Here is a 57,671-nt window from a genome sequence, read left to right as displayed (position 1 = left end):
AAATGGCCAAAGCAGTATTTTAGCAACGACTACGACTGCTACAGGAAGTGGTCTTACAGCCAAAGAGGGTAACTGCGATGATGTTCCGGGATGGGCATCGCAAAACGGTGGAACAACCGGAGGAGGAACTGCAGAAGAAACTGTAGTAACTGATTATGCTCAATTGAAAGCAGCACTTCAAAATGCCGCAGTAAAAGTGATTAAAGTATCAGGTACTATTACAATTCCTGCTGTTACCGGAGGAAGACTCTCGTTTAAAGACCAAACAGGAAAAACTTTGTATGGTGAAAGTGGAGCGAAATTGGTATCAACTGATCAAACAAAAGCCAATTCAGGGATTATGAACATTTCTCGTTGCAAAAACATCATCATTAGAAATCTTATTTTTGAAGGACCAGGCGCTTATGATACAGATGGTTGGGACAATGCCGTACTTGACGATTGTCAAAACGTATGGATTGATCATTGTGAGTTCAGAGACGGTGTAGATGGTAATTTAGATTTTAAAAACAAATCAGATTTTATTACCGTGTCTTATACTAAATTTCAGTACTTAAAAGCACCAAAAGCTGGTGGACCAGGCGGATCGAACGATCACCGTTTTTCTAACCTGATTGGTTCCAGCGACACACAAACTACTGATAGAGGTAAATTGAGTATTACATTTGCAAGATGTTGGTGGGGTAATGGCTGCAAGCAAAGACTGCCAAGAGTTCGTTTTGGTAAAGTAGACATCGTTAATAGCTATTTTAATTGTGAAGGAAACGATGTATGTGTTGCCGCTGGTTTTGAAGCTAATATTCGTATAGAAGAAAGCGTTTTTGAAAATGTAAACACACCTATCGACTTATCTACAACTTTTACCGCTGTTAGTTCTATCCATAATGCTTTTCTTAATACTAAGGGAAATATAGAAGGGAAAAATACAGCTTTTACACCTCCATATACAATGTTAACATTAAATAATGCCGAAGTTAAAGCAGATATTACTAGTAGAGCTGGTGCTACCTTTAGCGGCAATATTTGCGGTTCTTTTTAATAAAAAATGTCTTTCTATAAATTTTAAATCAATTATTTGAAACTATGTAAGGCAATACAGAATGTGAACTAGTTTTTTTAGTTAACCACGGATTACAACAATTTAAAGATTGGGTAATTCGTGGTTTTTTATTTTATGGAGTGGATACTTTTTTTGGCACAAAAGTTAAGGCGTTCAAGTTGCTTATTAGTTCAATTGTCCATGTTCTGATTCTATGGCAAAATCGTGGCACATAGTATTTGGAGTGGATACCTTTTCTGCCACAAAAAGTTAAGGCACTTTTTAAAGATATTTAACTCGTCTAAGTTTTGTGGCAGAATCGTGGCGCATGTAGTTTTTTAAAAATAGAAATACAGCAAAATAAAGCTCTAGAGAGTTTAGGTTCGAAACTTTTAGATACCATCAATTTTCTGAGTGCACCTATAGGTGCACCCTTTTTTGGGACGTTTGTAGAGTCCCGAAAACCAAACACTTACAAGATGGGTTCTGGATGATACTGCTCCTTAATAATTCTCTTAAAGAATTTTTTTTTTTTAGCAAATGTAAATAACAAAGCTATTTATTTAGATAAAAAAACAGCTATTAAAATTTCTAACAAATCTATAATTTAGCCTCGGCTAAAACTTAGATACATTTAATATTACCTCTAGAAATAATTGGAGTTTCTATCATAAAGGTAAAAATAGTTATAATTATAAACCGTTTTTTGCACAATAAACAAGATACTTTTAGCATCTTATTTATGAATATCAATTTTTTTTAAATCGAAATCAAAATCAAGTAATTCTTTAGGATGTATACCAAGGCCCGTTGCGATACTTACGATTGTTTCAAGAGTTGGGTTCCCAGTACCAATTTCATATTTATGATAATTACTAGAATCAAACTTTGTTGTACTATCTACTTTACTAAGAGTTTTTAATTTCTCCGCTCTAATCTTTTTTAAGTTTTCGCCAAAGGCTTTCTTATAAGCTTTCAAACGTTCTTCTTTAGCCATATTACATTAATTTGAAAGACGAATATTTGATTTTTATTAAAAATATTTATGGTGATATATCACCATAAATATTTTTTTTCATATATTTGTAACAATTCAATTAAAAATGAATTAATATATTTGCGATTCTTCATATAAAAATATTTGAAGCATTCGCTTTGAATCTCGGATAGAAAACTGGTAATTTTCATTGGAACGAGATGATAAGTGGTTTGCTCACGACCATGGCGTGGGCTCACTTGTTGTTCCAGGGTTATACCAGTACCTCTATTCGACATGTTGAGATTCTGCGCCATTTTTTTATATTTTCTAGCAAATCTACAGCTCCATTCTTAGCACCAAATCTTCACTGTTTTTTTTTAGGCTTGCAATAACTTTAATTGATTTAATCAACAAAAATCTATGCCTATGATTTGACAAAAGTGGTAGTCGATACCATAAAAACATTCACTTTTACGCATAAAAAATGGCCCTCTACTCGTCTCGCAAACTAGCATAGAGGACCTTAGCTAATAAAACTAACGTTTCACTTAACCAATCCAATATTATGAATAATTATTCATTTTACAAGGGTGGTAAGGCTTTTTATTGCCTGTTTTTTTTCGGGTGTTTCTTGTCTTTTACCCCTGTACTGGCAACCAGTATGTTGCGGCAACTCCAGTCCAACACTCCGCAAAATATCCTGCACGGTATCATTACCGATGGCACGAGTCCCTTACCGGGTGTTACCATTTCTCTAAAGGGAAAAACCCGCTCTGGAACGATTTCCGATTATAATGGGCAGTACTCTATCACTGCCAGCAGCTTAGATACCCTTATGGTGTCGTTTATCGGTTTTAAAACCGCTATAATCCCTGTCAAGGGGCAACAAACTTTAGATATCGTCTTGCAATCCAACACAACAGAGCTGCAGGAAGTACGGGTCAATGCCGGATATTATTCGGTAAAGGAAAGCGAGCGCACCGGAAATATTTCCCGTATTACCTCAAAAGATATCCAGACCCAACCCGTGACAAATGTGCTGGCCACCATGCAGGGCCGCATGGCAGGGGTCGAGGTGACCCAGACCACAGGGGTTCCTGGTGGCGGCTTTGAAATTAAAATACGCGGGCAAAACAGCATAAGGCCCGAGGCCAATAATCCTTTGTATATCATCGATGGGGTCCCTTACGCCTCTGATCCTATTGGCTCGATACAAACCTCCACCATTTATCCCACTTTTAATAGCAGTCCGCTAAACAGTATCAACCCCGATGCTATTGAAAGCATCGAGGTGCTCAAAGATGCCGATGCCACGGCCATTTACGGCTCCAGGGGCGCCAATGGCGTGGTGCTGATTACCACCAAAAAAGGAAAAGAAGGAAAAACCAGCTTTACCCTTAACGCTTCCTCGGGGGCGGGAAGCGTGACCCGCTTTATGAAACTCATGAATACCTCCCAGTACCTTGAGATGCGGCGCCAGGCATTTATAAATGATGGCAGAACCAAATATCCCAAGCGCGATTATGACATTAACGGCACCTGGGACCAAAATCGGTATACCGACTGGCAAGAGGAGCTTATCGGTGGAACAGCCGCCATTACCGATTTGCAGGGCACCCTTAGCGGAGGCTCACAAAATACCCAGTTTCTTTTAAGTGGCAATTACCACACCGAGTCTACGGTATTTCCTGGTGATTTTCTATATAAAAAAGGAGGCTCACAGTTCAATTTGAACCACCAGTCCACTGACAATAAATTTCAGCTGGTATTCTCAGCGGGTTATACCGTTCAGAATAATAACCAGCCTGCCAATGATTTCACCTACGATTCGCGCACCCTGGTTCCAAATGCCCCGGCGCTTTATGATAGTAAGGGCAATTTGAATTGGGAGAAAGGGACCTGGAACAATCCCCTGGCCATGCTCTCGGCCCAGTATGTATCCAAAACCAAGGACCTGCTGGCCAACGGGGTCCTGTCTTACCAGATTCTGCCAAATTTAAAACTTAAGGGCAGTTTTGGCTATACCGATCTGCAAAATTCAGAGAGTCGAATCAATCCATCAACCATATACAATCCATCCATTGGGCGTACCAGCGCCATTTCCACTATAGCGCTCAATACCACCAAACGCAGCTCCTGGATCATAGAGCCGCAAATAAACTGGGAAAAAGAATTTGGCGGGGGGAGGCTAGGGATTCTTTTTGGGGGAAGTTTTCAAGAGCAGAATACCTCCCGCCTTTTCCAGTCCGGAACCGGATTTAGTTCCAACAGCCTGATTTATGATCTTGCCTCTGCCACCTACCAGCAGGTACTTGTAAGTGATGAGACCCTTTACCGCTATCAGGCATTTTTTGGAAGAGTGAATTATAACTACATGGATCGCTATATCCTGAACCTTACCGCGCGGCGTGACGGGTCTAGTCGTTTTGGCCCAGGGAATCAATTTGCTAATTTTGGCGCCGCCGGCCTGGCCTGGGTATTCTCCAATGAGCATTTTTTAAGCGATAGCTCATGGCTTAGTTTTGGAAAGCTAAGGGGTAGCTACGGCAGCACAGGCAGCGATCAAATCGGCGATTACCAGTTTTTAGACACCTACAATTCCTCAGGGGTCAGTTATGATAATATCATAGGATTGCAGCCCAGCCGGCTCTTTAACCCTAATTTTGGATGGGAAGTCAATAAAAAACTCGAGGCCGCTTTAGAACTTGGTTTTCTGGCAGACCGCATTTTTATAACAGCAGCCTGGTATCAAAACAGGTCCTCGAATCAGCTCGTTGGAATCCCGCTGCCAGGAACTACAGGCTTTCCCTTGATCCAAGCCAATCTGGCAGCCACCGTGCAGAATACAGGATGGGAGTTTACCCTTAGGACGGTAAATTTCTCCTCTAAGGATTTTAACTGGACCAGTAGCATTAACCTGAGCCTTTCGCGCAATGAACTACTTTCTTTTCCCAATCTGGGCAGCTCTACCTACGCAAATAAATACCGAATAGGAGAGCCTTTAAACATCCAGCTCCGATACCATTACACGGGATTAGACCCGGTCTTGGGAATTTACCAGTTTGAGGATCAGAACAAAGACGGTAAGATCTCTTCCCCTGATGACAGGCTAACGGTGATTAACCTGAATCCCGATTATTTTGGAGGATTCCAGAACCAGCTGCGATACAAAAACTGGAAGCTTGATTTTCTGTTTCAATTTGTCAAACAGCGCAACCAGAGTTTTGACAACGGCCTGGCGGGTTATATGACCAACCAGCCCGAAAGGCTAATGGGCAGCTGGCAGCAGCCAGGAGATCCGGGCCCTTATCAAATTTATTCCGCCGGATACAATCTTGGGGCTGTGATGGCCTATTCCCGTTATGGGCTCAGTGATGCCACGATAGTGGATGCCTCATATATAAGGCTCAAAAATATGGCAGTGAGCTATGATGTGCCCCTACACTTAAAAGAAGTGAAATGCGCTGTTTCGATCCAGGGGCAAAACCTGCTCACTTTTTCCCCATACAAGGATGGCGATCCCGAATTTACCAATCCGGGCTATTTGCCGCCCCTTAAAATTATCACTGGTGGAATTCAACTAACCTTTTAAAGCATATCCCATGAAAACAATATATAAACAATCGTATGTGTGCCACACTTCCCTTAAAGCAATGCTTTTTAGTTTGCTGGTATGCCTATCGGGTTGTGACTCCTTCACTGAGGTGGATCTTCCAAAATCGCAACTTACCAGCCAGGCCGTTTTTCAGGATTATGCCACCGCCAATGCAGCCATGGCCGATATTTATGCAAAGCTACGGGACACGGGGCTACTATCAGGAACTATATTTGGGCTATCGGCACAGGCAGGAATTTATACCGATGAACTGGATTTCTATGAGGGTTCCAGCAGTGCTTCTTTTGCCTTTTACACCAATGCCGTCTTGCCCTCCAATGGCAATGTATCGCAATTTTGGAACAATGCATACAACCAGGTTTATGCCTGCAATGTAGTGTTAAGTGGCGTGGAGGCCTCTGATTTTGATACGCCGAAAAAGGCACAATTAAAAGGCGAAGCGCTTTTTATACGCGGACTGCTTCACTTCTATCTTCTGCAGCTCTTTGGCGATATTCCCTATGTGAAGTCTACCGATTACAAAGCCAACAGCACAGTGAGCAGGATACCTTTGGATCAGGTCTATTTGCAAATCATAGAGGATTTGACAACGGCCCAGGCCCTGCTCCCTGCCTCCTATCCCACTTCAGAGCGGGTACGTCCCAATTCATTTGCTGTAAAAGCAATATTGGCCCGGGTTTATCTGTACAAGGGAGCCTGGGAGGATGCCCGCCAAATGGCCACAGTGGTCATTGACAATACTTCCCTGTATGGGTTTGAAAATGAACTGGACAAGGTGTTTTTAAAAAACTCACCGGAAGCTATCTGGCAATTCATGCCTTCTCTGGCTGGCAAAAATACAGATGAGGGCAGTGTTTTTATTTTTGATTCCGGTACCCCGCCCCAGGTGGCCCTTACAGAATCGCTGGTAGGTTCTTTTACGCAGGGCGATCTGCGCAAATCACATTGGATAGGCGTGGTAAGCGATGAGAGCGGAACATGGTATTATCCTTTCAAGTACAAGGAATCCCAATACAGCGGCACTTCAAAAGAATATTCCATCGTGCTTCGCCTTAGCGAGCAATACCTTATTCGCGCAGAAGCCCGCGCAAAACTCGGAGACCTTACCGGGGCGAAGCAGGACCTGGATAAAATAAGAAATCGCGCAGGGCTTCCAGGCACAGCCGCCGGATCCAAAGAAGAGCTTCTAGAGGCCATTTTAGAGGAAAGAAAAAAAGAGCTCTTTACCGAATACGGGCACCGCTTTTTTGATCTGAAGCGAACAGACCAATTAAATACTGCCCTCTCTGTAAAACCCGGCTGGGATACCACAGAGAATTTGCTGCCCATCCCTGAGAGCGAACTTGCCCTTAACCCTAACCTGAAGCCACAAAATCCGGGCTATTAATTTTAATGCTAATATACACGACAATGAAAATACAATCCAGAATAACAATGCCAATACCTTGTCGAAAGACAACCTTTTTTTTAGTTTTTATTTTGCAATTGGTTGCCTGCTCCCTTTGGGGGCAGGTATTGCAAAAAAAGGAATTAACAGCTAGTGACTACCCAAAATGGGGCGATCTTGATCCTGAAAAAATAAGCCCGGACGGAAAGTGGGTCAGTTATTCGCTTTACTACCAAAATGGCCAGGATACACTATTTGTAAAGAACATTACCTCATCAAAGAAATATACTTTCCCCTTAGGGACCAGGGGAAATTTCATTACTACGGAATGGTTTGCCTACAAAACGCAAAAAGAATTGCATCTGGTCAATTTAAAAACCGGAGAGCAAAAGCGCATCGATAATGTCATAAAGAATCTTTACGCTGCACCAAGTGGGCAGCTATTGATTTTAACGAGTGAAAAAGCAAAAGAAAATACGCTGGTTATTCAGTCCGCTGACGGCAGTGCAGTGCAGCGTATTGCAGGGGTCGGAGAATTTGTCATGAATCCGGCTAAAACTATGCTGCTCTACACCCAAAAAACTGCAGATCAGTACAGTATCAACCTTTTGGATCTTTCCAAAAATAACAAAAAAACAATGCTTCATAGTGGGGTGGATCCTTTTGCGAACCTGGTATGGCACAAAGAGGGAACCGCGCTCGCCTTTACGCAAAAATCAGCTGTGGATCTTCACGGCAATATCCTCTTTTTTTACAACCTGCCCGATAAAAAACTCTATCATTCCAAGGCTCTGAGCCAGCAAAACTTTCTGTGCGATTCCCTCTCGATTCCAGTTGCAAGCTACAAACTGCAAATTTCAGGGGATGGGCAGAAACTATTTTTTGGTTTGCAACGCATAAACCAAACAAAAGACAGCGCCAAAAGTACTGATGTGCAGGTGTGGAACGCAAATGCCAAATGGATTTATCCTACCGAGGAAAATCAAAAAAAATTCAAGGGAGTCTACCTTGGTTTTTGGTCTCCCCAGCAGGATCGCTACAGTCTTATCACTAATGATTTACTGCCCCAGCCCATGCTGACCGGCGACCAGAAATATGCCCTTATATCTAATACCAAACAATACGAGCCACAATACAGAAGAGAAGGCCCCAGGGATTTTTATCTCCTTGACCTTTCCACGGGCAAAAAAGAATTATTGCTTAGGGAACATCCTGATTCTTACCTCTATACCATACCTTCTCCCCAGGGAAAATACATTGCCTACTTTCACCAGAAAAACTGGTGGATCTACAATATCCAAAAGAAAACCCACACCAATATCACCAAAAACATCGATGCTGCTTTCTATCATAACAAAAGTGAACAATATGAAGGCGAAGAACCTTATCCCAATTTAGGCTTTACTCCCGGTGATAAAGAAATCCTGCTATGTGATGCCTATGATATCTGGGCGGTTACCCCTGATGGTAGCGCCGCTAGAAGGCTCACCCATGGCCGCGAGAGCCAGACCAAATTCCGACTCGCAGGTTATTCCCAAATTGTGCTGGGAAGACTCAACTATGACGGGTGGATACTGGACCCCATTGATCCTGAAAAGGGAATGCTGCTCGAGGCTACAGGCAAAGACGGGGGCACCGGCTATTATAAATGGTCCACTAAGTCCAATGATAAGATCGTTTTTTCGGATGATACCGGCCTGAGTCTCATGGTAAATACTGCCGGCACTTATATGTATCTGGAACAAAGCTATGAACTACCCCCAAGGCTTATGGTTCTAACGCCAAAAGAGAAAACACCTCAGCTAGTGGTACAAAGCAATCCACAGCAAGAACAATTCTATTGGGGAAAAGCAAAACTCATACATTATAAAAATGCCAAAGGAATACCCTTAAGAGGGATCCTGTACTACCCTGCTGCCTATGACAAGCAAAAGAAATATCCAATGATCGTACACATTTATCAAAAATTCTCTGATAGGATTCATAACTATATTGCTCCATTGGACTTCGACTCTGCGGGGTTTAATATATCAACCTATACCACCCAGGGCTATTTTGTGCTTCTTCCCGATATTACCTACGAAATCGACAATCCCGGAGTATCGGCCCTGGATTGCGTGGTGGCCGCAACCAAGGAAGTGATTGACCAAGGTCTTGTACAGGCAAATAAGATTGGGCTCATAGGCCATTCCTTTGGCGGCTATGAGGTCGATTTCATCATCACCCAGACCAATCTTTTCGCCACTGCTGTGGCAGGCGCTGCCATAACTAATTTCACAAGCCATTATCTCTCGGTGGGTCTTTTTGGAAAACCCCTGATGTGGCGATTTGAAAATCATCAGATGCGCATGAAAAAATCCTTATTTGAAGACCGGGAAGCCTATGCTCGAAATTCTCCCATTGAACACGTGCAAAATTGTACGACGCCCTTGCTTTCCTGGACAGGAACAGAGGACAACAATATACCCTGGACCCAAAGCAGGGAATTTTATTTAGCCCTCAGGCGTCTGGGAAAACCCAATATTATGCTGGTCTATCCCAAAGAAGGACATGATCTTGAAAACCGTGATAATCAGAAAGACCTATCTACAAGAATCCACCAGTGGTTTGATTATCATCTGAAAAATACCAGCCCGGCGGAATGGCTTATAGAAGGCCTGAGATAATTGCAAAAAAACAATGCAGTTCTTTTGGAACTGCATTGCATTTTAATGGGCATTCAAACTTTATTGAGGACGAAACACTACCCTTTCACATGTAGTCGGGCTGTCCATTGCTTTGGCCTGAGGTCCCGATGCGCCAAAAAGACGGCAAATCTGGGTACCTTGTGTATCACAGCTAACAGGAATATCACAAGGATCATCCTCAGTTTCAACAAAACCCAATATTGGAACTAAGTCCTCTGCATTATTAGCACTTTGCATGGAAGTGGTAAAAAATGCTCCGGAGATGCCCAACACAAAAACTCCGATAGGCATCATCTTTTTTAAAACTATTGTTTTCATAATAATTAAAATTTATGATTAAACGCGATCTACTTTTTTCTACAGGTGTTCGATCTGATTCCTGACACTTAGCGCTAGTATATCATGGCGTATGGGGATTTTTTCCCAATACGTGTTTCATTTCACTTTTTAGCTTTTCACCTAGTTTATAGACTACCAATTTAGTATCGATAAGAGCATATACATGGGTTGGGGTAACCTGGAAACTTCGAAATTTCTTATTTCCAATCCCATAGATATGAAAACTAAAGAGGTAGCTTTTTTCATTAAGATCATAAACGTCAATCACGGAGGCTTGCTTCCAAACCTGCTTTTGTTCGAATCGGCCTGGAACATTCGAATTAACAAATAGCAAATGTCCGCAAACACTGCTGCTTTTATTGACATTCAGAGTAGGGATTGCCATGGTCCGTTCTGTTTTTTCTTTGAGATAGGCTACTTTTATCTGCGCACGCGAGATGGTATCAATGGTATTGCCCCGATAGTTCAATGATCCTTTTGAATCGGCCACAATAAACTGGTTCCGATAGGCATAGAGATAGACTATTTTTTTTATTTCAGCGCTGTAATGCAGCATTCCATCAGTATCAAAAACCCCGTCAATTTGCTTTTGCAATAATTGTGGTGCCATTAGTGTCTTAGATGGTTCCTTTGCTTTAAAAACACCAAGGGTGTTATAGCCTGTAGTCTTGCTTATTCCTCTAAACACAATGGAACTGCTGTCTATAGGTGCTGCCAAATTAAAATAGGGAGCTTTGGACTCGTGTAATCTGGCAATCCAATTATGGGTATTGCCACTAAAAATCGCAGGAACGCTCCCATCCAATATATAAAAATAGGGAGGAGCAACTGCTATCCTGGGTACCCTGAAAGAAAAAAGTTTGCGATCCAGTGAGATTCTTATTTTTTGCTGCTTTTGTTTGGTATCAACAGACAACAAGGACAAGGGAGCAGTAGAGTTTCCAAGATAGATTTTTCCTTCGCCTTCTCCTGCAAAATAATACGAATTGTATTTCAGGTCTATCGTATCTATAAGAGTCACGGGATGATGGGGATAACGGCGGATAAAAGGATTTTTATGCTGCATAATTTCCTCCGAACTAACAAACAAAAACACAACGATACCACTACTGAGCAAAGCGCTCAGAAGTAACCCTATGGAATATGGAAGTTTTGTATGATTCTTTGCGCTGGAAAAATTTGCTGTGTGATTAAGCCAAAGTGCCCATGCGCCCAGTACTACAAAAAAAATATTGAACACGAGGTGTTGCTGCCAGCTCATTTTCTCTAGTATGCCACCACAGGAACAGGGAAGAAAAGAACTAAAATTTAGCATGATAAAAATATAGGCCGTAAACATTGACATTAAACAAAATCCGGCGTATAGCGCCCTAAAGCGCGTTTTAGGGAACAAAAGAAAAATAGTAATGGCAAATTCTATAAGAAGCACCACCCAGGAGATCCAGCTGGCAAAAGCACTTAAGAGTGGAGACTGCCCGAGTTCTACCTTGAATTTCTCAAAATCAAGCCCTTTATTCATTGCCGCATAGACCAGTAAAAAAATATACAGTAAACAGGTAGCATCTAAGATATTTGCCTTTGTTTTTAAGCTTAATTTCATATTATTTAATTTTTAAATTAATACTCTATATAAGCACCTAATTCTATAAAATCAGACAAGGGAAAAGTACCTTAAGACTGTTTTAATTATTATAGAACAGGTATAAAAACAAAAATACAGCTACCTAAACAACAACCAGTTACCAAAAACAAGCCAGGATTTTTTAAAAACCTGCATTTTTAGTTAAAGTTTGAAATCGTACCGCGACACATAAAATGAGAAATAAAAAAAGGCATCAAATATCTAGGTTTTGTATTTCTAAGTAAAGTTTTACTTTGTAATTGGGTAATTGAAATAGCGAAGCGATTTATGAATTTTTCACTTCATAATTATTGATAACAGCTCTAAATACTTATTATTGAAATTGTTCCAAACAGCAAATAAATATCACTTTTCTGGAGGATTGTTATTTATGAAGTTTTTGGCTAGGTTTGCCTTGCCAGATTAAAATCCCCCTCTCTTGTATTGCTTCTTAAAAAGTATCACCCGCTTTGCGTAGCGCTAACTGTCAAAAAAGAATAAAATCATTCTTTGATCAGGTAATGAAACAATACCATGCAAACCCCATTTTCCAAATCTTCAAGCAAATTCTTCTCTATAAGGTGGATTTATATTATGTATCCTGGCCACTGTAGCTTTGATCTCTTTGTAAACTCAATGGTGTACTATTTTTTTATTTTCTAATTTATTGATCCCTATTTTATTAATCATTTATTGAAATCAATTTTTTAAAATAGTCATTGGTCTCTTTATCTTCACAGTAAATATAACATCCTCTCATTCCCCTTGTCATAAGTGTCCTATAGGTATTCTTTATTATAATCTCCATTAATTCCTGGGTCTGTGTGCGATTGGCCTTCAACATTTTTTTATACCCCCTTATAGTGCTGTCATTAAAGTGCCTCTTTGATGCATCAGTTAAAACAATACCATCTCTAACTATTAGATCAGGTCCAAAAATCACCCCTACATAATCCACCTCTAGTCCTTGACAGGTATGTATACATCCTATTTCATTGACTGAATCGGGCTGAATAAGCCATTTCATTCCATCTTGGGCTAAATTCCATTTCATTGCAAAATCAAACCCCTGAAAAGAGATATCCATCGCATTAAAATCTTTTTTGCTTTTCCATGGCCAACAATAACCAGCTACCAATCTGGCTTTATTGTTTATTTTGTTCCTTTCAAGGATTTTATCTCGTAGCTCTGATGGATTGTCATAAACCCTAAAATCATACTCATCCCGCTCTAAAGTCATATTGGCCGTCTCTCTAATTTGCAATACATAGTCAAGCCACGCCAGATAGCCATCTGATCCATTACATCTGAATTGCGAATTAAGTTCGAGTTCGGTAACCTCTGCGCCTTGTTCACTAGCAAGTTTTTTAATTTCATCTATTTGACCAATATCATGAATGGCCACTTTCTGATTTTCATCTATAAAGAATACTGAGAACTTCGATGCAAATAGGATTTCTTTTATCTGATTCTCGCCAAGGTTTTTATATATCCCTGATTTTGCATTTAAACGGTGCGCCTCATCTACTATCAAGGCATCAAATACATTTGATAATGTACTTGTAAAGGATCCAGACCCTGTAAAGAAATTTGATATTTCAGACTTTTTAAATGATCCTTTCAACTTTGATTCGTATACGGCCCTGGGAGCCGCGTTCTTGGTAACATACTGAGCAAGATATTTTTGGCTTGTCAGTTTTACAAGTAAATTAATCGCTACAACAGATTTTCCTGTACCTGGTCCACCTTGAACAATTAATACCTGCTTCTTTTTAGAAGTAGCTTTTTTTGCTAAATGAAGCGCATTTTCATAAACAATCTTCTGATCATCTATCATAACAAACTCATTGTTTCCCTTTAACATTGAAGAGAGATTATCGGCTAGATTTTTCGAAGGTCGGATTCTTGCCCCATCGATTTCAAAGATTACCTTATCTTTATCTGCAAACTTTACAAATTGTTTTATAAAATCACTTAATTTAAATGCGTCTGCTTTCAAAAATAAAGGCGCACGATCGATATGCTCTTTGTAAAAAACATTATCAATTATATTATCTGAGTTATAATTATGAAGATATGCACAAGGCTTCAATTGAATATTGGAAGTATAAACGGCCTCATTAAAGCCCTCTAGAAGAGATGCATAAGACCATGCCTGATAAGACGGGTGACTGACTTCTCTTTTTCTTTTACCCACAAAAGTCTCAATAATAGCATCTTTGTTTGTAATTTCAGATTCTGTCCACTGTTTTAGTTCAATTAAAATGGCATAATTAGTTTTTTTATGGTCCTGACCAGTGACAATAAAATCAATCCTTTTTGAGGTTTGAGGAATCTGATATTCAATAATTATACCCGCCTGATCTGGAATCTCCGTATCACACAGTACATTATGCATGTACATCATTGACATTTTCCATGAATTTATCTCAGCAATTGTAGTGGAATAGCCGAGTTTGGATCTAAAAAAATCATGAATTACATTTTCAATATTATTGGAGCGCACATCATGACAAAACGAGGATTTACTGCTATGATATATAATCATAACTCATTATATTTTTTTGCATTCCCTTTTGCTTTATCAACAGGGTATTTTTGTGCATTCTTGACTATTTTTTCCAAAATGATTTCCTTGACATCTAATTTATATTTATCGGCTAACAAAAAGGCAAATGAGAAAACATCCGCTAGTTCGTCCTTTATTTTTTCAAGATTTGCTTCTTCTGCTTTTTTCCACAAAAAAAGCTCTAGGAGCTCTGAGGCCTCAATGGAGATTGCTAGTGATAAATCCTTAGGATTATGAAACTGCTCCCAATCTCTTTCATTTCTAAATTTAAGCAGAGCCTCATAAATTTGTTCAAAATCATTCATTTATCGTCGTTTATTTTTTAAATTAGATTAAATGTCGCTATAGACAAATATAACCAATTTAAAGCTCTGCTCGCTAAACAAAAAACTCCAAAGTATAAAAAAAGCACCTTTAAAAATTTTACCTTCAAGGACTATCTTCTATTTTATTATTTTAAATGATCGCAATATTTTTAAAAGAGCCAAATAATTGGAACAAAAAAATAGATTTTGCTTAAGCCCTTTTTTATATACTATGTTTTCCTACTTTTAACATCAAAGAAATAAGAAGTCTCTAATGGCAATTAATATGCACAATTAGTCAAGCACAGTTCTGGTATATATGCCAAGAAGCAAAATTGAATTTGCAGTTATAAAAATCCAACTATTGCTTACTTTGAATTTCAAACTTTAATAATAATACCAAACATTTAAAAAACTAATTAATGGTAGAACAACTCTATGCAGCAATTGCTTTAAATTACGGGATACAATCAATACTTGCTAACGCTAATGTAAACTTTTATAACATCATTAATGGAGAGGCAATTCTTGAGCAGGAAGATATTTTAAATCTACAATTGCATGCTATTGTTATTGCAAATACTGACAGTGCTGTTTTTGCTTTTTATGTAGATTCTTTACATTTTAAAAACCCGGAAGAAAATTTAACTTTTGCTTTAGCAATAAGAGAAAACCTCTTACCCGGGGCCTTAGGATATAATGCTTTATTTACTGAAATGATAGCCCTTCATGAATTAGCTCATTTAATTGAACAACAAAATTTAGTTGATCAGTTAGGGATCATATTAAATGATTGTGATAGAACTATAGGTAGATTAATAGAACAGCGAGCCGCAAGTATAGAGCAAGATTTAACTCATAATAATGAGTTTGGTGCTATCCTTCATCATTTAATTCAAAGACAAAATCCAACTAATTCCCAACGTTCATTAAGATTAGCCATGTCACAAACACTCCTGGATATTGAACAGGCAATACTTGATGGCGAGATAGATGAGAATTTTTATCAGTGCTAAGTTCATACTAAATTAGAACATAAATAATCAATATGGGTAAACAAAGCGAAGCTGAAAAACCCTAAAAGTAAAAAAAGTTGTTGTAATGAATGGAATTAAGGCAGAAATAAAAAAAGTTAATGATATAATTAATCAAAATCTAAATATACCCGAATACCAAAGACCCTATCGCTGGGGATATCAACAAGTAACACAGCTCTTAGATGACATTTATGGTAGCTGGAAACAGAAAAAAAAGACTTACAGAATAGGAAGTATTATTCTGCATGAGAATAACAAACAATTGGATATTGTAGATGGTCAACAAAGAATTACAACCATAATTTTAACTTTATTACAATTATCACACAGTACCCCCCCGGCTCTTAGTTCATCCTTGAAGTACAATCATGTTGATTCTAAAAATGCAATAATTTATAACAGTGGATATATTAATTACTGGATTCAGGAACATATTGCCACTGAGTTTGCAGCGTTCATAGAATACCTTATAGATTCTTGTGAGTTTGTAGAGGTTATAGTATCCAACCATGCTGAAGCATTTCAAATGTTTGACTCGCAAAACAGTAAAGGAAAAGAACTCCAAGCATATAACCTTCTTAAAGCTTATCATATTAGAGCTATGGAAGAAGATAGCCAAATACTTAAAGTTCAATGTGATCAGAGATGGGAAAATGCTACTCGTCATCCTTTAGAACAAAATCAAATAAAAGATATTTTAAAGCAATTGTTTAATGAGCAATTATATCGTCCACGCTTATGGTCAAGAAAAGAGAAGGCGTATCAATTAAACAAAAATAATTTGCACGAATTTAAAGGAATAACATTTAAGTCTAATCCAAAAGCAGATCATCCCTTTGAGAATAAAGATTTATTGCAAAATCATTTTTTAAATCATAAAGAGACCAATGATTTAAAACTTACATCAATAAAGGAAAGATTTGAGACTCTTCGACTTGATAATGTAAATCCTTTTGTCTTAATCAATCAAAATATAATAAATGGGAAAGTCTTTTTTGAATATGTAGAGACCTATACAGAAATCTATAAACAGTTGTTTATTTATCTGGACAACTCTGTTGCCGCTGCCGGGTTTAAAGAATTTTACAAGACCTTTGTTGATTATCCTACTACACGAGATGGAGATCGATACCTGAAAGAACTCTACAAATCATTAGTTTTATTTGTTTTTGATAAATTCGGAGAAGAGGGACTACACAAATATTATAAAATATTATACACTATTGTCTATCGCTTAAGATTAGAGAAGCAAAAAGTTAAATATGAGTCTGTAATGCAGTACGCTATTGATCATCAATTATTTGCCATTATAGCAAAAAGTAAAAACTATTCCGATTTAAAAAATTTAAATCAATTGGTCCGGCCAATTGATTGCAGAAAAGAAATAGCTATTGTTATAGAAGCATTGCTCTTATTAAATATAAAAATTACCACAACTGACAAAAAAATAAATTTGTCAAAATATCAAAAATCCGGCTATGGAGTATAAAAATTTAGATAAAAATATCAACCAAATTTTAAATGATCAGTACATAGTTCCTTTATATCAAAGAAATTTTGCTTGGGGTGAGAATGAAATCTATCAATTATTGCAAGATATCTATGAAAATTTCAAAAAAATACCTCAGGTTAATTATTATATAGGGAGCTTAGTTGTTTTAAAAAGAGTAAATGGTGATTTTGAAGTTATAGATGGTCAACAGCGCTTAACAACAATTTCATTAATTGCAAAATTTTTAGACAATCAGCTGACAACTCCAAAACTTAAATATGATTCCAGACCCGAAGTAGAAGAATTTCTAAATAACTATTACCAGGATACAAAGATCGTAAATGCACTAAGCGATGATAAAATTGCTCATTTTGTAGATGCCGTAAATTATATTCAAAACGCTAATGTAACTCCAAAAAAATTAGCGCAAACCCCTTTAAATACTTTAGATGAAAAGTCTTTAAGGGAGTTCAAAGAATACTTTTTCACTAAAGTGATTCTCATTAGAGTTGAAATACCTAATGATACTGACGTAGCGCATTATTTTGAGGTAATGAATAACCGCGGAGAACAGTTGCAAGAACATGAAATCTTAAAGGCTAGAATTCTTGAAAAGGAAAAAGACTCTAAGTATTTTAAAATATATGCGAAAATTTGGGATGCGTGTTCTCAGATGAATCAACAGGTTCAAAAGTATTTTCCGCCAAATGAAAGAGTCGCGTTGTTTGGAACAAACTACAATTCATTTACTTATAAGCTTTCTGATATAATCGATGATGGAAATGCTATAAATCGACCTCAAACAATTAGCGAGATTCTATCGAAGCCCCTTATTATGAATGCTCAAAGTGATAGCACAGATAATGACAATGAGGTTGAAAAACTGAATTCTATAATTGATTTTCCAAACTTTTTAATGCATGTTTTTAAATTAAAATACAGTACTCAATATGACATTCCTCTTAATGGAGATGATTTGCTAGGAGTATTTAATGCACTAGAGAAAGTTATAGATACCAAAGACTTTATTAAAAGCTTACTTTTTTATAGAGTGGTATTTGATAGGTTTGTTATAAAATCTGCTGAAGATGAAAAATCTGAAGATAGCTATAGATGGTCATTAAAAAAACCCGAACTGTATTATTACGCAAGTAAAAAACAAAACCGCATAAATTTTAAAAATACTTTTGATGATCCAGAAAGAATAATAAAAGCGCTTTCTATGCTGCAAGTTACCTTTAGAACTAAAAAGTATAAAAATTGGCTCCAGGAGTTACTCAGTTGGTTTGTCCCCCAAAACAGCTTAAATATTTCCGCTATTGATTTTTTATCCAAATTAGATGCCTTAATTCTTAATACATATGATAGGAATGAAAAGTTAGCCTTGATCGTTAAGGATAGTAATTACGCCCAAGGAACAAATACACCTCATTTTTTATTAAATTTTATTGATTATTTAATGTGGGTTGAATATCCATTAAAATATAATTTTGAATTTAAATACCGAAATTCTGTAGAACATCATTTACCACAATCTATGGAAAATGAAGCGAACAAATTGGTTTTAAATAATTTAGGCAATTTATGTTTAGTGGGTAAGAGTTTAAATTCAAAAATGAATAACGAAAGCCCCGTTGGTAAAGCAACAGAAAACTCAGGTAAGTACTACCGAGATGACTTGCCTCCAAAGCAAAAAGAAATGTATGATATTACCAATACAAAAGGTAGTTGGGGAAAGATGGAAATAATGGATCATTATCAAAGCGTTATAGACAAATTAAAAAACAAAGAAGATATTTTAAAACCTCAAAAAAGTCCAAAACCATTAGTGTTTTAAGCTTTATTGCAATAAGTTAATACTAAGCCATTTATACACTTACAGTGGGCCACTAAAAACAAAAACAGGCAAATACACCTTTTTTTTCTTGCAAAAAAGAGATCCCCTAGTCTAAAATACTATTTTTTTTATCCGTTGAGTAAATAAATGCCTTGCCAAACTTAAGATTGACTTAAGATCAAACAGGATATAAGTCAGCATATTAACAGATTAATAAATATCTAAATGATATTCCCTATCATGCCCAGGCTCTTTTGCAAAGCTTCTATTTAGTTCATTATTCCTTATTTATAAGTTTTTATAACCAAAGCAATTTAGCTGTATTTATGATAATTTATATGAAAATTTTGCTTCTTTCCTTCTATCCAATTAAGACTGAATAGAATCATATATTAATTTTAAAATTTCATTCAAATTCTTAATTTAATCTCTTTTTTTTTAAATCCATAATGAATTTTATTCTTAAGGCGGCAGTTTTTATTTGCAGTATTTTTTTATTACAGAATCTTAATTAATGACGATTATCACATTGAAGAAAAATCTCTTGGTTTGATTTGTCAATAAGTGAAATTTCGGGGCATCCAAAAGAAATGTATTCAAAACCAAAAACAACGGTTGGTTTATTTTTAAAGAGTTTTCCTGTCCACTGATAAATTGCATCTTGTCCTTCTTGATAATTCAAAGCTGCCGCAGAGGTGCCTTCGCTTTGGCTATAGAGCTTTTCAATTATAATATCTTTAGTTTTAGCATCAGCCACTAAAAGGCGTCTTGCATAAATTATCTTATGAGTATCTATATATTCTTGTAAAAAATAGTGATAACTTTCTGTTTTAAATAGGTAGGTATTGCCTGCCAGGGTATTTTCCAACAAAGCACGATCTTCATTTTTCATTGGTTTTGACGGATATTCTTTACTGTCAATTCTTTTCCAAACAATTGGCTTTAGAGCTTCTTTGGAAAATGGATTTTCTTTGCCCACATATACTAATGCATCTCTAAAATAGTCACTAAGTCCATTTAAGGATTTAGTGCTGATTTCAAATCCAATCATAAAATCAAAGGGGCGATAAGGCCAGTCTGCTTCTGAAGAATATGCATTTAATAAGGCAGCGGTTTTTAGGTTTTTCACAGCAAAGGAAACCAATTTGTTCTTAGCATAATCCAATACAAAAACAGAATCGGTTTCTGATATATTGGTTTTAGATAAAAATCTTTTTCTGTAATTTCTATCTAAGATAAAATACTGGGCATCGTATTTTCCCAGTTTCTCTATAGCAGGCAAGGCAAGGGTGTCATTTTGATCATTTACAGGATAAATATCCGAGAGGGAAACAAAAGCAACATCACTGCTGCCTCTTGGCGTTAGAGTAAACAAATTGATGCTTTGCCCTTTGGGAATCTGGTTTTCCTCTTTTTGTATTGAATCTGTTTTAACCTGTGCATTTTCGGCCAAACCCGAACCATCAGTTTTAGGATTCTCTTTTTTATTGCAGGCAAGAAGCAACAGAAAAACAGCAGATACAAGACGTGTTATTTTCATTTCTAATTCTATTTTTGACTTTTAAGATGATATTTATACAGGGGGGGGTTGTTACTTTTTATCGTCCCTTTTTATTCTTGAAATATAATTTAATCCATAGTATTCCAGCAAGGGATAAAACTAAGGAATAGCAGTATCTTTTTTGTGTTTTCTTTTAATTCTCTAAGGGTCATTATTACATCAAATATTTTATTTGTATTAGGTAGCGAATCAATATGCTGGTATTTTTTATTTATTTGCCCCTCTGATATAGCGGTTACAAAAATAAAAACAGTTAAGTAAGTATATTTTGATCACTGTAGTATCTTACTTTAAAAATATTCAATTCTGGTTACTTCCGACAAGCAAGATTATTCTTTCGAAAACAACCACTGCAATTCTTTTCTTATTGCGGGCTTGTCTTCTATAATTAAAGTTCGTATTTGCTTATATAGAATTAACGGTCAATAAAGCAGTACCCAAGAAATGATTTTTCATTTGGATAAAATTTAAGACACGAATATATAATTTTTTATTTCGATCTTTAAACTACTTAACTTGTTTATTGGCTGTATTTTTTTTCAACGCAGTAAAACACGAGCTACTACTAGGAATTTTAAAACAGGACACCGAATCATTTACGGTTTGCTACGGATTTATATCCTCCAGAATTTACAATGTTTTTTATCTCAGGATTTAGAAGAAAGATACTAACATAAAAGAGATCTTTCTGTCTTGATTAATTACCATTTCGACAACAGAGATTCAGTTAATAGATTCAGTTGATTGAGATACATAAAGTACGAATTGGCTTTAAACCCGGTTTTGGACAAGACTTTTTTCTTAAAGTGGACCCTATTGTTTGCCGGATCAAATGACAAAGTCTTCCCAAATAAAATCCGCATGCCCCTGGTCCATAGTCTGCTGTGAAAAAAATATGCACATGACTTTATGATGGTTTTCTCTTAAGGTTTTATATCAGTCCTACCAATTTCTTCTTTCAACTGCTCAACGGCGCTAGCCAGTATGCTTTTAACCTGAGAAAAGACCGTGCCGATCCTTTCCTTATCAACACCTTCCCGGCTGAGCATCTCCAAAGTATTGACCTGAGCTGTGATGCTTAATATCCCCATGATTTCAATACTGGGCCTGATGCTGTGCACAAGATGGCTCAGGGTTAGAAAATCATCACAGCCTAAGGCAGCCTCCCCCTGGGGCAGTAACTCATTTATCTGGTCTATAAAAGTCAGGATCATTTTGCGGGTAAACTCCTGGTCTCCTTTGCTGATGTTTTGCAGATTTGTCAGATCATAAAGCCTTTCTTTCTCCACTGAGTTTACAGGAGTCGAATCAGGCCGTTTTTTGGGCTCTCTATGCAGGTTCCTTGAGATGGTCTCTATAAGGGCAAACTCCTCAAAAGGTTTGGCTATATAATCGTCCATACCGGCTGTTTTGCATTTATCCACTTCGCTTTTAAAGGCACTGGCCGTCAGGGCAATGATAGGGATTTGCAATTTGAATTCTTCCCTTATTTTTATAGTAGCCTCTATACCGTCCATTTCAGGCATCTGCACATCCATTAGTATGATGTCAAAGTTCTTATCTTTTAAGATTTCAATGGCTTCCATCCCATTGGCAGCCTCGGTGACCATACAATTAAAATAATGCAGGGAATTTACCGCGACCATCCGGTTGATGCTGTTATCTTCCACCAGCAAGACCCGGATCCCTGAAATATCAAACTCTATTTCATCGGGTACCTTTTTAATGGCCAAGAAATCTCCTTTTTCCAAATCGATAATAAAGCTGATTCTGGTGCCTGAATCCTTCTGGCTTTGAACGGTAATTTCACCCTTCATTAACTGGATGAGCTCCCGGGTGATGGCCATGCCCAGGCCTGTACCGCCGAATTTGCGCGTAATGGCCTTATCTTCCTGGGAAAACTTATTGAAGATATTCTCTGCAAAGCTTTGCTGCATTCCTATTCCGGTATCGGTAACCGAGATTTGCAGCTTTTGAAAAACGCCGGTCTGCTCAACAAGGCTACAGCGCAACACTATTTGACCCTGCTTGGTGAACTTCAGGGCATTTCCCACCAAATTAAACAGCACCTGTTCCAGTTTTAAAGCATCCCCTTTTAAAACCCGATGTACCTCTTTGGAAATCTCTGAAATAAGCTTTAGCCCTTTTTTCTTTGCCAGGGGATCCAGAACATTCACAACATTGGCAATTACATCCTCAAAAACAAAATCTTCTTCTTCAAGGGACATCTCCCCGGCCTCGATTTTAGAGATATCCAGTATGTTGTTTATAATCGATAGCAAATGTTTGGAGGCCACCGAGCTGTGCTCTACATATTTTTTTTGCTGCTCGGTTAAGTGCTGGCGCTCGAGTTCTCTTAAAAATCCGATTATGCCATTGAGTGGAGTGCGTATCTCATGGCTCATATTGGCCAGAAAGGCTTCCTTGGCCTTGGATGCCTGTTCTGCCCTGATTTTTTCCTGCTCAAGTTCGATCTCCATCTGTTTTTGCTCGGTTATATCCAGGTGGATTCCTATGGAGCCCACCAGCTTTCCGGTATCATCATAATTGGGCGCCTCGCCAATGGCCCACCATCTGAGCTCTCCCTTTTTATTTTTTACCTGGATCTGATAAACATCGGAGAGTCCTTTCCCGCGCAGGCTATTCTTGGAATTTATTTTTTCCACATCATGAAGGGCAAATGTTTTAGTGGGGTTAAGGCCAATTAGCTCCCCCAGTTCAAATCCTGATATATCGGCAAAACTTTGATTGGCAAACTGAATGATTTCATTGTTGTCCACCTCGATTAGCCCCAAATTCATATTGGCAATAATATTGCGGTACTTCTCTTCCTGAACCCTTAGCCTGGTTTCTGTTTTTTTTCGCTCGGAAATATCCTGCATAAAGGAGCAAAAAAACGCTTCGCCATCTTGCTCCAGCGCTATGATGGAAATCTCTACGGGAAACTCCTCTCCCTGGCTGTTTACGGCCGGGAGTTCTATTTGCCGGTTTAAAATAGGGCCCTTGCCGCTGTCCATATAATACTGGAGTCCCTTTGAATGGCCTTCTTTGTGGCGTTTAGGGATAATGGTCTGGTTTAATGTTTTGCCTAGTACCTCTTCTTTTCTCCAGCCAAAGATGATTTCAGCCTGGGTATTCCAGAAGGTTATTTTCCCTGTAATGTCAATGGTCACAATAGCATTTAGGGAAGAATTCATGATAATGCGATTGCGCTCCTCACTTTGCTTGAGTAGATTTTTGCTTATAATCCTCTGGGTGACATCTGTGATTTTCCAGAGATGCCCCACACATTCCCGGTCAATGAAAATAGGGATATAATCCCTTTCGTAAAAACGATTTTCCACAGTTTCCAGTATTTCCCCTATGACGATTTCCCGCTGGAGTAAAATATCCGAAATCCTTTGCTTATAGCCCTTGCTATCTTTAAATAATGCAGGTGTCTCTGCCATAAATTTAGCGGGTTTCTCCCCGATCATCTGCTCAGGGGAAGCTTCAATATGGCGCAGATCGCACAAGTACTGATTCACAAACAATATCGTATCGCTGTTATCCACAACCAGTATGCCCGACTGCAGGTTGCCCAGCAGGGTCTTTAAGAATTGGACGGTTTCGCCTAATTTCTTCTCGGTTTCCTTTCTTTTATTGATCTGCTCACTTACATATTTAGAGATAAAAAGCAAATCGCTTTTTTCGTTTTCATTAATAGATTCATAGCCCTGGTCCCAATCCGGGAGGCTTTCATATAAATTTAAAATGGATTGCTGCTTTAATTGATATTCTTTTTTTAAATTCTCATGCACTTCATTGTATTCCTTTTCACTTTCCTGAAAGGAATGATCCATTAAATGCCTGTCCCGCTCAAAGGCCAGGTAGGAATCATTAACGGTTTTGATAAAGGACACAACCGAGGCATTATTCAGAAGATCCCCCGGTATGTTTTTATTGATCTGCCGCTGTAAAAGTTTATGAATCTCCATCTTAGTCTATTTCATTAATACAGGTAATGGTCATGGTCTGATTGTGCAGTATACAATCCCCAAAGGGCACAAGGGGCGAGATCTCTCCATAGGAATAAAACCCGCACAGGATAGTCTTATTGCCAAAAACCTCCCCAACGGCTTCCACTTCTTCATCAATCCTGCTTCCCAGTATTAATTTTCGCCCCACGCAACTAATCAGAAGTGCCAAGGCGGGAGTAAAACTATTTATTTCTAGGCAAGAGAGCGCGGCGCCACTCGCCGCATCAATTAGCCGGTCAAAATTAGCTTTCATAAAACGAACTTTACTCCCCTGTGGAATATCACCGGCAAAGGTCATAGTCTGATTGGTTTCATCTATGGATAAAATCGTCCGAACAATAGGTTCCTCAAGGCCCTCCATTTTAATTGACAAGGGAAAGAGCAGCGCCGACCCGGGTAATTCCTCTGCATATTTGCCCAGATAAATTTTATACAGATCCAGTACATTTTTGCCATCAATCTCATATAAAACATTGCTTTGGGATTTGGTCACGATACGCTCTAATCCAAAACTCTCCCACCCTCCCAAAGAGCCGTGGGAGACCATTAGTTTGTGACCGTAAAAACCAACCGCCACAATTTGGCCCTGTACCGGGATGGTATTCAAACCCACCAGGGTCTTTTCAAATTTGGCCGCATCCCCTGCCAGTCCGCCCACAATTAAAACGTGCTCTTTTTTGACCGTATTCATTCCCTTTACCAGTTCACTGGCATTTACCTTGCCCCCGTCTGAGAATATCAGCACCATTTTGAGGTCCTGCTGATCCAATTTTTCAATAAGGGAACAACCGGCCAGAAAACTATTTTCAAAAGCGATTATATCCACCTGGCAGCTTTTAATTCTGGTGCTGGAAAATTTAAGGGCCGTCAGGGCTATGGTATCATCTAAAACTTCATTTTCATAGATCTCTCCCGCCGATGAACAGAGAATCAGTTCTGAAGTGGGGAATTTATTCCTTAACTGGTCAAAAACCTTTTGATCGGCCAAAAGAGCTCTGGCTCCAAAACCCAAAACCAGATCTGAATCACTAAAATTGAGCTGATCGGCATTTACTTCCCTTACAAACGAATCCTCTTTGAATAAAACGGTAGCTACTTTCATTTAAATCCTTTTTTAGTTATTGGGACGAATTAATTGTATCCTTATATTTTCTATCCTAACTTCAGGGAGTTTTAAAATACCCCCTTATGCTTTACGGTCTTAAACTACCGATTCAAAAAAACGATCGCGCTGTTGGTTTTGCTTCTGACCCGCTGATCATAACTATTATGGGGCGCTCTGTTCCTTGCCCCTGCAAATAGCGCAGTGCAAATCCAGGCAAATACTATTGACCCCTTGCAGGAAATGCTCCCAATGCTATTGGATGGTAAACAGAAATAAGGGCAAGACCCGATTTAATGCAAGAGGTATTCCAAGGACTAAAAACAGCTCACTTTCCATTAAAATCTTAATTGGATTCGCATCGCTGCGCTATATTTTTAGCTCAGACTAAAATACAAAAAAATCTTACATGTTTATTTTTGAATGACAATTTTCTTATCCCAAGCCTTCTTGGCTAATTGAATGATACTTTCTTCAACATTAAGGTTTATAAGTTTGATAAGCTTAATTTTCAACTCTTGTTTTCCTGTGTACCTACAAACATATCTTTGATTAGCATATCTTGCTTTCCTTATTTTGTCATGTTTCTAATTCCACCAACATCTGATACACCAAGTCTGGTTGAATCCATTTTTTTGATTTAATACATTATAAAACAAAAAAACAACCCGATAGGTTGTTTTAATTTTGTTACGATATTGGTATAAATCTAAATTTATCAGGCTTTTTTGTGGTTTGATAAATTTTGCTCCAAATTACTTGAAAAATTTAAACACCTGTATTCCCTAGCTAGTTTGGTTCGAGTCCTGTTAAGGTTGGTCATCACAAACACAAAACCAACTTTCCATTAAGCCAATTGCCAAAATCACCAGTAGCAAATATTAGCGGTAGTTATTTCATTAGCAATTTATATTTTAATTTAGCATCGTTATCTTCTGGCTCTTTTTCAATGTATAACTTTAGATAGTCAATCGCTTGTTTTTTTTGACCTGAAAATCTATATGCCTCACTTATATAATAATAGCCATAGGTTGAATTTGGAAAAAGGTGAATATTTAACTTAAATAAATCTATTGCCTGATTAGTCTTTTTTTCGAACAATAGCTTATAACCATATCTTTCAATAAGACTTTCTCTTAATGAATATTTCTTTAAATTTTGTTCTATTTCCTTAAGGCCAGCTTCATAACCTTTGTTGCATACTGTCTTAATTATATCTTTAGTGTAAAAAAAATTGTCAATTGATGGTGTTGAACCCACTAATTGTTTTTTAATTAGATTGCTCACTTCCCAATAATTTTCAACTTCTCCATTTGTTAGAATAACAACAGTATAGCCCAAATCCGGATAAATCATTAGTTCACAAGCAATACCATCATGCCCACCAGTATGTCCAATAATGCGGTGCCCGTTTATTGTGTTTTCTTCAACCCCATATCCATACATTCCTTCTCTATACTTCACTTTACCTGATGTACAAAGAGTTGCACTCTCTTTGCTAAGTAAACGATCGCTTTGTAAAGCATTGGCAAAACTCAACAAATCGTCAACTGTTGAATAGCCACCACCAGCAGGAGTTCCTTTTGCTAAATTTGAGAAAATATTATTTTTCCATTGCCCTGGTTCTTCCAATGACATTGTATAGCCAGTAGCTAAATTTGGAATAGCAACCTCCAATTCGTAAGCATCAGTATTAATCATTTTTGCGGGTTTGTAAATATATTCTTTTACGTAATCAAAATAATTTTGACCCGACACTTTTTCAATGATTAATCCTAAAACCATGTATCCAGAATTGCTATACAAGAAGTCACTACCCGGAGCAAAGGCAAGTTTTTTATTAACAAACAATGGAAGGTAATCAGAAACTGTTTTGAATTTTTCTTTTGCAAGCTTGTCGTATTCCTCCCAAAAACTGGACATTCCTGAAGTGTGCGTTAATAATTGATGAATTGTCACAGAGTCGGCAACAATTTTATTAGGATAATCCAAAAGATATTTGCCTACTTTATCCTGAAGCGAAATTTTGCCAGATTGCACCAATTGCATAATAGCCATACCTGTGAACATCTTATTTATAGAAGCTAAATTGAACTTCGTGTCCGGTTTATTTTTAATACTGTCCGGCAAATTGGCAAAACCAAATGTTTCTCTATATATCGGTTTGCCATTTTTTGCAATAAGAACGACCCCACTTAAGTTATTTTCTTTTTCAAGATTTTTTAAGTGAGATCTTATCGGAGAAATTATACTTTCCAAATTTTGTGATTTGACAACGATAGGCTGTAAAAGGGCTGTCAAGAGGATAGATGCAATAAAATATATTTGACGGGTTTTCATATGGTACATTATTTTATGATTAAAGAAACAAAAGTACTTTCATCGTAAAAGGAAAAATTGTACAAATGTAAACCTACCTATAAAAACAGCCATTGAATTTGTTTTTTTTCTGGCGTAGTCGTTTTTTCAAAAAAAACCTTAGGAGAGAATCCTGTCAATGATTTGAATTCTCTTATCATGTGGGACTGGTCAAAATAATCGACACAATATGCAATATCCGTTAAGTTGTTTCTTGCGTTATTTGATGCGTATTTATTAACCGCATTTCTAAATCTTAGTATCTTTTTGAATTGAGATGGTGTTTTGCAGATATGTCTGCCAAAGTGTTTGTTTAATGTTGTACGTGAAATAGCATTTTTTTTACATAGTTCTGTAATTGTTAAAGCGTCATTTTCTTCACATATAATTTCAGACAAAATAGTTTCAAGGAAATTATGCTGAAACCCTATTAATTTGGATAACCAATAACTTTCAAGAGCTTGAATTTTTTCGGTATCATTTTGCAAAGAAAGAATTTCAATCATAGCTTTTCTATAATCTTTAAAAGGTAAAAATTCAGAAAAATTTGAACTGTTGTAGTGGTTTAATTCAGGCTCCAAAAATGAATTAATAGCTAACGGCTTAAAATAGATAGTAATTTCTTTTATTTCCCCTTCGTATTGAACATACACCGGCTTATTGAAATTAGATACCAAATTTGTTTCAACCTTATTGTCATCGCATTGCCTGATTATTAATTTATTCCCTTTATTAACAGTTTTTGATTTTTCGCTTATTGATACAATGGTAAAAATAGATGGAAAGGTTATGTATTTGGCGGGCTTTTCTTCAGATGTCTGTGTGAGTATATAAATACATTCTATGTATTTTTTAAGCAAAGGATTTAAAGGGGAATAAACTTTTATTTGCATAGGTTGTAATTGGGAGTTAGAGCCTAACTAACTGTTTGTAGACATATTTGACTAAAATTGGATTCACTCGCTGTCAACGAGCCTTTTAATTTGTTATACATTAACAAGCCTTTTGTCTTTTGCCGTTGGTTCACTAAAATTACCGTTAACTTATTTATATGTGCGACAAAACCATCCAAAACCATCCAAATTTGGGTAGATATGTGTGATAAATTTCACACATTATTTGCTTTCAAATATATATTTTTTTTTCACTACAAATTATCAAAAGACTTTTTAATTTGATTGATGCTTTTGGCATTTATAGGAGTAGCTATGCAAACAGAAAGAAGAGAAAAAATTAAGATGCGTATTTTAAAATATCATAATAATCCAAAATAATCTGATTAGATATTTGAATGCTTCCCGCTACCAAGAAAAGTGCTGTCTTCTTTTTTTAAATTCAAACAAACGATCCTAATATCCTAAAAATTAAAATGCACATGAAATCTGGAGTTTTTTTATTCTAAGTTAAAACGTAAAAAAGGTGGGGACAAAAAAATTGCGCAAAGCTCAGAGACATTTAAAAGCACACTTTGGAAAGCGGATGTTTGGCCGATAAGCTGTAAAGATAATTCTCTACTCTTGTTTTATAGCATGGTTTGCAAATATATGCACAGTAGCCGTACCTGTTATGACATTAAAATTTAACGATGATTGCTAATCTGCAAGAGCTTTTTTAATTTCATGGCTGGAATTGGAAAATGAACCTGATAAAATGCAAGCTATGAATTCCATAAACAAAACCTTATCCATTGAAGAGGCTAAAGCCATAGACATGGTTTACTTCCTGGCCAGCTTAGGGCATGAGCCCTGCAAAATAGTTCGGGATGACCATTGGTATTTCTCTCCCCTTAGGGCGGAAAGGACCGCATCGTTTAAGGTTAACCGCCAGTTAAACAGGTGGTATGATCATGGTATAGGAAAAGGGGGCAGCATCATTGATTTTGGCCTGCTTTATTTTAAGTGCTCTCTTGCCGATTTCCTCAGGCAGCATTGCGGCACTGTCTCGGGGCATGAGCCCCTTTTGCCCTCTTACGATGCTGAGCCAAACTCCCCGGGAATTACCATTATAAAGGAATACCCGCTGCGTTCTGCTTCGCTGTTGCAGTATCTTAAAGAAAGAAAAATCCCTCTTGGGACTGCCTTGGCGTTTTGCAGCGAGGTTCGCTACTCGGTAAATAATCATACCTATTTTGGTATCGGCTTTAAAAATGATCTGGGAGGATTTGAAATTCGCAATCCCTATTTTAAATCCTGCTGCTCTCCCAAGGGCCTCACTACCTACTCGGAGAACAATAAGGAAGTTGCCGTTTTTGAAGGCTTTTTTGATTTTCTCACCTATAAAGCCCTGCAGGGTAGCTGTAGGGTAAAAAAGCAGGATTTTGTGATTTTAAACTCGCTTTCCTTTTTGGAAAAAGCGCGCCCCTTTATGGAAGAGCACCAGCAAATCAGCCTCTATCTGGATCGGGATCAGGCCGGGGAAGAACATACCAGGCGCGCCCTTTGCTGGAGCAATAAATATACCGATCAAAGCGGCCTTTACAAGGGGTATAAGGATCTTAATGAATGGGGAGTGAATTCAGGCAAACTGGAGAGAAAAATGCGCTGCAGGCCAAAACTATAAAGAATCGGTAAAACAACATCCAAAACAAGGCTCCTGTTTTTTTTAAATCATCTGCCAGGCCTTTTGTCTGGCTTCCACCTCAATATTCCCTTCTCAAACAAACAATACTTAAAACTCAAAACCATGGCCATGCAAACCGGAGAAAACGAACAGGCACTGCGCAAAATACTCGATATGACAAGACTTATGAGTTTGCTAGTCTTATTTGCACATTTTTATTATTACTGTTACGCTGTCTTTATGCAGTGGGGCCTTGCAAGTGAGTTTGGCGATACTGTACTGGAGCGCATTAGAAGCACTGGGCTTTTTGCTAATTTTCACCTGTCAAAACTCTTCGCCCTTGCTTTGCTTATCATTTCTCTTTTGGGGGCCAAAGGACGAAAAAATGAAAAACTCCGATATAAAACCGCCTTTGGGTATCTTTTTTTAGGGCTGCTGCTTTTCTTTATCTCCTATTTTGCTCTATTTTTAAATATTGCAGCTTTGTATAAGGTCGTTTTTTATATCATGGTGACCACACTGGGATTCATCCTTTTACTCACAGGTGGCACCCTTTTATCGCGCATTATAAAAAACAGGCTCTCGGGGACCGATATCTTCAATAAAGAAAACGAAACCTTTCCCCAGGAAGAAAGGCTTCTGGAGAATGAATATTCCATTAACCTTCCCGCTGAGTATTATCTCCGCGATAAAGTGCGCAGGAGCTGGATCAACATCATAAATCCATTTCGGGCCCTGATGGTGCTGGGAACTCCCGGCTCGGGCAAATCCTATTTTGTCATACGCCACGTCATAACCCAGCACATCAAGAAAGGTTTTGCCATGTTTATTTATGATTTTAAATACGATGATCTCTCCACCATTGCCTACAATAGCTTTCTGGAGTCAAAAGAATACTACAATATTCCTCCAAAATTCTACAGTATCAATTTCGATGATCTCTCGCGCTCGCACAGGTGCAATCCACTGGTTCCCTCGGCCATGACCGATATTAGCGATTCGGCTGAATCGGCCAGGACTATCCTCCTTGGACTCAACAGGGAATGGATCCGGCGCCAGGGAGACTTTTTTGTGGAATCGCCCATTAATTTTCTAACGGCCATCATTTGGTATCTCAGAAAATACAAAGACGGCCAGTACTGTACCCTTGCCCATGTGATCGAACTTATGCAAACCGATTATGATGATCTTTTTACCCTTCTAAGGACAGAAAAAGAAATAGAGGTGCTTATCAATCCTTTTGTCAACGCCTACCTAAATGATGTCATGGAGCAGCTTGAGGGCCAGATGGCTTCCGCTAAAGTGGCTATGGCCCGTCTTTCCTCACCCCAGCTCTATTATGTTCTCTCTGGCAATGACTTTACCCTGGATATCAATAATCCCCTGGAGCCCAAGATTGTCTGTATGGGGAACAATCCGCAAAAAATACAAAGCTATGGCGCGGTATTATCACTGTATGTAAGCAGGTTACTGAAATTAGTCAATCAAAAAGACAAGCAGAAAAGCAGCCTAATATTTGATGAGTTTCCTACCATTTACCTCAATAACATGGACAGCCTGATCGCTACGGCCAGAAGCAATAAAGTGGCAACCTGCCTTGGCATACAGGATTTTAGCCAGCTTAGAAAGGATTACGGAAGAGAACAGGCCGATGTGATTATGAACATTACAGGAAATATCATAAGCGGACAGGTAACAGGGGATACAGCCAAGCAGCTCTCAGAGCGTTTTGGAAAAATAATGCAGGACCGCGAGAGCCTGTCCATCAACAGCTCTGATGTTTCCATTAACCGGTCCAGGCAACTGGAATCCGCTGTACCACCTTCGAGAATTTCTGCCCTGAGTTCGGGTGAGTTTGTGGGCGTGGTAGCCGATGACCCCAATTGCAAAATCGCCCTGAAAGCATTTCATTGCCAGATTTTAAATGAGCATAAGGTGCTGGATGAGCAAATTCAAAATTATAAGGACATTCCAATTGTCAGGCAAATAACAAATGAGATCGTCCAAGAAAATTATCTTGAAATAAAGCAGGATATTCAGCAGCTCATCCGCACTGAAATAGCCCGGCTTACCCAGGATCCTGACCTGGCTTATCTGGTAATAAGAAAGTGAAGTAAAGAAATTGATGGCATAGCGTATTGAGTAAGATAATTTAAAAGAATGAAAATGAGAACAAAAAACAGCACTTCAAGAAAAAATTATCGTATCGATGTTAGGTTAACCGATGTAGAACATTCGAAAATTGATAACATGTACAAGACAAGCACCTGTCTCACCAAGGCGCAGTATGTGCGAGAGCTTATATTCAACAGGCCTATCAGGATATTTTACAGAAATCAGTCCCTAGATGATCTTATTGAAGAAATTGTAATTCTTAACCGAGAGATCAATATCCTTAAAGAGCACCAATCCAAAACCTTGGAAATACTATATACATATAAAAATAGCAGCGAACTTAACGAATCAATCCAACAAGTCGCGTTAAAGATCATTGGGCTACATAAGAAAATGGATGAAGTTAAAAATCAGATGGAAAAAATTACTGAGAAATGGTTGCAATCATAAATTCAAATACCTCGATACGAAGAACTATTGCCTATAACGAGAACAAAGTTAAAGAAGGTCTGGCCCAATTAATCTTTGCAGGGAATTACCCTGTTGATATGGAGAAAATCAGTCATCAAATGAAACTAAAGCGTTTTGCAAAAAGAACAGAATTGAACCAAAATGCAAAACGTAATACTGTGCATATTTCTTTGAATTTTTCCTCCCTGGAGCATCCAGCTAAAGAAAAGCTCATTGCCATTGCCGCTTTCTATATGGAAAGAATTGGTTTTGCCCAGCAGCCCTATTTAGTATACCAGCACCACGATGCCGGACATGCACATTTGCACATCGTTACCATAAACATCCAAAAGACAGGCAAACGAATTGACCTTCACAAAATACTTGTGCGCAAATCAATACCTGCAACAAGGGAAATCGAAGAGCATTTTGATCTTATAAGGGCAATAAAAACAAAAACAACTAATGTGCTAGATTTATCACCTACTGCCATAGGCAGGATTCAATACGGAAAAATGGCATCAAAAAAATCGATGAGCCAAGTGCTTGATTTTGTGTTAAACCGGTACAATTATACAAATCTTGACGAACTCAATGCTGTTTTAGGGCAGTACAATCTTCTGGCCGACAGGGGAAGTGAAAATTCAAAAACATTCCAATCAGGAGGGCTGTTGTATAAAATATTGAGTCCACAAGGAAAACCCATTGGCATGCCCATCAAAGCCAGCTCACTTGATGGCCAACCTACCTTGAAATTCCTGCAGGCCCAATTTATAATAAATGCAGCTAAAAATACGCATAGCAAAACACAAATAAAAAATAGTATTGAGCGATCCCTGCAAAGACACTCCGGAATATCACAAGACCATTTTCTTAAAATATTACAAAGACAGTCCATAACCGCTATTGTAAAGAAGAGCTCTGCAGGTATTGAGCAGATAACCTATATTGACCATAAGACTAAATGTGTCTTTAGTGATAAAAGCTTAGGGTTTTTATATAATGATGCCATTCAGAAAAACAATGTCTCTTTAGAGGCGTCAGGTAAAAAACGATTAATACGAAAAAATCAGCTGCGTAATCATTAGCCTAAATCCAAAAAGTTATCTGCTCAGGCCAGTTTATTTTATTTAATTGATTTTTTAAGCTTTTCCAATGAAGGATCTTCCAGGGCTTTAAGCTCATTGATAACTATTTGTGCAATTTTTGTAGCTCCAAGCAGCGAGAGATGCGTATCGTCGGCTTTGTCTTTGTCATAATAAGGATTCTCTCCTGCTTTAAAATGCAAATGCAACTCCTTGGATTTTTCTGGCCCATAGGACCTCTCAAGTAGTTCTGTCTGGTACTCTAAATCAATAAAAGGTACTTTATACTCCTGGGCTACTAATCTTGTCTCTAAAGGATAATCACCATGAGTGGGCACCAGTACTCCTTTTTCATTAAAATTTCGTCTGGTGATAGAGGTAAGCAAGATCGGGGTTGCCCCTTTGGCTCTGGTTTCTTTTACAAACCGAATTAAATTATATCTATAAGAGGTATGTGGATTGGTATAACGGGTCGAATCTTCTATTTTCTCATCGTTATGTCCGAATTCTATAAAAACATAATCTCCTTTTCTTAATTTTCTATAAATGGAATCCCAACGTTTCTCATTTATAAAACTCTTTGTACTTCTTCCATTAACCGCCTTGTTTACCACTACAAGATTATCTGTAAAAAAAGGTTGTAGTACTTGCGCCCAGCCATGTTCGGGGTTCTTTTCGGGATCTTTTTTGTTGGCCATGGTAGAATCGCCAATGGTATACAAGGTTGTCTTTTGGGCAAAACAAACTGATGAAATCAAAAAGAGAAGTAAGATATATTTTTTCATTTTTAGATTATTAAAATTTAAACGTGCTACTGTTAGATTTACGGTAAAAGCTTTAAGGCTTAAAAAAAGCTATTTCGCTGCCGATGGGACAGTTGCTCTTTTTCCAATAAAAACATCGGTCATCAGAACATTCTCTGCATTTTCGTTTGAGATGGCGTTTTTAGCAGACTTTATCTCAATGTTATTCAAAGATATGTTTTTGATTTTTTTGTCGGGAAATCCCTGAATCACAATTCCTGATTCCGAGGCCTTATTGCAGGTAATATTTGAAAAATGCACATTTGAAATTTCGGATTGAAATCCCTTGCCTTCTCCATGATAATTGGCTGTCATGTACAGGCAATCCTCTACTTCATCGAGCTCAATATTTCTAACAAAAATATTTTTTATATAGCCCCCGCGATCTGCATTTGTCTTTATATAAATTCCTCGTTTTAAATAGCCAACGGTTTTGCAGTTCTCCACATACACATTTTGAACCCCAGCCGACATCTCGCTTCCGATCACCACTCCGTGGAGCCCTTTAAAATTACAATTCCTAATTACAATATTCTCACTAGGGGTTGACGTGTTTGCTCTTCCTTCATGATCCCTTCCGGCTTTGATGGCCACATTATCATCGCCATTATCAAAAGTTACCTTTTCAATCAATACGTCTTTAGCATATTCAGGATCTATTCCGTCATTATTATAATTTAATGATTTATAACTCACACCGCGCACGGTAATGCTTTGCGATTTGAGTAAATGCAGGCACCAAAAAGGTGAATTTTCGATGCGGACATTTTCAACCAAAACATTCTTGCAATTAAAAAACTGAATCATTTGTGGGCGCAAAAAATAGCCTTCACCAAATTTTCTTTCTTTTAACGGAGTACTATTGTGATTCATCTCGCGGCTTCTGTTTTTGCCAACCTCCTCTTTTGCCTTAAAACTTTTCCAGGTCCTGCCTCCTTCCCCATCAATTACCCCTTCGCCTGTTATGGCGATATTCGAGCAATCATAGGCATAAATTAGCGGACTGTAATTATAGAGCATAGTGCCTTCCCAGCTGGTTAAAACCATAGGCAGATAATCTTGCGGGTTATCGCTGAACTTGATTTTTGCCCCTTTTTCAAGCCTCAGATTTACATTGCTTACAAAATGTATCGGCCCGTTCACCTTATAGATCCCTTTAGGAACCACGATAGTCCCGCCCTTGTTCTTTTTACAGAGCGCCATTGCTTTATCAAAAGCGGCTTTATTATTGGTTACAGAGTCCCCTTTTGCGCCTAATTTTTGTATATTTATCTGGTAGGAAGCAAAAACCGGAAGCTGAATTCTACTCACAATCGAATCGACTTTTGCTGTTGGAAATTCACTGTTCTGCGAAAAAGAAAGGCAAGAAACCAATAAAAAAATAAGACATTTAAAATTCATATTTTTTGTTTTTTTGAGGTCAAAATTTATTTGGAATACCATTTTGCATCTGAATCTTTAAGGATATTTTCTATAGCGTATTTGGCTGCTTCTGATTTTTTTAATTGATGCGACCAGACTACCCTTTTGGAGGGTTGAGAACCTTCACCCTTGCAATTGTATTCGCCATAAAAAGAATTCTTTTCGGCATCAGGCTTGGACCAATTCTCCCAGCCTTCGGGTTTAATCTGTTTTCCCATCTCACAATTTATATAAACGGTTTTGGCATAAATTCTCCATGGTCGTCCTAAATAAACTGCTGTAGCTTCAGGGTTTGCCGTTAATTTGCAATCTTTAAAAACAAATCCAAACGGAGCGCCTTCTGGTGTTGAAGCGGCCGTTATATAGGAGCTTTTGATGCTATGAATAATACAATTTTCAAATAAGGCCGTGGCACTTCCAAAAATAAAATCGGTTGTACCTTCTATATAACAATCCTTGAAGTATTGCTTTGAGTTATTTCCTGAAAGATATAAAGTATCCTGATTGCCTAAGATAATGCAATTAGAAATTTTGGCACGATTGGCCACCACCGAGAGTGCAATTCCCTGCCCGTGATCACCCGATGTGTTTTTAATGGTTAAATTCGAGGCCGAAAAATCATCCCCTTCCACTAAAACCGTATAGGTATAAAAAGTACTGTTTCTCCCTAAATTGATTTTCTTGAAATTATCATCAAAAGCAATGATTGTATTTTCTTTGCTTTCGCCTATGAATGTCAAATGCGTATTCCATTGAGCAATACGCACTTTTTCATTATAAATTCCATTTTTTATATTGATGACAACTCTTTCATAGGGAAAGGCGGGAGCGGCATAAATAGCATCCTGGATTTTGGTGAAATCACCAGAACCATCCTGGGCAACAGTTAAAACGACATTATCGTTTTTTTTTGCAGGAGCCTCTGTTGCAGAAACTTTAACCCCATTTTTGATCGCCCAGGCAGGATATTTCTTTAGAACTTCTTTTGGCGCATCAGAATACCAGGAATAGCCATTTCGTCTTTCAGAACCAATCTGGTCCAGAGATTTTTTTGGGATTCCGTCCCGGTCACAAAAGAAAGGCTCATTGGTCTGTAGATCCATAAATCTGGCCCAAATGGGATCAGCATTCTCTTTTGGAATCATTTTTTTATCAATGATTTTCCCCGCATCGTTTAAAACTCTTTTTTCTTCTAAATTGGTAATTTTTGTTTTCTCAAACCATGTTTTAGCACTTTTTACAGCGGTAATGATCTCGGCTGAAGGTTTTTCAATCGACATTAAAAGAAGTACAATCTTTGCAGATTCAAAGCCACTTAAGGAAGCCAGCTCGAAAGCCCTTGCATTTGCCGGAGCCAGAGTAACCTCATCGTGTTGCGCGCACCAGGCCGTTAAAACGCCATTTTGTTTGTATTGTGTTTTTAAAATGCAGTCTATTCCTTTGTCAAATGCTTTCTTTGTTTTTTCAATTATTTCTTTGGAAGGCTTTATGCTGTAATAATCTGTTCCTTCACTGATTTCTTTCAATATAGTTAAGATGTTTACCATCGAATTATCATTGTAGGTAATATGGGTGTAATACCCTTTTTTCAAAGGATAAAACTGTGGCCAGCCACCATTGGCGTATTGCGCCTCCAATAAATAATTGAGGCCTTTTAAAAAAGATTCCCTGTATCGCTCGTCTTTAACCTGGGCATACATCCTGGACATAAAAAGCATTTCCTGACTCGTTGCCCCGTTATCGGTTGTAATATCATGCTCGTCACTTTTAAGTGCAATAAGCTTTTGCTTTTCTGCTTCCCTTAGCGGATTTTGCATTTGGATATTCTTGGGCCACCCTCCAATATTTCTTTGGTACAAAAGCACATTCTCTGCAATCGCTTTCGCCTCCGGGGTACCAAACCAGGCCGCATCATTCTTGCGAATAATATCGGGCCAGTTTTTATAGGTGCTTTGAGCATGCAAGCCCAAACTTGCCGCTACGAAAAGAAATAATATTATTTTTCTAAATTGAATCATTTTCTTCTTATTTAGTAATTCTAAACCAATCCACTGCCACATTTCCAGAGTCATTTGTAACTTTTTCGCTCAGGGCAAAAAGGCCTACTTTAGCGCCAATCCATTTTCCTTCTTTCGCCGTAAAATCAGTTCCAATTGGCAGGTATTTTTTATCATCCAAACTGTAATAAAAACTGCAGATCCCTCCTTTTTTCACCTGGACTCTAAGATAAATAGTATTTCCTGAAATTAAAACCGGAGTGGTTTGTGTTTCAGAAATTTTCTTGTCAAAGCTTCCTGTTTTCTGGTTTAGATATAATTTCCCGTTTTCATTTCGAAGACACAAATAACTATAGTCCAGTCCCATGATCAGAAGTCCTGTTGTCTCTGCGTTTAATCTGGTATTAAAAGTTAATTTGGTTGTCGTTGTAAACTCCTGGGCAGGGAATTTTTGCAACAATAAATTCGGCGCTTCAAAGATTTTGTTACTCTCTTTCACTGTTGGTAAACAAAACAAATTCAGGTATCCTAAACTTGTGGGAAATCCCCATTGCACCTGAGCATTTGCCTGCCATTGCCATTGCAATCCCAACTTTGGTTCATTAAACTCATCTGATTCTGCGGGAGTTTCGATTGGATATCTCCCCCCTACATTTGGTTTTTTGAAAGTCGTTACCGGCTCTCCAATTCCGTTTTTATCAAAATCCTGACCCATCAAAGGCCAGTCTTTTTCCCATTTCATTGGCTGAAGGTGAACAATTCGTCCGTATGCCCCCTTATCCTGAAAATGGATAAACCAATCCTCGCCTGTTTGGGTTTGTACCCATGCTCCCTGATGCGGGCCGTTTATCGAAGTTTTTCCCTGTTCTAAAACTTTCTTTTTCTCATATGGTCCAAAAACATTTTTAGATCTTAAAACCGTTTGCCAGCCAGTAGAGACTCCTCCGGCCGGGGCAAAAATATAATAGTAACCATTTCGTTTATAAAACTTAGGCCCTTCAATTGTACCTTCACTCTGATGACCATCAATTACCATTACTTCATCATTATTGGCCAGAGTTCCTTCAGCATTCATCGTGCAAACCGTAATTAAACTTTTAATTTTGGCACGGCTTCCCGCGTAGGCATGAACCAGATAAACTTTCCCGTCATCATCCCATAGGGGGCTAGGGTCAATCAGTCCCGAGCCGCCTTTTACTAAAACCGGTTCTGACCAAGGCCCTTCCGCTTTTTTGGCTTTAATCATATAAATTCCAAAATCAGGATCCGGATAATAAATATAAAATTCATTATTGTGAAAAGTGATGCTTGGCGCCCAGACTCCATTACCATGCTGCACTTTATCAAAAGTTTCTGTTGGTATTTGCTTGGTCAGCGCATATCCGATAATTCTCCAGTTTACCAAATCTTTCGAATGTAAAATCGGCAGGCCCGGAATACAGTTAAAAGAAGAAGCTGTCATATAAAAATCATCGCCCACCCTAACGGCATCGGGATCTGAATAATCAGCATGAATTATTGGATTGGTATAGGTTCCGTCTCCATTATCAGGCACCCAAACCTGGGCAAAATTCTTCTGCAACCAAAAAACTGAGACAAGAAGGATAGCTATTTTTATCTTTTTCATTTTCACTACAAGATCTACAACGATTGACTTTTCTTTACGGAATTTCCTCCTTCATCGAAATGACAAACTGTATGGTTAATTCTTTATTATCTAATTATCTGTTCAATTCTAAAGCTGCCAAAATAAAAGGGCCAGTCGCTTTAGGGTCGTTATCTTTTTTTCTTTCGTTTATGTAATACTCATATGAGCCATCTCTGTAAGGAGTTCCACCCAGACCCGCAACCTGGCAGCAGTTTGTGAGTGTGATACCCCCATCCTGATCGACCTTTTTGATTAAAACTTTAGTCAAACCATCAAAAGCCCTATTGGCCAGTTTTTTATATTTTGCAGACAAATACCCTTTGTTTGCTCCTTTTGCAAATGCATAAGCAAACATTGACGATCCAGATGCTTCTAAGTAATTTCCTTTTTCTGAGCCTTTATCTGTTACCTGGTACCATAAACCAGATTTGTCCTGGTATTTGGCTAAAGCTGCGCAGGCATTGTTTAAATACTTTACCAGTTCTTTTTGTTTTGGATGCTCTTTGGGCATATAATCCAATACATCAACCAAGGCCATTACATACCATCCTAAGGCTCTTGACCAAAAGTTTGGTGAGTTTCCGGTTTGCTTATTCGCCCAGGGCATTTGTTTGCTTTCATCCCAGGCATGGTATAATAATCCTGTTTTGGGATCTGTTGCATGCAATTGGATCAACTCAAATTGCTTTGCGATATCATCAAAGCTTTTTCCATTTTCAAAAGTAGCCGTGTATTGCGCGTAAAATGGTTCTCCCATATACAACCCATCGAGCCACATTTGGTTTGGATAGATTTGCTTGTGCCAAAACCCACCGCTTGCCGTTCTTGGCTGCTCGGATAATTGCTTGCGCACTAATTGCATTGCCTTTAAATATTTTTCTTCTTTGGAAGTTTGATAAACATCAAAAAGCAGGCGTCCGGGTACAACCAAATCGATATTGTATTTGTCAAACTCATAGGTTTTAATAGAGCCGTCACCTTCTACAAATTGGTCTACATAACTACGCACATAAGCATTGTATCTCGGATCTGGATTTTTCTTGTATAATTCTTCGAATGAATGTAAAACTAAAGCATGTACATAATCCCATTTCGGTTTTTTAGAATCATCTATCATGTAACTCTCAGGATGACGTTTCATCAAAGTTAACGCCATTTTATCAGACCATTTCAGGTCTTTGGAAATTACGATATCTTTACTTGCTGGCTCTTGCGAAATTACTTTACAGCCGGTAAAAGCCATAACACAAACCAATAAAGCCGATACAAAATAACCTTGTTTTCTCTTGTTCTTCATTTTAAATATATTTAAATTCTACTACTTTTCTACTTCTAATGCGGCCAAAATAAAAGGCCCCAGCCCGTGGGAATTATCCACTTTTATTTTTTCGTTTATATAATACTCATAGGAGCCATCACGATACGGGTTACCACCCAGGCCCGCGCTTGCGCAAACTTGGGTAATATGTATCTCGCCATCCGCATCAACGGTAACCAACTTCCTTGTAATGCCGTTAAAACCTTTTATGGCAAGCTCTTTATATTCTTTGGGCAAATATCCTTTGTTTGCTCCTTTTGCAAAAGCATAAACAAACATTTCAGAGCCCGAAGCTTCCAGGTAATTACCTTCTTTTGAACCCGAGTCTGTAACCTGATACCATAATCCTGACGGATCCTGGTATTTTGCAACAGCGACTGAAATTTCATTTAAAAACTGAATCAATTCTTTTCTCTTGGGATGCTCTTTTGGCATATAATCCAATACATCAACCAAGGCCATTACATACCAGCCAATGGAGCGCGACCAAAAATTGGGTGAAGTTCCTGTTTCTTTATTGGCCCATGGCATTTGTTTGCTTTCATCCCAGGCATGAAATAATAGGCCCGTCTTCTTGTCGATAGTATGCAAATGAATCTGCTCAAATTGTTTTGCGATATCATCGAAATCCTTCCCTCCATCAAACTCTAAAGTGTAACGGGCATAGAATGGTGTTCCCATGTACAAGCCATCGAGCCACATTTGGTAGGGATAGATTTTTTTATGCCAAAACCCACCAGAATTTGTTCTTGGATGCGTTTGCAACTGTTTTCTTAAGGTTTTTAAGGCCACCAGATAACGCTCGTCTTTTGTTCTTTTATACAGATCAAAAAGCATTTTTCCGGCATTGATATTATCAATATTGTAATCTTCAAGCTTATAATTTAGAATTTCGCCTGAAGTATTTATAACGGTCTGGCCATACTCTTTAATGTAATCACCATAAAGCGGATTGTTTGTTTTTTGATACAATTTCTCAAAAGAAGTCATTACCAAGCCCAGTTTGTAATCCCACTTCGGCTTTTCATTGTTATCGATCTGCCAGGCCTGAGCATCGCGTTTGAGGATAGAAAGCGCCATTCGCTCTGACCATTTTAAATCTTTGGAAATAACAACCGCTTTTTTTTCAGGTTGCTGACCGATAACTTTAAAACAAAAGAATAACATCAAACAAATCGACATTACTGATCTGGAAAATAAGCTTGTTATTGTGATTTTTGTTTTCATTTTGGCAGGCGAATTATTTAAAAACTTTATCTAAAAATTGTGTGGTATAAGCAACTGTCTCGGTAAACCAGGGCTCGAAAAACCAAAAAGAATGAGGGGAATTCTCAATTGTTTTTACTTCACTATAAATTTTGTACTCATTTAAAATGACAATCATATCATCTCTTCCGGCATGAAACCTCTCAAAACTGCTGTTTATAAAAAGTATAGCAGGCGTGCTTTTACCTGTATGATTTAAAGGCGAAGCATTCTTCCAGTTTTCAGGCTTTTCTGCGTACGTTCCACCAAGCCAAAATGAAGCCATATCGCCTTCTGAAGATTCAGGATGTTTAAATGCCAATACGCCATCCACATCAATAATTGCCTGTATTTTTGAAGAAGATTTGCTTTTAAAGGATTGATCTTCAAAATCCAAAATTTCGTTTGTTGTACCAATTAAAGCTGCCATTTGTCCTCCTGAAGAGCAACCTAAAACGGCAATTTTATCTGGATCTACATTGAATTTTTCGGCATTATCTTTTATAAATTTTATTGCATTTTTTACATCATAAATCCCCCCAGGATATTTTGCCTCTAATGATAATCTGTATTCAATTGCAAAACAAGAGTAGCCTTTGGAGGCAATTGCTCTGGCCATGTCCTGCATTTGGTTTTTATTTCCTGATCTCCAGCCACCACCGTGAATCATGACAAGGGCAGGGTTCTTTTTTTGTTTCGTATTGAGAAAAGCATCCAAATGCAATGCCCTGTCTTTATCTTGCTGATAAATAACCTCTTTAATTTCAGCAACTTCAGTATTATTTTGCTCTTTAGGAAGGCTTATAAAAGGATATTTTTTGATGAGTTTATTGTAAGTGCTTTTTATGGTATAAGAAGTATCGATACTATAATTGCTCTGGGCAAGAATAGCATTGGAGACTAACAACATTATAAAAAGTATCTTTTTCATCTTAAAAAAAAATTTAGTTAAGAGAGGAGTTTGAACAATTTGCCAAACTCCTTCTTAACTTCTTCAAAAAACAATCTCTCAAGAAATTACCCAATTACTAATAACCAGGATTCTGAGGAAAATCTTTATTTTGATTTAAATCTAAAGCTAATTGCGGGATTGGTCTTAATATTTTAAGTTTTCCATCTACTCCAACAAAATTAGCCGCTTTTATTTTATAATTGTAAGCAGAAGCCCTTGCAACTAGTGTACCTGTACGTTTCAAATCAAACCAACGGTGATACTCGCCTAATAATTCTCTACCTCTTTCATCTAAAATATAATCAATATTAAACTCGGCAGCAGTAGCATTTGCCACGCCAGCTCTTCTTCTCACCTCATTTAAACGCGCTAAACCGGTTCCTGGCTGACCCGCTTTTAAATAAGCTTCAGCAGCTACCAAATACGTTTCTCCAAGTCTGGCTACAATAATATCTCTTGTACTTACAGGACCTGTACTGATAGGAGTTGTTATGGTTGGATCATCAAATTTCTTAACAGGGATAGTGTAACAATCATTACTAGAGAATGGATCTGTGCTAACAGTATGTTCAGCCGAATATTGTCCCCAGGGATGGTATACAAAAGAAGCCGATTTTCTTGCTGCATTTGCCGTATTCCAAGCCAATTTATCTGCCGCTGTAAACCATTTTGGCTCATAAAAGTGTTTTACTTTTACATTAGCTGGATTGGCAGCACGTCCAGTATAATACGGAAAATAAAGCGTGGTTACAGCTTTTCCATTAGTGGTGACTGTTTCTTCCAAAATCTCAGTCATGAAGGTAGCTTCCCATCTTTTATCTCCTTTTTCATATAATCCTAATGCATACCCGGTTGGACATAAATTATAGCTTCTTAATGGAGCACCAGTTTCAGAACCCCCCAAATAAGAACTAAAATAATAAAATTGATTGTTTCCTAATTTTGTAGGATCTGTACTTGTCGAGGCTTTATCATACTGAACAGAAAAAATAGTTTCAGCATTTAAATCATTATTAGTTGTCGCTGTAGCAGCAAATAATTGATCAAAAGGAATATTTAATGGTTGTCCTGCAATAGCAGCATCAGCGTAGGTGGCCGCAGTGGCAAAATCAGTAGGAGCCGCAAAAGTTTCATATCCCCTTGTAAGGTACACTTTAGCCAATAAATCCTGAACGGCTCTTTTATTGACTTTTCCTGTAGTAGCATAAGCGCCTGTACCTACAGTGGCTAATGATTCCTCTAAATCTGTAATAATCTGCTTATATACTTCCTCAGCAGTATTTCTTTTAAAACTTAAAACCGGCGCGGTAATATTATCCAAAATAATAGGCACCCCCCCGTAGGTTTGAACCAATAGAAAATAAGCATTGGCTCTCAGAAATTTAGCTTCTCCTACAAGCATATTTAAATTTGAAGTTTGTTCTGTGATGGTGGAATAATAAAGGGTTTTATTCACAGACTGAATTTGCTGATAACAGGAATTATATAAATCCTCTACATTTACTGCAGATGGTATTAGTAAAGTATATTGACTTAATCCCGCTGGTTCGGGAGTTCTTCCCTCAGCATACATGTCTGTTCCCGAACAAAACAACCATGGATTGCCCCCATATATACCTTTAAGCCTGGCATAATCTGAATTTACCAATAATTGAAATCCTGTTGCTGTTTTATAAGTTGCATCTGCAGGCACATTTGATAAACTTTCCTCTTCAATAAAATCACTACATGAATAAAATGTAGAAACTAGTATTCCTAAAACTAATATTATTTTTTTCATTTTATTTCTTTAATTAAAATTTAACACTTAATCCCATTTGGGTGGTAACAGAAGCCGGACGGTTAACACCAAAAGCTGAACCTGCCCACTCTGGATCATATCCATCAAAATCTGTAAATACAAATGGATCTAAAACATTTACGTAAAGTCTAAGGCTACTCAATTTTAATTTTTTAAGTAACTCCGAATTGAAGGTATATCCAAGAGATATATTTTTGATTTTCACATAAGAAACTTCTCTGTAATAACCAAAATTAGAAGTCCAGAAAGCTCCGGCGCCCGTAGCTACAGGACCAGGTCTTGGATTTGTTTCACTAGCATTAGCCTCAATACCAGCTCCATTTGTTGGAATAAAGAAATCCATTGCAATTTTTTGACGGCCTCTATCACTGACATCAGCAAAATTTTGATGGAAACTACTCAGTACCGTTTGTCCCTGACTGCTAAGAACTGAAAAATTAAAATCAAATTGGCCAACTGTTAATTTAGAGTAAACACTTCCTTGCCACTCTGGGTTTGGGTTACCAATTACCGTTCTGTCATCTGCATTAAATTTACCATCACCATTTAGATCTTTTGGTCTTGCCTGTCCAGGAGCCATTCCGTATGAAGCTGCTGCTGCTGCCTCACTTTCCTGCCAAACACCATCATATACATAATTATAATTTGGATTTAGAGGAGAGCCCAAAATCAATTTATTACCAATATCACTTACTTTGTCCTGATTGTAGATAGATTCTAACTCATTTACGTTTTTTGTAAAGGTAAAAGTAGTTTCCCAATTTACATTCTTAGACTTAATGTTTTTAGTGGTTAACAAAACCTCGATTCCTTTGTTACTTACAGAACCCACATTGGCAAAAGTATTTTTCCAACCTGTTTCATAAGGTAATTGTTGCCTGTAAATCAAGTCATCTGATAACCTGTCATACACATCAACACTACCGCTAATTCTGTTTTTCAGAAAACCAAAGTCAACACCCAGGTTGATCTCTCTTGTTTTTTCCCAAGTTAAATTCTCATTTGCCAATGTTTCAGACTGCCATCCCGGAACTACCGAAGTGCCATTGGCATAAAAAGTTTGTTGATTCAATAATGCCTGAGATGTATAAGGTGCAACGTTATCGTTACCCGTATATCCTAAACTCGCTCTTAATTTCAAATCAGAAACTACACTGCTATTTTCTAAAAATGATTCTTTGCTTATTTTCCATCCTAAAGCCACTGAAGGGAAATTTTGCCATTTATTTTCTTTTGACAATACTGATGAACCGTCCCATCTGTTTGACGCAGTAAACAAATATTTATCTTTAAAAGTATAGTTCAGACGTACTGCATAAGAACTCAACGTGTTTTTTGCGTATCCTGAAGATACAAGATAACTGGTCTGAACACCTGAACCTAAATTTTCTGACCCAACATTAAAAGGCTGATTATTAGAATAGGCATAAGAATTCTCATCTACATTTGAGTAGGAACTCTGCAATAGCAATAAACTAAAATCATGTACATTATTAAAAGTGTGCTTCAAGTCAACCTGGTTATCCCAGGTATAATTGAAGTTATTGTAATTTTTGATAGATGCAGAGTTTTTGTTTACTAAAGTAACCCCGGCATTTGTCTCTGCTGTATTTGAGACATCTGTTTGTGTATCCTGAATACCCGCTGCAAAAGTGGTTTTAAAAGTCAACCATTTTAAAGGTTGGTATTGAAAATAAACATTTCCAACAGTCTGCCATGTTTTCTCTGTTTGCAATGAATTGGCAATTTCCATCAATGGATTAACATTACTGGTTTTATTGATAGCAAAAGAACCATTTGGATAGGTTAATTTACCCGGTAAGAAAAAAGTAGTTCCCACTAATTCATTTCCTGCGGCATCTACAGCCCATGGAGACATAAGCGGGCTTAATCTAAAAGCGTCCTGCATAGCCAAATCACTACCTAATTCGGTATCAATACGTGCAATAGTTACATTGGCACCTGTAGAGAATTTGTCATTGATTTTATGATTTAAACCTAATTTAAAGGAGTATTTATCTGTTGAATCATGATCAACCAAACCATCATCTCCCTGGATACCAAAACCTAAGTTATAAGACAAACCTGAATCTGAACGGCCTGAAATATTTAGATAATTATTTTGGGTCATCCCTGGCTTTAAAACAGCGTTTGCCCAATCAAAATTATAACCGTTATTTGCCCTTGTAACTAGCAACGGACTTTGATTTCCGGCTAGTGCAGCCAGTTGCGCAGGCGTTTGCGTTAAAGGAGTCGCAGTCATATAGGCCACCTGATGAAATTTCCACCACTCTGCACCTGTCATCATATCGGGCAATCTTGTAGCGGTTTTTGTACCATAGGAACTATCAAAAGTAACACTAACACCCGCTTTGGCACTTGTACCGCTTTTTGTGGTAACAATAATAACTCCATTAGACCCTCTTGAACCATAAATAGCAGCTGAAGAAGCATCTTTCAAGACATCCATTCTGGCAATATCCTGTGGATTTAAAAAGTCAATCCCATCCATGGGTACACCATCGACAACATATAGAGGTGTTGAGCCAACAACAGTTGAATTGCCAGAATCTGTTACTAATGAATTATTTCCTCTAATTACCACTTTAAATCCATCACCGGCACGCCCTGAACTAGATGAAATCTGAACCCCAGGTGTACTTCCCTGAATCGCTTCTAATGGATTAATTGTATTTCTTTCTGTAATTGTTGCAGCACTGATGGTGCTAACGGACCCTGTAAGATCCGTTTTTTTCACTGTACCATATCCTACAACAACAACTTCATTCAGTGCATTTGATTGCTCTGCAAGACTGACATTTACTTTGGATTTTCCAGCTACGCTAACTTCTTGGGTCTGAAAGCCTAAATATGAAATTACTAAGATGGCTTTAGTGCTTGATACATTTAATTTAAAACTTCCCTCAAAGTCTGTTGAAGTTCCGTTTTTTGTTCCTTTTTCAAGAATGTTCACCCCCGGCAAAGATAATCCGGTAGCATCTGTAATTTTTCCTTCCACTACGCTGGATTGCGCATTTATTGCATTACTGCAAAGGAGGTTTAAGAAAAATAAAAATACAAGATTGTATTTTATTTTTTTCTTTAAGAATGTTTTAATTTTCATAAGTATGGTTATTGGTTAAAGTGATAATTATTAATTTTTAATTGGTTCTACTTTTTTTTCATTGATATAAGTGTTGATAAAATTTATGTTTTTTACATTTTTCAATTTATAAAGGGAATCTACTTTGTGAATTACCACATTCTTAAGTGTGATATTCTCCACGGGAGATTCCTTATAGCCTTCAGCCCAAACGCTATATTTTCCACCGTTTTTTACATTTATATTCTCCAGATTTATATTTCTGATTACCGGGATAAAATTCCCTGTTTGCGAGCCGTATACATTATAGAACATGTTTAATTTTAAAACACATTCCTTAACTGTTCCCACCTCAAGGTTTCGAACAAATACATCCTCTATAACCCCACCTCTTTTTGAATTGGTTTTAATACGAATGACCCTGTCCAGATTTGGGCTGTCCATTACACAATTCTCGACAAATACGTTGTTTACTCCGGCCGAAATTTCACTGCCAATTACAACACCTCCGTGCCCGTCAATCATTTTACAATTCTGAACAATGATATTTTTACTCGGTATGGCCACTCTTCTGCCGTCAGCATCTCTTCCTGCTTTAATGGCAATACAGTCATCACCGGTATTAAAAGTGCAATTTTTGATAATGATGTTTTGAGAATATTCAGGATCACAACCGTCGTTATTGGGACCATGACTATTTATGGTAACCCCGTCAATAATAATGTTATTCGATTTTAAAGGGTGCAGTATCCAAAATGGGGCATTTATTACAGTTATATCCTGGACAAGGATGGTATTGCACTGGAAGAATTCAATAAAATTCGGGCGCAGATAGCGTCCATCACCAAAAACTCTTTCTGAAACCGGCACTCCTTTTTCGGCCATATCCACCAAAACTTCTCTGTTTGCCGGATCGTTTTGAGAGGGAATTCCTTTTTGCCAACCGTAACTTTTTCCTCCTGACCAAACCCACCAGTTGGTGCTATTGGCCTGACCGTTTAGGGTTCCTTTTCCCGTTATGGCTACATTGGTTTTATTCTTGGCATATATAAGAGGCGAATAATTCATTACTTCGGTTCCTTCCCAGGAGGTATGAACAATTGGATAATCTTTTGGATTGATACTGAAAAGGATTTCAGCTTTATCTTCTAAATGTAGATTTACATTGCTTTGTAGATGAATGGCACCGGTAAGATATTTTCCATTTGGCACAATTACTTTTCCACCTCCATTTTCAGCGCATGCTTTAATTGCTTTTTCAAAAGCAGCGGTATTCATTGTTTTTCCATCGGCTACAGCCCCAAAATCATTTATGTTGTACTGCTTATTCAAAAAGTGAGCCTCAGGAATACTTTTTAGGATTAAATCCATTTTTTTCCATGGACTGGTCTGGGAAACTGCAGAAACTTGCTTGCCACAAGATAAAATCAGTGTAGCTGCAACGCTAAAAAGCACAATTGATTTTAACCTTAAAGCCTTGTATGTAATCATTTGCGTTGGGTTTAGTGTTTTTTGAAGTAAAATGCAACAAATATGTAATCGATTACACGAAAATAGAAAAATACATTGGATGCACCAAATTAATTTAGAAAAAATTTATATATTTAATTTTTATTAGTAATTTTATTTACACTTTGTGTAAAAAAACATATAATTTATTATCATTGTAGGATCAAAAAAGATTTAATTCTAAATTATGGTAATCGATAACATTATATGTTAGATTATCTAAAAAAAATGTATTTTTGTCAATAAATTAATCAAAAACTATTTTTGAATGAGCGAAAAAATAACCATCTATGATATTGCCAAAAAATTAAATATCACTGCAGCTACTGTTTCTAGGGCATTGAACAACAATCCCAAGATAAAAGAGAGCACGCGTGAGTTGGTAATTAAAACCGCTGCTTCAATGAACTACAAGCAAAACAAGCTTGCTTTAGCATTAAAAAGTGGTCGAAGTAATAATATAGGTGTTATTGTTCCTCGTATTGACAGTAATTTTTTCGCTTCGGTAATCCGCGGAATTGAAGAAGAATTGCAGCCTCACGGCTATCAGGTAATTATTTGCCAGACCCATGAAGATCATAAAAGAGAAAGTGAAAATCTATATACTTTAATAGATGCTCAGGTAGACGGAATCCTGATGTCTGTTACCGCTGTAAGTGCTGAGAATGATGGCGCTTTTCGCAATGTATTGGAAAAAAATGTTCCGCTTATCTTTTTTGACCGTAGTAAACATATTGATGGGGTAAGTTCTGTCACCATCAATGACTTTAAAGGCGGTTATATCGCCACAAAACACTTAATAAGCGAGGGCTGCAGATGTATTGCCCATTTATCAGGGGATCAATCCCTTGAAATTTTCAAAAACAGGTTTTTAGGTTACAAACAGGCGCTATTAGATAGCGGAATGACCTTTAAGGAAGAGTATGTTATCCCGGTTAAAAGTAGTGTTGATGCCGGAAAAAATGCCGTAGATATATTATTGCAGCTTGAAACGCCACCCGACGCCATATTCTCTTCGAGTGATTTTGCTGCTCTAGGGGCCATTCAGGAACTAAAAGAAAGAAATATCAGTATTCCAAAAGAGTTTTGCGTGGCAGGGTTTAGTAATGAGCCTTTTACCAAATTCATGGAATTATCCATAACTTCAGTAGATCAGTCTCCTCTTGAAATGGGAAAAATGTCAGCACGTGTTTTCCTTGAACAGGTAGACAAAACAGATACCATTAAAATCGAAAAAAAGGTGGTTCTGGCTCCCGAATTACACATCCGTAAATCATCATCAAGAACTAACTCTTAATAAATTTTTATTTCATCATCAAGACACTAAGTTTCACAAGTCCAAAACTTTATTTCCTTACTATCTTAATGGTTAAAAACAAAAAAGCTCACTAAGTGAGCTTTTTTGTTTTTAATAAATTATCTTTTTACAGCGAAACTCCTCTTTTCCAAGGAATAAAGTCGTTTTGATTTAAAATTGCCGCTTTGGTTTTGATTGTTCCACTAGCCACATCAATAATAAACTCTAGCATTTCATCAGCCATTTCATTAATTGATTTTTCTCCTGTGATGATTCCACCAGTGTCAATATCGATAATATCTGACATCTTTTTAGCCAGTTCCGTGTTAGATGAAATCTTCACAACCGGCGCAATTGGATTTCCAGTCGGAGTTCCCAGGCCCGTTGTAAACAATACCATATTGGCTCCCGAACCAACCATTGCAGTTGTACATTCCACATCGTTTCCTGGCGTGCATAACAATGTAAAGCCTGGTTCATTAATATATTCTCCATAATCGTAAACACCTACAATTGGTGAAGTCCCTCCTTTTTTAGCAGCACCAGCCGATTTCATTGCATCAGTGATCAAACCGTCTTTAATGTTACCCGGAGATGGATTCATGTCAAATCCTGAACCTGCATCTATAACTGTTTTTTCGTACCATTGCATTAATTCCAAGAAACGTTTTCCGTCCTTATCATCTACACAACGGTTTACCAATTCCTGTTCTACTCCACATAATTCAGGGAACTCGGAAAGAATTGTAGTTCCCCCTAAGGCAACTAAATTATCAGATAACACTCCCAATGTTGGATTAGCAGAAATTCCGGAGAATCCATCAGAACCACCACACTCTAAACCAATTCTTAATTTAGACAAAGGAGCTGGCTCTCTTTTTATTTCATTGGCTTTTTTAATCGCTTCAAACGTATCTTTCACAACACTGCTGAGCATCGTTTCAATAGTTCCGATTTGTTGCTGGTCGTAGATCAATACTGGCTTTTTGCTATCTGGATTAATAGCATCCAGGGCATCTTTGAAGATCTGAATTTGAAGGTTCTGACATCCTAAACTCAAAACGGTAGCTCCGGCAACGTTTGGATTGTTTACATAACCGGCCAATAACTTAGCCAAACTATGCGAATCCTGACGAATTCCGCCACATCCACCCTGGTGAGTGATGAATTTCACTTCGATATTATTGAATAAATTAGCATCGTTTGAAGCCGCTTCATTGCCAGCACCACCTGTTTCTGTTTTTACCAAAGAACGAAGCAATAATTGATAATCGTTCTCTTTTGGTTTCATTAATTCTTTCTCAAAAATATCTTTTAAGATTTCGATATTTCTGTTTTCACAAAAAACCAGTGGAAAAAACAACCAGACATTCTCCGTTCCAACCTGCCCGTCTTCTCTGTGATAGCCCTGCCACGTTCTGCCTTTCCATTTATCAATATTTGGAGAATTCCAGCCAATAGTTTCTGTTTTACCCGTTACTTTGTCACTTTCGTGTTTTACGTTTGCAGTAGAAAGCAATCCTCCTTTTTCAATTCTTGCACTTGCCTTACCAACCAAAACACCATACATAATAATACGATCTCCCACATTAAAGGGAACCATCGCGATTTTATGTTTCATTTTCACATCAGATTCGATAGTGATATCTTGTCCTTCAAAATGGAATACCTCGCCAGCAACCAGATTAACGAGTGCCACAGCAACGTTATCTGAAGGGTTTACTTTTATTAATTTTTTTTGCATGATCGTAATTTTTAAAAAGTGTAATCTAATTAATACTGTTTGCTGAAATTAGCAAAACCTTTTTCTATTCCGTTTTCCTCAATTTCATTTAAGGCCAATACCAAAGCTTCTGACAAACCTTGTACTTTAGTTAAATCTTCTCCCCAGAATTCAGTGTTAGCCAATACCTTAGCTACAACTAAATCTACAGATTCTAATTGCCAGGCATCTTTAAATGCTTCAACTATCTCTGGAGAATCTTTTACAGGTAATACCTCGTTATTCCAGGTTCCTTTGTAGAACTGAACGAGACTCGCTAATGAAAAAGTTAAATTAACAGGCAATTTTTTCTTCGCATTATAATAGCCTAATAAACTAGGTAAAACCCTTACTTTGAATTTTGAGATCGAATTCAGTGCAATATCGGCAAGTGCATGTTTGATAAATGGATTTTTAAATCGGTCCATTACCTCCTCAGTATAGGCCGTAATTTCATTTTTGTCCATATCAAGGGTTTCACTAATCTCACCAATAACGCTGTTTACGAATTTTCCGGTAAATTCCCCGTTAACTGTTTCCATCACTAATTTGTTACCATATAAAAGTGAAAAAGGAACCATTGCCGTGTGCGCCCCGTTTAGGATACGAACCTTAATCATTTTAAAAGGACGAATATCATCAACGATCTTTACATTCAAATCTGTTTTATCAAAAGGCAATTTTGCTTTTAAGGCATCTCCACCTTCAATAGCCCAAAGGAAGAATGGCTCGGCAGCAACAATCAAATTATCCTGGTAATCTAATTTATTATTGTATTCTTCAATTTCAGCTCTTGGATATCCGGGAACAATTCTGTCAACCAAAGTACTGTGATACGTACAGGCATCTGAGACCCAAGTTTTAAATGCATTCTCTAACTTCCATAAATCAACATATTGTAAAATATATTTTTTCAGCGTCTCTGAGTTGTAATCAATCAATTCACAAGGAATGATCGTTACAGCTTTAGAAGCATCGCCACTAAAATGTTTGAATCTTTCATATAATAAAACAGTCAGCTTTGCAGGAAATGAAACTGGCGGCTGCATATCGGGAGTATCACTTTCAATAAATTCAATTCCGGCCTCAGTAGTATTTGAAACAATAAACTGAAGTTCTTCTTCTTTAGCTAAAGCTAAATAATCTGCAAACTGAGTATAGGGATTTATAGCCTTTACAATGTTTGTAATGAGCTCAATATCTTGTATTTTTTCGCCTTTTTTAATTCCGTTCATAAACAACGTATAAAGACCGTCCTGATCATTAATCATATTGACCATACCGTCTTTCAAAGGCTGGACCATTGCAATACCGGCATTAAAATCAACTTCTTTATTTAGTTTGTGAAAAGCGTAATCAACAAAAGCTCTTAAGAAATTCCCTTCTCCAAACTGCACTACTTTAATTGGCTGTAATTTTTCTAATCCTGTATTTTTTCTGTTTAACTGTTTCATTTTAATTCATTAAAGTGTTATAAATAACCACGATAAATACCTTATTGCTTTATAAGAAGTTCTTTTTTTAATTGTAAAAGAAACATTACACTTGTAAGAGTAAAATACAATTTGCTGTGAGGAGTGACAAACTGTATTTAGCAAGCGTAATGCTCAATTACAAAACGTTAAAATCTAAAAAAAACTGCAATCTAAATAAGGAATCGGTATGATTACTCCTTATTTATTTTCTAATATTTTTGATGATATCCAAAACCTGACTTACCTTGTTTTTTAAGCCGTCAAAGTCATTTTTATCTAATATGTCTTTCGAAATTAATTGTGATCCAAGTCCCACACATGTGGCTCCTGCGTTCAGCCATGAAGACAAACTCTCCACTGTTGGATAAACTCCTCCGGTTGGCATAATACTGGTCCACGGGCATGGCCCTTTTATGGCTTTTATAAACTCCGGTCCATAAATATCAGCAGGAAATAATTTTACAATTTCGCAACCTAATTCTTCGGCTCTTGCAATTTCCGAAAGTGTTCCGCAACCTGGTGACCATAATACTTTACGACGATTACAGGCAATTGCAATATCTTCCCTGAAAACCGGCGTTACAATAAAATTAGCACCCAAACTCATATACAGGGAAGCTGAAGCGGCATCTGTTATAGAGCCAACTCCCAACATCATTCCCGGCAATTCAGCCAAAGCATATTTGTTCAAAGCTCCAAAAACTTCATGGGCAAAATCACCTCTGCTGGTAAACTCCATTAGTCGTGAACCACCATCGTAACACGCCTTTAAAACTTTCTTGCTTATTTCTATATCGGAATGAAAAAATAACGGTACCATTCCGTTGTCTTTCATTTGCTGCGCTACTTCAATTCTTGAATATTTTGCCATTTTTTTATTTTTTATCTTGATACTAATCCGGCTGAATCACCACCTAGCATATTTTCAACTTCTTTTAGGGTCACTAAATTATAATCACCGGCAATAGTATGTTTTAAACAACAAGCTGCCACTGCAAAATCCAGTGCTTTTTGATTATTATTTTGATATTGTAACAATCCGTAAACTAATCCTCCCATAAAGGCATCTCCACTTCCTACCCTGTCTACAACTGGTGTTACTTCTTTTACTGCAGCCTGATAAATAGCTTTTCCATCAAACAAAACACCTCCGATTCGTTGGTGTGAAGCGCTTACAGAATAACGTAAAGTTGTTGCCACCGTTTTTAGATTCGGAATGAGTTCAAACAACTTCGTGTATAAAACAGGCAGCGATTTTTCATCCTGATAATTTGGATTCACCTTGGGGATTCCCAGCATAAAATAGGCTGTATCGATATCGCCTAAAATCACGTTGCTGTATTGCAGCATTTCGGGCATCACCTCACTTGGCGTTTTACCATACTGCCATAATTTTGATCTGTAATTCAAATCACAAGAAATCGTAATTCCCATTTTGTGCGCTACTTTAATAGCTTCCAAACAGGCCTGGGCAGCACTCTCAGAAATCGCTGGCGTGATACCACTCCAGTGAAACCAATCAGCACCATCTAATACTTTTTCCCAGTCAATTAGTCCTTTTTCAATAGTTGCCATCGAGCTGTGCGCACGGTCATACACTACATTACTTCCTCTTGTTCCGGCACCGGTCTCCAAAAAATAGATTCCTAAACGCTCTCCTCCAAAAATGATGTTTTTAGATTCTACGTTCATTTTTCGCATTTCTTTCAGCGCAGATCCACCAATTTCGTTTTCCGGCAATCTTGTTACAAATTCTGCATTTAAGCCATAATTTGCCAAAGACACACAAACATTAAACTCACCACCTCCATAAGAAGCGCCAAATGCTATAGATTGCGCGAAACGCAGGTGTCGTTCTGTAGAAAGACGTAACATAATTTCACCGAATGCAACTATTTTACTCATATATTTTATTGTTTTAGCAGTCAAGTTTTTTTACCATTAAGAGTTTAATCACTTAATATCGTAACAGTAAAACTCTTTCTTCTTGCTTCTTTCTTCTATACTCTCAATTAAAATTTGAAATATTCTTTTGCGTTGTTGTATGAAATATCAGCAACCAACTTTCCAATCCATTCCATATCAGCAGGCAATTCTCCTCTTTGAATTTCATCTCCTAAAAGATTACACAAAATACGTCTGAAATATTCATGTCTTGGGAACGACAAAAAGCTTCTTGAATCTGTCAACATTCCCACAAAACAGCTAATTAATCCCATGTTTGAAAGGGCATTTAATTGTTTTGTCATTCCGTCTTTCTGATCTAAAAACCACCATCCTGAACCCAATTGTACTTTTCCTCTAACGCTTCCGTCATTGAAGTTTCCAATCATTGTAGCCATAACTTCGTTATCGGCCGGATTCAGGTTATAAATAATTGTTTTTGTCAATTTATCTTTGCTATCCAGTGCATTTAAGAAAGAAGATAGTTTTTGTGCCTGTGGATAATCTCCGATAGAATCCCAACCTGTATCAGGTCCTAAGATTCTGTGCATACGGGCATTATTGTTTCTCAGTGCCCCTAAGTGAAATTGCTGAACCCAACCAAATTCATGATACGTCTCAGATAAGAACAATAAAATAGCACTTTGGAATTTTAAAGCTTCTTCTGGAGTTATGGTCTGATTTTCTCTTTTCTTTTTGAAAATAGAAGTCACTTCAGCCTCTGTAAAGTTTTCAAAATAAATTTGATCTAAACCGTGATCACTTAATTTGCATCCGTTTTGATTAAAGAATTCAATTCTTTTTCTCAAAGCATCACGCAAATCAGCATAAGTATTAATCGCAATACCGGACACATCCCCCAATGTGTCCAGATATGCGTTATAGCCATCATTAGAAATAAGGATAGCTTTATCGGGTCTGAAAGCAGTACTCATTTTTGTTCCAATCGGATTTTTTGTCAGTTTCTGGTGAAACTCTAAAGTATCAATTGGATCTTCTGTTGTACAAACTAATTCAGCGTTTACCTTTTTAAGCAAGTTTTGTGTGCTGTATGCTTCTGATTTTATTTTTTCAGAAGTCTCGATATATATTTTCTCAGCTGATTTCTCATTCAATAAATCATAAATATCAAAATAACGGGCCAATTCTAAATGTGTCCAGTGATACAAAGGGTTACGCATAGTATAGGGAACCGTTTTACCCCAATTTAAGAACTTATCTTTATCGGAACCATTTCC

Annotated in this window: 37 protein-coding genes (2 of these 37 only partly in view); 12 read left to right on the top strand and 25 right to left on the bottom strand. The window is 37.5% G+C overall.

Annotated elements, in window-relative coordinates; all coding sequences use genetic code 11:
- Positions 1 to 1,039 carry the 3' portion of a polysaccharide lyase family 1 protein gene (locus ASC72_RS15875; RefSeq protein WP_056192709.1) on the top strand. 89 nt of this gene lie to the left of the window's left edge, so 1,039 of the gene's 1,128 nt are visible here — the last part of the coding sequence; the start codon falls outside the window, past its left edge; its stop codon occupies positions 1,037 to 1,039.
- A 736-nt stretch (positions 1,040 to 1,775) separates the two neighbouring features.
- Here ASC72_RS15875 and ASC72_RS15865 read toward each other — a convergent pair.
- Positions 1,776 to 2,036, bottom strand: coding sequence for a helix-turn-helix domain-containing protein (locus ASC72_RS15865; protein ID WP_056192702.1), 261 nt, complete (start codon positions 2,034 to 2,036; stop codon positions 1,776 to 1,778).
- A 547-nt stretch (positions 2,037 to 2,583) separates the two neighbouring features.
- Here ASC72_RS15865 and ASC72_RS15855 point away from each other — a divergent pair.
- The 3 genes from ASC72_RS15855 to ASC72_RS15845 are packed head-to-tail and all read left to right on the top strand — an operon-like array spanning position 2,584 to position 9,687.
- Entirely contained in the window at positions 2,584 to 5,610 is a 3,027-nt protein-coding gene (locus tag ASC72_RS15855; RefSeq protein WP_056192697.1) for a SusC/RagA family TonB-linked outer membrane protein, read from the top strand.
- Positions 5,611 to 5,620: 10 nt separating this feature from the next.
- Positions 5,621 to 7,021, top strand: a complete 1,401-nt coding sequence (locus tag ASC72_RS15850; protein WP_056192694.1) for a RagB/SusD family nutrient uptake outer membrane protein — start codon at positions 5,621 to 5,623, stop codon at positions 7,019 to 7,021.
- A gap of 23 nt (positions 7,022 to 7,044) precedes the next feature.
- Complete coding sequence (locus ASC72_RS15845; RefSeq protein ID WP_056192691.1) at positions 7,045 to 9,687, top strand: prolyl oligopeptidase family serine peptidase; 2,643 nt, start codon at positions 7,045 to 7,047, stop codon at positions 9,685 to 9,687.
- A 60-nt stretch (positions 9,688 to 9,747) separates the two neighbouring features.
- Here the strand turns inward: ASC72_RS15845 and ASC72_RS15840 are convergent, their stop codons facing one another.
- The 4 genes from ASC72_RS15840 to ASC72_RS15825 form a co-directional block, all read right to left on the bottom strand.
- The gene (locus ASC72_RS15840) at positions 9,748 to 10,026 is read right to left on the bottom strand and encodes a DUF6520 family protein (RefSeq protein ID WP_056192688.1); all 279 of its coding nucleotides are present in this window, start codon (positions 10,024 to 10,026) and stop codon (positions 9,748 to 9,750) included.
- A gap of 82 nt (positions 10,027 to 10,108) precedes the next feature.
- Entirely contained in the window at positions 10,109 to 11,647 is a 1,539-nt protein-coding gene (locus ASC72_RS15835) for a MauE/DoxX family redox-associated membrane protein (protein ID WP_056192686.1), read from the bottom strand.
- Between the two features lie 703 nt (positions 11,648 to 12,350).
- The gene (locus tag ASC72_RS15830; protein ID WP_056192684.1) at positions 12,351 to 14,216 is read right to left on the bottom strand and encodes a DUF2075 domain-containing protein; all 1,866 of its coding nucleotides are present in this window, start codon (positions 14,214 to 14,216) and stop codon (positions 12,351 to 12,353) included.
- Entirely contained in the window at positions 14,213 to 14,542 is a 330-nt protein-coding gene (locus ASC72_RS15825; protein ID WP_056192681.1) for a nucleotide pyrophosphohydrolase, read from the bottom strand. The genes ASC72_RS15830 and ASC72_RS15825 overlap by 4 nt, the downstream gene beginning before the upstream one ends.
- A 422-nt stretch (positions 14,543 to 14,964) precedes the next feature.
- On the opposite strand from ASC72_RS15825, the gene ASC72_RS15820 reads away from it, so the two are divergent.
- The 3 genes from ASC72_RS15820 to ASC72_RS15810 all read left to right on the top strand — a co-directional run bounded on the left by ASC72_RS15820 (position 14,965) and on the right by ASC72_RS15810 (position 18,908).
- The gene (locus ASC72_RS15820) at positions 14,965 to 15,558 is read left to right on the top strand and encodes a hypothetical protein (protein ID WP_056192679.1); all 594 of its coding nucleotides are present in this window, start codon (positions 14,965 to 14,967) and stop codon (positions 15,556 to 15,558) included.
- Positions 15,559 to 15,643: 85 nt separating this feature from the next.
- Positions 15,644 to 17,068, top strand: coding sequence for a DUF262 domain-containing protein (locus tag ASC72_RS15815; RefSeq protein ID WP_056192676.1), 1,425 nt, complete (start codon positions 15,644 to 15,646; stop codon positions 17,066 to 17,068).
- On the top strand, positions 17,058 to 18,908 hold the full coding sequence (locus ASC72_RS15810) for a DUF262 domain-containing protein (RefSeq protein ID WP_056192673.1): 1,851 nt from the start codon (positions 17,058 to 17,060) through the stop codon (positions 18,906 to 18,908). The genes ASC72_RS15815 and ASC72_RS15810 overlap by 11 nt, the downstream gene beginning before the upstream one ends.
- Before the next feature lie 511 nt (positions 18,909 to 19,419).
- On the opposite strand, the gene ASC72_RS15805 is transcribed toward ASC72_RS15810, so the two are convergent.
- The 5 genes from ASC72_RS15805 to ASC72_RS15785 all read right to left on the bottom strand — a co-directional run bounded on the left by ASC72_RS15805 (position 19,420) and on the right by ASC72_RS15785 (position 28,841).
- A complete protein-coding gene (locus ASC72_RS15805; RefSeq protein ID WP_056192670.1) occupies positions 19,420 to 20,448 on the bottom strand; it encodes a hypothetical protein in 1,029 nt (342 codons plus the stop codon).
- Positions 20,449 to 21,392: 944 nt separating this feature from the next.
- Positions 21,393 to 24,446, bottom strand: a complete 3,054-nt coding sequence (locus ASC72_RS15800) for a PAS domain S-box protein (protein ID WP_056192667.1) — start codon at positions 24,444 to 24,446, stop codon at positions 21,393 to 21,395.
- 1 nt (position 24,447) lies between these two features.
- Positions 24,448 to 25,590 (bottom strand): FIST signal transduction protein, encoded by a 1,143-nt coding sequence (locus ASC72_RS15795; RefSeq protein ID WP_056192664.1) that lies wholly within the window; start codon positions 25,588 to 25,590, stop codon positions 24,448 to 24,450.
- 891 nt (positions 25,591 to 26,481) lie between these two features.
- Positions 26,482 to 27,930, bottom strand: a complete 1,449-nt coding sequence (locus tag ASC72_RS15790; RefSeq protein ID WP_056192661.1) for a serine hydrolase — start codon at positions 27,928 to 27,930, stop codon at positions 26,482 to 26,484.
- A gap of 77 nt (positions 27,931 to 28,007) precedes the next feature.
- Positions 28,008 to 28,841: an AraC family transcriptional regulator gene (locus ASC72_RS15785; protein ID WP_056192658.1), complete on the bottom strand. Its 834-nt coding sequence runs from the start codon at positions 28,839 to 28,841 to the stop codon at positions 28,008 to 28,010.
- 766 nt (positions 28,842 to 29,607) lie between these two features.
- Here ASC72_RS15785 and ASC72_RS15780 point away from each other — a divergent pair.
- The 4 genes from ASC72_RS15780 (at position 29,608) to ASC72_RS15765 (ending at position 34,160) form a co-directional block, all read left to right on the top strand.
- Complete coding sequence (locus ASC72_RS15780; protein ID WP_056193567.1) at positions 29,608 to 30,507, top strand: toprim domain-containing protein; 900 nt, start codon at positions 29,608 to 29,610, stop codon at positions 30,505 to 30,507.
- Between the two features lie 129 nt (positions 30,508 to 30,636).
- Positions 30,637 to 32,619, top strand: a complete 1,983-nt coding sequence (gene mobC / locus ASC72_RS15775; RefSeq protein WP_056193564.1) for a conjugal transfer protein MobC — start codon at positions 30,637 to 30,639, stop codon at positions 32,617 to 32,619.
- A 54-nt stretch (positions 32,620 to 32,673) separates the two neighbouring features.
- Complete coding sequence (locus ASC72_RS15770; protein ID WP_131725832.1) at positions 32,674 to 33,072, top strand: plasmid mobilization relaxosome protein MobC; 399 nt, start codon at positions 32,674 to 32,676, stop codon at positions 33,070 to 33,072.
- Positions 33,057 to 34,160, top strand: coding sequence for a relaxase/mobilization nuclease domain-containing protein (locus ASC72_RS15765; RefSeq protein WP_056192653.1), 1,104 nt, complete (start codon positions 33,057 to 33,059; stop codon positions 34,158 to 34,160). The genes ASC72_RS15770 and ASC72_RS15765 overlap by 16 nt, the downstream gene beginning before the upstream one ends.
- Before the next feature lie 38 nt (positions 34,161 to 34,198).
- Here the strand turns inward: ASC72_RS15765 and ASC72_RS15760 are convergent, their stop codons facing one another.
- The 10 genes from ASC72_RS15760 to ASC72_RS15715 form a co-directional block, all read right to left on the bottom strand.
- A complete protein-coding gene (locus ASC72_RS15760; protein WP_056192649.1) occupies positions 34,199 to 34,942 on the bottom strand; it encodes a rhamnogalacturonan acetylesterase in 744 nt (247 codons plus the stop codon).
- Positions 34,943 to 35,011: 69 nt separating this feature from the next.
- Positions 35,012 to 36,361: a glycoside hydrolase family 28 protein gene (locus ASC72_RS15755; protein WP_056193561.1), complete on the bottom strand. Its 1,350-nt coding sequence runs from the start codon at positions 36,359 to 36,361 to the stop codon at positions 35,012 to 35,014.
- A 26-nt stretch (positions 36,362 to 36,387) separates the two neighbouring features.
- Positions 36,388 to 38,454 carry a pectate lyase gene (gene pelA, locus ASC72_RS15750; RefSeq protein ID WP_241775723.1) on the bottom strand — a complete coding sequence of 689 codons (2,067 nt, stop codon included), beginning with the start codon at positions 38,452 to 38,454 and terminating at the stop codon, positions 36,388 to 36,390.
- The gene (locus tag ASC72_RS15745; RefSeq protein ID WP_056192646.1) at positions 38,408 to 40,006 is read right to left on the bottom strand and encodes a glycoside hydrolase 43 family protein; all 1,599 of its coding nucleotides are present in this window, start codon (positions 40,004 to 40,006) and stop codon (positions 38,408 to 38,410) included. The genes pelA and ASC72_RS15745 overlap by 47 nt, the downstream gene beginning before the upstream one ends.
- 94 nt (positions 40,007 to 40,100) lie before the next feature.
- On the bottom strand, positions 40,101 to 41,324 hold the full coding sequence (locus ASC72_RS15740) for a glycoside hydrolase family 105 protein (protein ID WP_056192644.1): 1,224 nt from the start codon (positions 41,322 to 41,324) through the stop codon (positions 40,101 to 40,103).
- 21 nt (positions 41,325 to 41,345) lie between these two features.
- Entirely contained in the window at positions 41,346 to 42,572 is a 1,227-nt protein-coding gene (locus ASC72_RS15735; RefSeq protein WP_056192641.1) for a glycoside hydrolase family 105 protein, read from the bottom strand.
- A gap of 13 nt (positions 42,573 to 42,585) precedes the next feature.
- Positions 42,586 to 43,521: an alpha/beta hydrolase gene (locus tag ASC72_RS15730; RefSeq protein ID WP_056192639.1), complete on the bottom strand. Its 936-nt coding sequence runs from the start codon at positions 43,519 to 43,521 to the stop codon at positions 42,586 to 42,588.
- A 97-nt stretch (positions 43,522 to 43,618) separates the two neighbouring features.
- Positions 43,619 to 45,322: a RagB/SusD family nutrient uptake outer membrane protein gene (locus ASC72_RS15725; protein ID WP_056192636.1), complete on the bottom strand. Its 1,704-nt coding sequence runs from the start codon at positions 45,320 to 45,322 to the stop codon at positions 43,619 to 43,621.
- A 13-nt stretch (positions 45,323 to 45,335) separates the two neighbouring features.
- On the bottom strand, positions 45,336 to 48,467 hold the full coding sequence (locus ASC72_RS15720) for a SusC/RagA family TonB-linked outer membrane protein (protein WP_056192634.1): 3,132 nt from the start codon (positions 48,465 to 48,467) through the stop codon (positions 45,336 to 45,338).
- A gap of 30 nt (positions 48,468 to 48,497) precedes the next feature.
- Positions 48,498 to 49,937: a glycoside hydrolase family 28 protein gene (locus tag ASC72_RS15715; protein WP_056192632.1), complete on the bottom strand. Its 1,440-nt coding sequence runs from the start codon at positions 49,935 to 49,937 to the stop codon at positions 48,498 to 48,500.
- A 286-nt stretch (positions 49,938 to 50,223) separates the two neighbouring features.
- Here ASC72_RS15715 and ASC72_RS15710 point away from each other — a divergent pair, with 286 nt between their 5' ends.
- Positions 50,224 to 51,252 (top strand): LacI family DNA-binding transcriptional regulator, encoded by a 1,029-nt coding sequence (locus ASC72_RS15710; RefSeq protein WP_056192629.1) that lies wholly within the window; start codon positions 50,224 to 50,226, stop codon positions 51,250 to 51,252.
- A gap of 127 nt (positions 51,253 to 51,379) precedes the next feature.
- On the opposite strand, the gene ASC72_RS15705 is transcribed toward ASC72_RS15710, so the two are convergent.
- The 5 genes from ASC72_RS15705 to uxaC all read right to left on the bottom strand — a co-directional run.
- Positions 51,380 to 52,996, bottom strand: coding sequence for a UxaA family hydrolase (locus ASC72_RS15705; protein ID WP_056192624.1), 1,617 nt, complete (start codon positions 52,994 to 52,996; stop codon positions 51,380 to 51,382).
- A 29-nt stretch (positions 52,997 to 53,025) separates the two neighbouring features.
- On the bottom strand, positions 53,026 to 54,468 hold the full coding sequence (locus ASC72_RS15700) for a tagaturonate reductase (RefSeq protein ID WP_056192621.1): 1,443 nt from the start codon (positions 54,466 to 54,468) through the stop codon (positions 53,026 to 53,028).
- A 223-nt stretch (positions 54,469 to 54,691) separates the two neighbouring features.
- Complete coding sequence (locus ASC72_RS15695) at positions 54,692 to 55,360, bottom strand: bifunctional 4-hydroxy-2-oxoglutarate aldolase/2-dehydro-3-deoxy-phosphogluconate aldolase (RefSeq protein WP_056192619.1); 669 nt, start codon at positions 55,358 to 55,360, stop codon at positions 54,692 to 54,694.
- 11 nt (positions 55,361 to 55,371) lie between these two features.
- On the bottom strand, positions 55,372 to 56,394 hold the full coding sequence (locus tag ASC72_RS15690; RefSeq protein WP_056192616.1) for a sugar kinase: 1,023 nt from the start codon (positions 56,392 to 56,394) through the stop codon (positions 55,372 to 55,374).
- A 107-nt stretch (positions 56,395 to 56,501) separates the two neighbouring features.
- A protein-coding gene (gene uxaC, locus ASC72_RS15685; protein ID WP_056192613.1) for a glucuronate isomerase crosses the window boundary here: on the bottom strand, positions 56,502 to 57,671 show its 3' portion. Its footprint extends 237 nt past the window's final position; the window shows 1,170 of its 1,407 coding nt (coding positions 238-1,407); the start codon falls outside the window, past its right edge — the gene reads right to left on this strand; its stop codon occupies positions 56,502 to 56,504.

Source organism: Flavobacterium sp. Root420 (assembly GCF_001427905.1).
GTDB lineage: Bacteria > Bacteroidota > Bacteroidia > Flavobacteriales > Flavobacteriaceae > Flavobacterium.
Note: the sequence above shows the minus strand (reverse complement) of the source record. Positions and strands in the feature narration are given on the sequence as shown.

Excerpts from the sequence above, each read along its gene's own strand:
- ASC72_RS15755 (WP_056193561.1), bottom strand. The coding sequence starts at position 36,361 with ATGAATTTTAAATGTCTTATTTTTTTATTGGTTTCTTGCCTTTCTTTT.
- ASC72_RS15730 (WP_056192639.1), bottom strand. The coding sequence starts at position 43,521 with ATGAAAAAGATACTTTTTATAATGTTGTTAGTCTCCAATGCTATTCTT.
- ASC72_RS15800 (WP_056192667.1), bottom strand. The coding sequence starts at position 24,446 with ATGGAGATTCATAAACTTTTACAGCGGCAGATCAATAAAAACATACCG.
- ASC72_RS15865 (WP_056192702.1), bottom strand. The coding sequence starts at position 2,036 with ATGGCTAAAGAAGAACGTTTGAAAGCTTATAAGAAAGCCTTTGGCGAA.
- ASC72_RS15810 (WP_056192673.1), top strand. The coding sequence starts at position 17,058 with ATGGAGTATAAAAATTTAGATAAAAATATCAACCAAATTTTAAATGAT.
- ASC72_RS15735 (WP_056192641.1), bottom strand. The coding sequence starts at position 42,572 with ATGAAAACAAAAATCACAATAACAAGCTTATTTTCCAGATCAGTAATG.
- ASC72_RS15820 (WP_056192679.1), top strand. The coding sequence starts at position 14,965 with ATGGTAGAACAACTCTATGCAGCAATTGCTTTAAATTACGGGATACAA.
- ASC72_RS15805 (WP_056192670.1), bottom strand. The coding sequence starts at position 20,448 with ATGAAAATAACACGTCTTGTATCTGCTGTTTTTCTGTTGCTTCTTGCC.
- ASC72_RS15690 (WP_056192616.1), bottom strand. The coding sequence starts at position 56,394 with ATGAGTAAAATAGTTGCATTCGGTGAAATTATGTTACGTCTTTCTACA.
- ASC72_RS15740 (WP_056192644.1), bottom strand. The coding sequence starts at position 41,324 with ATGAAGAACAAGAGAAAACAAGGTTATTTTGTATCGGCTTTATTGGTT.
- ASC72_RS15745 (WP_056192646.1), bottom strand. The coding sequence starts at position 40,006 with ATGAAAAAGATAAAAATAGCTATCCTTCTTGTCTCAGTTTTTTGGTTG.
- ASC72_RS15850 (WP_056192694.1), top strand. The coding sequence starts at position 5,621 with ATGAAAACAATATATAAACAATCGTATGTGTGCCACACTTCCCTTAAA.
- ASC72_RS15770 (WP_131725832.1), top strand. The coding sequence starts at position 32,674 with ATGAGAACAAAAAACAGCACTTCAAGAAAAAATTATCGTATCGATGTT.
- mobC (WP_056193564.1), top strand. The coding sequence starts at position 30,637 with ATGCAAACCGGAGAAAACGAACAGGCACTGCGCAAAATACTCGATATG.
- ASC72_RS15830 (WP_056192684.1), bottom strand. The coding sequence starts at position 14,216 with ATGATTATATATCATAGCAGTAAATCCTCGTTTTGTCATGATGTGCGC.
- ASC72_RS15760 (WP_056192649.1), bottom strand. The coding sequence starts at position 34,942 with ATGAAAAAATATATCTTACTTCTCTTTTTGATTTCATCAGTTTGTTTT.
- ASC72_RS15785 (WP_056192658.1), bottom strand. The coding sequence starts at position 28,841 with ATGCAAATAAAAGTTTATTCCCCTTTAAATCCTTTGCTTAAAAAATAC.
- ASC72_RS15840 (WP_056192688.1), bottom strand. The coding sequence starts at position 10,026 with ATGAAAACAATAGTTTTAAAAAAGATGATGCCTATCGGAGTTTTTGTG.
- ASC72_RS15710 (WP_056192629.1), top strand. The coding sequence starts at position 50,224 with ATGAGCGAAAAAATAACCATCTATGATATTGCCAAAAAATTAAATATC.
- ASC72_RS15790 (WP_056192661.1), bottom strand. The coding sequence starts at position 27,930 with ATGAAAACCCGTCAAATATATTTTATTGCATCTATCCTCTTGACAGCC.
- ASC72_RS15765 (WP_056192653.1), top strand. The coding sequence starts at position 33,057 with ATGGTTGCAATCATAAATTCAAATACCTCGATACGAAGAACTATTGCC.
- ASC72_RS15705 (WP_056192624.1), bottom strand. The coding sequence starts at position 52,996 with ATGCAAAAAAAATTAATAAAAGTAAACCCTTCAGATAACGTTGCTGTG.
- ASC72_RS15780 (WP_056193567.1), top strand. The coding sequence starts at position 29,608 with ATGAATTCCATAAACAAAACCTTATCCATTGAAGAGGCTAAAGCCATA.
- ASC72_RS15720 (WP_056192634.1), bottom strand. The coding sequence starts at position 48,467 with ATGAAAATTAAAACATTCTTAAAGAAAAAAATAAAATACAATCTTGTA.
- ASC72_RS15715 (WP_056192632.1), bottom strand. The coding sequence starts at position 49,937 with ATGATTACATACAAGGCTTTAAGGTTAAAATCAATTGTGCTTTTTAGC.
- ASC72_RS15815 (WP_056192676.1), top strand. The coding sequence starts at position 15,644 with ATGAATGGAATTAAGGCAGAAATAAAAAAAGTTAATGATATAATTAAT.
- ASC72_RS15795 (WP_056192664.1), bottom strand. The coding sequence starts at position 25,590 with ATGAAAGTAGCTACCGTTTTATTCAAAGAGGATTCGTTTGTAAGGGAA.
- ASC72_RS15700 (WP_056192621.1), bottom strand. The coding sequence starts at position 54,468 with ATGAAACAGTTAAACAGAAAAAATACAGGATTAGAAAAATTACAGCCA.
- ASC72_RS15835 (WP_056192686.1), bottom strand. The coding sequence starts at position 11,647 with ATGAAATTAAGCTTAAAAACAAAGGCAAATATCTTAGATGCTACCTGT.
- ASC72_RS15855 (WP_056192697.1), top strand. The coding sequence starts at position 2,584 with ATGAATAATTATTCATTTTACAAGGGTGGTAAGGCTTTTTATTGCCTG.
- pelA (WP_241775723.1), bottom strand. The coding sequence starts at position 38,454 with ATGACTCTGGAAATGTGGCAGTGGATTGGTTTAGAATTACTAAATAAG.
- ASC72_RS15725 (WP_056192636.1), bottom strand. The coding sequence starts at position 45,322 with ATGAAAAAAATAATATTAGTTTTAGGAATACTAGTTTCTACATTTTAT.
- ASC72_RS15695 (WP_056192619.1), bottom strand. The coding sequence starts at position 55,360 with ATGGCAAAATATTCAAGAATTGAAGTAGCGCAGCAAATGAAAGACAAC.
- ASC72_RS15825 (WP_056192681.1), bottom strand. The coding sequence starts at position 14,542 with ATGAATGATTTTGAACAAATTTATGAGGCTCTGCTTAAATTTAGAAAT.
- ASC72_RS15845 (WP_056192691.1), top strand. The coding sequence starts at position 7,045 with ATGAAAATACAATCCAGAATAACAATGCCAATACCTTGTCGAAAGACA.